53 protein-coding genes (2 of these 53 only partly in view) are annotated in these 57,671 nt (G+C 41.3%); 27 read left to right on the top strand and 26 right to left on the bottom strand.

What is annotated here, in order from left to right:
- On the bottom strand, window positions 1-305 hold the 5' portion of the coding sequence (locus VRK28_RS04625; protein WP_054553462.1) for a potassium channel family protein. It extends 355 nt beyond the left edge of the window; 305 of the gene's 660 nt are visible here — the first part of the coding sequence; it begins with the start codon at window positions 303-305; the stop codon falls past the left edge of the window.
- Window positions 306-482: 177 nt separating this feature from the next.
- On the opposite strand from VRK28_RS04625, the gene VRK28_RS04620 reads away from it, so the two are divergent.
- From VRK28_RS04620 to VRK28_RS04610, 3 genes are all read left to right on the top strand, one after another.
- A complete protein-coding gene (locus tag VRK28_RS04620; protein WP_332393589.1) occupies window positions 483-1,787 on the top strand; it encodes a DUF4118 domain-containing protein in 1,305 nt (434 codons plus the stop codon).
- Window positions 1,780-2,448, top strand: coding sequence for a response regulator (locus tag VRK28_RS04615; protein WP_062564727.1), 669 nt, complete (start codon window positions 1,780-1,782; stop codon window positions 2,446-2,448). The genes VRK28_RS04620 and VRK28_RS04615 overlap by 8 nt, the downstream gene beginning before the upstream one ends.
- Before the next feature lie 94 nt (window positions 2,449-2,542).
- Window positions 2,543-3,445, top strand: a complete 903-nt coding sequence (locus VRK28_RS04610) for a diguanylate cyclase (RefSeq protein WP_062564726.1) — start codon at window positions 2,543-2,545, stop codon at window positions 3,443-3,445.
- A gap of 113 nt (window positions 3,446-3,558) precedes the next feature.
- On the opposite strand, the gene VRK28_RS04605 is transcribed toward VRK28_RS04610, so the two are convergent.
- Both VRK28_RS04605 and VRK28_RS04600 read right to left on the bottom strand, forming a co-directional pair.
- Window positions 3,559-4,176 (bottom strand): glutathione S-transferase family protein, encoded by a 618-nt coding sequence (locus VRK28_RS04605; protein WP_062564725.1) that lies wholly within the window; start codon window positions 4,174-4,176, stop codon window positions 3,559-3,561.
- A 47-nt stretch (window positions 4,177-4,223) separates the two neighbouring features.
- Window positions 4,224-5,255, bottom strand: a complete 1,032-nt coding sequence (locus VRK28_RS04600; RefSeq protein ID WP_062564724.1) for an NADP-dependent oxidoreductase — start codon at window positions 5,253-5,255, stop codon at window positions 4,224-4,226.
- 187 nt (window positions 5,256-5,442) lie between these two features.
- On the opposite strand from VRK28_RS04600, the gene VRK28_RS04595 reads away from it, so the two are divergent.
- Both VRK28_RS04595 and VRK28_RS04590 read left to right on the top strand, forming a co-directional pair.
- A complete protein-coding gene (locus tag VRK28_RS04595) occupies window positions 5,443-5,850 on the top strand; it encodes a hypothetical protein (protein ID WP_062564723.1) in 408 nt (135 codons plus the stop codon).
- Between the two features lie 11 nt (window positions 5,851-5,861).
- Complete coding sequence (locus VRK28_RS04590) at window positions 5,862-6,704, top strand: SMP-30/gluconolactonase/LRE family protein (protein ID WP_062564722.1); 843 nt, start codon at window positions 5,862-5,864, stop codon at window positions 6,702-6,704.
- On the opposite strand, the gene VRK28_RS04585 is transcribed toward VRK28_RS04590, so the two are convergent.
- The 3 genes from VRK28_RS04585 to VRK28_RS04575 form a co-directional block, all read right to left on the bottom strand.
- The gene (locus tag VRK28_RS04585) at window positions 6,701-6,934 is read right to left on the bottom strand and encodes a helix-hairpin-helix domain-containing protein (RefSeq protein ID WP_062564721.1); all 234 of its coding nucleotides are present in this window, start codon (window positions 6,932-6,934) and stop codon (window positions 6,701-6,703) included. The two genes, VRK28_RS04590 and VRK28_RS04585, sit on opposite strands and share 4 nt — an antisense overlap.
- Window positions 6,924-7,919 carry a hypothetical protein gene (locus VRK28_RS04580; protein WP_332393588.1) on the bottom strand — a complete coding sequence of 332 codons (996 nt, stop codon included), beginning with the start codon at window positions 7,917-7,919 and terminating at the stop codon, window positions 6,924-6,926. The genes VRK28_RS04585 and VRK28_RS04580 overlap by 11 nt, the downstream gene beginning before the upstream one ends.
- A gap of 164 nt (window positions 7,920-8,083) precedes the next feature.
- Complete coding sequence (locus VRK28_RS04575) at window positions 8,084-10,819, bottom strand: TonB-dependent receptor domain-containing protein (RefSeq protein WP_332393587.1); 2,736 nt, start codon at window positions 10,817-10,819, stop codon at window positions 8,084-8,086.
- A 259-nt stretch (window positions 10,820-11,078) separates the two neighbouring features.
- On the opposite strand from VRK28_RS04575, the gene VRK28_RS04570 reads away from it, so the two are divergent.
- A complete protein-coding gene (locus tag VRK28_RS04570) occupies window positions 11,079-12,284 on the top strand; it encodes an anhydro-N-acetylmuramic acid kinase (RefSeq protein ID WP_062564718.1) in 1,206 nt (401 codons plus the stop codon).
- Between the two features lie 3 nt (window positions 12,285-12,287).
- Here the strand turns inward: VRK28_RS04570 and VRK28_RS04565 are convergent, their stop codons facing one another.
- Both VRK28_RS04565 and VRK28_RS04560 read right to left on the bottom strand, forming a co-directional pair.
- Entirely contained in the window at window positions 12,288-12,764 is a 477-nt protein-coding gene (locus VRK28_RS04565; RefSeq protein ID WP_062564717.1) for a hypothetical protein, read from the bottom strand.
- Window positions 12,765-12,947: 183 nt separating this feature from the next.
- Window positions 12,948-14,768 carry a GGDEF domain-containing protein gene (locus VRK28_RS04560; protein ID WP_062565893.1) on the bottom strand — a complete coding sequence of 607 codons (1,821 nt, stop codon included), beginning with the start codon at window positions 14,766-14,768 and terminating at the stop codon, window positions 12,948-12,950.
- Window positions 14,769-15,032: 264 nt separating this feature from the next.
- Between VRK28_RS04560 and VRK28_RS04555 the strand changes: the two genes are divergently transcribed.
- Together VRK28_RS04555 and VRK28_RS04550 are read left to right on the top strand one after the other, a co-directional pair.
- Window positions 15,033-15,854 carry a hypothetical protein gene (locus VRK28_RS04555; RefSeq protein WP_240701544.1) on the top strand — a complete coding sequence of 274 codons (822 nt, stop codon included), beginning with the start codon at window positions 15,033-15,035 and terminating at the stop codon, window positions 15,852-15,854.
- Between the two features lie 40 nt (window positions 15,855-15,894).
- The gene (locus tag VRK28_RS04550; RefSeq protein WP_062565892.1) at window positions 15,895-16,371 is read left to right on the top strand and encodes a hypothetical protein; all 477 of its coding nucleotides are present in this window, start codon (window positions 15,895-15,897) and stop codon (window positions 16,369-16,371) included.
- Between the two features lie 34 nt (window positions 16,372-16,405).
- Here VRK28_RS04550 and VRK28_RS04545 read toward each other — a convergent pair whose 3' ends face one another.
- The 3 genes from VRK28_RS04545 to VRK28_RS04535 all read right to left on the bottom strand — a co-directional run bounded on the left by VRK28_RS04545 (window position 16,406) and on the right by VRK28_RS04535 (window position 19,467).
- Entirely contained in the window at window positions 16,406-16,741 is a 336-nt protein-coding gene (locus VRK28_RS04545) for a hypothetical protein (RefSeq protein ID WP_062565891.1), read from the bottom strand.
- Window positions 16,742-17,440: 699 nt separating this feature from the next.
- Entirely contained in the window at window positions 17,441-18,478 is a 1,038-nt protein-coding gene (locus VRK28_RS04540; RefSeq protein ID WP_062565890.1) for a methionine synthase, read from the bottom strand.
- 11 nt (window positions 18,479-18,489) lie between these two features.
- Window positions 18,490-19,467, bottom strand: a complete 978-nt coding sequence (locus tag VRK28_RS04535) for a DUF1852 domain-containing protein (protein ID WP_062565889.1) — start codon at window positions 19,465-19,467, stop codon at window positions 18,490-18,492.
- A 374-nt stretch (window positions 19,468-19,841) separates the two neighbouring features.
- Between VRK28_RS04535 and VRK28_RS04530 the strand changes: the two genes are divergently transcribed.
- Entirely contained in the window at window positions 19,842-20,651 is an 810-nt protein-coding gene (locus VRK28_RS04530) for a sulfite exporter TauE/SafE family protein (RefSeq protein ID WP_062565888.1), read from the top strand.
- 37 nt (window positions 20,652-20,688) lie between these two features.
- Here the strand turns inward: VRK28_RS04530 and VRK28_RS04525 are convergent, their stop codons facing one another.
- Complete coding sequence (locus VRK28_RS04525) at window positions 20,689-21,603, bottom strand: LysR family transcriptional regulator (RefSeq protein ID WP_332393586.1); 915 nt, start codon at window positions 21,601-21,603, stop codon at window positions 20,689-20,691.
- 97 nt (window positions 21,604-21,700) lie between these two features.
- Here VRK28_RS04525 and VRK28_RS04520 point away from each other — a divergent pair, with 97 nt between their 5' ends.
- The 10 genes from VRK28_RS04520 (at window position 21,701) to arsJ (ending at window position 30,421) form a co-directional block, all read left to right on the top strand.
- Window positions 21,701-22,114, top strand: coding sequence for a hypothetical protein (locus tag VRK28_RS04520; RefSeq protein ID WP_062565886.1), 414 nt, complete (start codon window positions 21,701-21,703; stop codon window positions 22,112-22,114).
- 11 nt (window positions 22,115-22,125) lie between these two features.
- On the top strand, window positions 22,126-23,229 hold the full coding sequence (locus tag VRK28_RS04515; protein ID WP_062565885.1) for an alkene reductase: 1,104 nt from the start codon (window positions 22,126-22,128) through the stop codon (window positions 23,227-23,229).
- Window positions 23,226-24,173, top strand: coding sequence for a polysaccharide deacetylase family protein (locus tag VRK28_RS04510; protein ID WP_240701543.1), 948 nt, complete (start codon window positions 23,226-23,228; stop codon window positions 24,171-24,173). Before VRK28_RS04515 ends, VRK28_RS04510 begins: the two co-directional genes overlap by 4 nt.
- Window positions 24,170-24,415, top strand: coding sequence for a hypothetical protein (locus tag VRK28_RS04505; protein WP_058584498.1), 246 nt, complete (start codon window positions 24,170-24,172; stop codon window positions 24,413-24,415). The genes VRK28_RS04510 and VRK28_RS04505 overlap by 4 nt, the downstream gene beginning before the upstream one ends.
- Before the next feature lie 185 nt (window positions 24,416-24,600).
- Window positions 24,601-25,737, top strand: a complete 1,137-nt coding sequence (locus VRK28_RS04500) for a serine hydrolase domain-containing protein (protein ID WP_062565884.1) — start codon at window positions 24,601-24,603, stop codon at window positions 25,735-25,737.
- 146 nt (window positions 25,738-25,883) lie between these two features.
- Window positions 25,884-26,648 (top strand): metalloregulator ArsR/SmtB family transcription factor, encoded by a 765-nt coding sequence (locus VRK28_RS04495; RefSeq protein WP_062565883.1) that lies wholly within the window; start codon window positions 25,884-25,886, stop codon window positions 26,646-26,648.
- A gap of 9 nt (window positions 26,649-26,657) precedes the next feature.
- The gene (gene arsB / locus VRK28_RS04490; protein ID WP_062565882.1) at window positions 26,658-27,680 is read left to right on the top strand and encodes an ACR3 family arsenite efflux transporter; all 1,023 of its coding nucleotides are present in this window, start codon (window positions 26,658-26,660) and stop codon (window positions 27,678-27,680) included.
- A 13-nt stretch (window positions 27,681-27,693) separates the two neighbouring features.
- Window positions 27,694-28,194: a phosphatase domain-containing putative toxin gene (locus VRK28_RS04485; protein ID WP_062565881.1), complete on the top strand. Its 501-nt coding sequence runs from the start codon at window positions 27,694-27,696 to the stop codon at window positions 28,192-28,194.
- 2 nt (window positions 28,195-28,196) lie between these two features.
- Window positions 28,197-29,207, top strand: a complete 1,011-nt coding sequence (locus tag VRK28_RS04480) for an ArsJ-associated glyceraldehyde-3-phosphate dehydrogenase (protein ID WP_062565880.1) — start codon at window positions 28,197-28,199, stop codon at window positions 29,205-29,207.
- 5 nt (window positions 29,208-29,212) lie between these two features.
- A complete protein-coding gene (gene arsJ / locus VRK28_RS04475; RefSeq protein WP_062565879.1) occupies window positions 29,213-30,421 on the top strand; it encodes an organoarsenical effux MFS transporter ArsJ in 1,209 nt (402 codons plus the stop codon).
- Window positions 30,422-30,664: 243 nt separating this feature from the next.
- Here arsJ and VRK28_RS04470 read toward each other — a convergent pair whose 3' ends face one another.
- Both VRK28_RS04470 and VRK28_RS04465 read right to left on the bottom strand, forming a co-directional pair.
- On the bottom strand, window positions 30,665-31,423 hold the full coding sequence (locus VRK28_RS04470; RefSeq protein WP_062565878.1) for an AAA family ATPase: 759 nt from the start codon (window positions 31,421-31,423) through the stop codon (window positions 30,665-30,667).
- 164 nt (window positions 31,424-31,587) lie between these two features.
- Window positions 31,588-32,658 (bottom strand): DUF1214 domain-containing protein, encoded by a 1,071-nt coding sequence (locus tag VRK28_RS04465; protein ID WP_205990977.1) that lies wholly within the window; start codon window positions 32,656-32,658, stop codon window positions 31,588-31,590.
- A gap of 399 nt (window positions 32,659-33,057) precedes the next feature.
- On the opposite strand from VRK28_RS04465, the gene VRK28_RS04460 reads away from it, so the two are divergent.
- Both VRK28_RS04460 and VRK28_RS04455 read left to right on the top strand, forming a co-directional pair.
- A complete protein-coding gene (locus VRK28_RS04460; protein ID WP_332393585.1) occupies window positions 33,058-33,861 on the top strand; it encodes a hypothetical protein in 804 nt (267 codons plus the stop codon).
- 37 nt (window positions 33,862-33,898) lie between these two features.
- Window positions 33,899-34,306: a hypothetical protein gene (locus tag VRK28_RS04455; protein WP_130167753.1), complete on the top strand. Its 408-nt coding sequence runs from the start codon at window positions 33,899-33,901 to the stop codon at window positions 34,304-34,306.
- Here the strand turns inward: VRK28_RS04455 and VRK28_RS04450 are convergent.
- Window positions 34,303-36,315: a winged helix-turn-helix domain-containing protein gene (locus VRK28_RS04450; protein ID WP_062565875.1), complete on the bottom strand. Its 2,013-nt coding sequence runs from the start codon at window positions 36,313-36,315 to the stop codon at window positions 34,303-34,305. The genes VRK28_RS04455 and VRK28_RS04450 overlap by 4 nt on opposite strands.
- Window positions 36,316-36,655: 340 nt before the next feature.
- On the opposite strand from VRK28_RS04450, the gene VRK28_RS04445 reads away from it, so the two are divergent.
- Together VRK28_RS04445 and VRK28_RS04440 are read left to right on the top strand one after the other, a co-directional pair.
- Window positions 36,656-40,303: a S8 family serine peptidase gene (locus VRK28_RS04445; protein ID WP_082710924.1), complete on the top strand. Its 3,648-nt coding sequence runs from the start codon at window positions 36,656-36,658 to the stop codon at window positions 40,301-40,303.
- Window positions 40,304-40,308: 5 nt separating this feature from the next.
- On the top strand, window positions 40,309-44,061 hold the full coding sequence (locus VRK28_RS04440) for a S8 family serine peptidase (protein ID WP_062565873.1): 3,753 nt from the start codon (window positions 40,309-40,311) through the stop codon (window positions 44,059-44,061).
- A 62-nt stretch (window positions 44,062-44,123) separates the two neighbouring features.
- Here VRK28_RS04440 and VRK28_RS04435 read toward each other — a convergent pair whose 3' ends face one another.
- On the bottom strand, window positions 44,124-44,459 hold the full coding sequence (locus VRK28_RS04435; protein WP_055199035.1) for a zinc ribbon domain-containing protein YjdM: 336 nt from the start codon (window positions 44,457-44,459) through the stop codon (window positions 44,124-44,126).
- A gap of 75 nt (window positions 44,460-44,534) precedes the next feature.
- The gene (locus VRK28_RS04430; RefSeq protein WP_062565872.1) at window positions 44,535-45,101 is read right to left on the bottom strand and encodes a Tll0287-like domain-containing protein; all 567 of its coding nucleotides are present in this window, start codon (window positions 45,099-45,101) and stop codon (window positions 44,535-44,537) included.
- 156 nt (window positions 45,102-45,257) lie between these two features.
- Here VRK28_RS04430 and VRK28_RS04425 point away from each other — a divergent pair, with 156 nt between their 5' ends.
- Window positions 45,258-45,722, top strand: a complete 465-nt coding sequence (locus VRK28_RS04425) for a TlpA family protein disulfide reductase (RefSeq protein WP_130167752.1) — start codon at window positions 45,258-45,260, stop codon at window positions 45,720-45,722.
- On the opposite strand, the gene VRK28_RS04420 is transcribed toward VRK28_RS04425, so the two are convergent.
- The gene (locus VRK28_RS04420; protein ID WP_156426484.1) at window positions 45,697-48,126 is read right to left on the bottom strand and encodes a bifunctional diguanylate cyclase/phosphodiesterase; all 2,430 of its coding nucleotides are present in this window, start codon (window positions 48,124-48,126) and stop codon (window positions 45,697-45,699) included. The genes VRK28_RS04425 and VRK28_RS04420 overlap by 26 nt on opposite strands.
- A gap of 255 nt (window positions 48,127-48,381) precedes the next feature.
- On the opposite strand from VRK28_RS04420, the gene VRK28_RS04415 reads away from it, so the two are divergent.
- Together VRK28_RS04415 and VRK28_RS04410 are read left to right on the top strand one after the other, a co-directional pair.
- Entirely contained in the window at window positions 48,382-48,969 is a 588-nt protein-coding gene (locus tag VRK28_RS04415; RefSeq protein WP_055021842.1) for a DUF4202 domain-containing protein, read from the top strand.
- 20 nt (window positions 48,970-48,989) lie between these two features.
- A complete protein-coding gene (locus VRK28_RS04410) occupies window positions 48,990-49,505 on the top strand; it encodes a TFIIB-type zinc ribbon-containing protein (RefSeq protein WP_062565869.1) in 516 nt (171 codons plus the stop codon).
- A gap of 52 nt (window positions 49,506-49,557) precedes the next feature.
- Here VRK28_RS04410 and VRK28_RS04405 read toward each other — a convergent pair whose 3' ends face one another.
- Window positions 49,558-50,556, bottom strand: a complete 999-nt coding sequence (locus VRK28_RS04405) for an NADP-dependent oxidoreductase (RefSeq protein WP_062565868.1) — start codon at window positions 50,554-50,556, stop codon at window positions 49,558-49,560.
- Between the two features lie 181 nt (window positions 50,557-50,737).
- Between VRK28_RS04405 and VRK28_RS04400 the strand changes: the two genes are divergently transcribed.
- Window positions 50,738-51,178, top strand: a complete 441-nt coding sequence (locus VRK28_RS04400; protein ID WP_062565867.1) for a MarR family winged helix-turn-helix transcriptional regulator — start codon at window positions 50,738-50,740, stop codon at window positions 51,176-51,178.
- On the opposite strand, the gene VRK28_RS04395 is transcribed toward VRK28_RS04400, so the two are convergent.
- The 7 genes from VRK28_RS04395 to VRK28_RS04365 all read right to left on the bottom strand — a co-directional run.
- On the bottom strand, window positions 51,175-51,555 hold the full coding sequence (locus VRK28_RS04395) for a VOC family protein (RefSeq protein WP_062565866.1): 381 nt from the start codon (window positions 51,553-51,555) through the stop codon (window positions 51,175-51,177). The genes VRK28_RS04400 and VRK28_RS04395 overlap by 4 nt on opposite strands.
- A 115-nt stretch (window positions 51,556-51,670) precedes the next feature.
- On the bottom strand, window positions 51,671-53,140 hold the full coding sequence (gene der / locus VRK28_RS04390; protein WP_054553521.1) for a ribosome biogenesis GTPase Der: 1,470 nt from the start codon (window positions 53,138-53,140) through the stop codon (window positions 51,671-51,673).
- A gap of 75 nt (window positions 53,141-53,215) precedes the next feature.
- Window positions 53,216-54,394 carry an outer membrane protein assembly factor BamB gene (gene bamB / locus VRK28_RS04385; RefSeq protein ID WP_062565865.1) on the bottom strand — a complete coding sequence of 393 codons (1,179 nt, stop codon included), beginning with the start codon at window positions 54,392-54,394 and terminating at the stop codon, window positions 53,216-53,218.
- 9 nt (window positions 54,395-54,403) lie between these two features.
- Entirely contained in the window at window positions 54,404-55,024 is a 621-nt protein-coding gene (locus tag VRK28_RS04380) for a YfgM family protein (RefSeq protein WP_055022059.1), read from the bottom strand.
- Between the two features lie 24 nt (window positions 55,025-55,048).
- Window positions 55,049-56,323 (bottom strand): histidine--tRNA ligase, encoded by a 1,275-nt coding sequence (gene hisS, locus VRK28_RS04375; protein ID WP_058584526.1) that lies wholly within the window; start codon window positions 56,321-56,323, stop codon window positions 55,049-55,051.
- 133 nt (window positions 56,324-56,456) lie between these two features.
- Window positions 56,457-57,575 (bottom strand): flavodoxin-dependent (E)-4-hydroxy-3-methylbut-2-enyl-diphosphate synthase, encoded by a 1,119-nt coding sequence (ispG, locus tag VRK28_RS04370; protein WP_054553525.1) that lies wholly within the window; start codon window positions 57,573-57,575, stop codon window positions 56,457-56,459.
- Window positions 57,576-57,580: 5 nt separating this feature from the next.
- Window positions 57,581-57,671: the 3' portion of a RodZ domain-containing protein gene (locus VRK28_RS04365; protein WP_062565864.1), read on the bottom strand. The gene runs 797 nt beyond the window's last position; 91 of the gene's 888 nt are visible here — the last part of the coding sequence; its start codon lies beyond the right edge, outside the window; it ends in the stop codon at window positions 57,581-57,583.

Below are 57,671 nucleotides of genomic sequence, written 5' to 3'. Positions count from 1 at the left end.
TTGGTACAGGCTTTTACCCAAATTTGCTTTACGCCTAAGTTTTTTAAATGCAATACACATAAAATACTGGCTTCAATATTCTCGCCAATGGCCACCAATACGGCTTGGCAACTGGGTAAATCGAGCCGTGCTAATTGTGTTTCATCACTGGCATCAACCACCACGGTAAAACTGAGTTGGTCGGCATAGTGATTAACGGTGCTTTCGCTAATATCGGCGGCACACACTGTATGACCTTGTTTTGAAAGTTCTAAACAGGCGGTTACGCCAAAACGTCCTAATCCGATTACTGCAAACTGAGCCATTGTCTTTCTCGCTATTGTGGGTACGCGCTAAATGCTAATAGCAAAAAAACAGAAGTCTTTAGAGAGGTTGAAAGCTTTATAAAGATTTTATGCTGAGATAAAAAAACTTTATAAAAACTTTATAGTGACAAAACTGAAAACCCTTTAATCTAATAGGGACAAACAATAAGTGAAAAGATGATGCAGTCAGTATTCAAAATACAGTATTTAAAAGCCGCATTTTTAAGTGTGTTGATGCCACTTGTGGTGGTGCTCGCGATATTTCCGTTTCGAGAACTGTTTACAACCACCGATATTGTGATGCTACAGCTGCTGTGGGTGACCTGGGTTGCGGTGCGCAGTAATCGTCGTGTTGCTGCGCTTACCACCTTAGTAAGTGTCGCCTGTACTGACTGGTTTTATGTGGTGCCGTATTTTACTTTTCATATCGAAAATATTGAATATGTGGTCACTTTTTTGGTGATGTTGATTGTGGGTTTAGTGATAAGCCACTTAGCCGGGGAGCTCAATACCAAGGTTCGCGATGTGCAAGCCCATGCAAGTAATAGTCGCTTATTGTATGAATTAGCTAAAAAGCTTAATGATCTCGATAGCCTTGAGGAGCAAAAGCAGCTGTTTTTAACAACCATGGCCGCACATTTAAAGGTTGCGTGTGATTGGCAGTTAACAGCGTCTAAGCAGTTTATTTATTTAAACGAACAGCAAGCGGAATTTGGTGGTATTGCGTTTGCCAAAGCACTTAATACAGAGCAACAGGCTTTGGCGAATACAGCGTGCTCTTTACTGTATCAGGTTCAAGAAAAAACCTTACTACGCGAGCAATCAGCGGCGATTAAAGTACAGGCCGAGTTAGAAAGGTCAAAAAACACCTTGTTGCGCAGTTTATCCCATGACTTACGAACACCATTAGCGACCATTATGGGCGCATCAAGCATGTTGGCTGATGATGATATTCAACTAAGCTCTGAGGTTATCAAAGAGCAAGCTGCTAATATTTATGAGCAAAGTAAAATTCTTAACCAGCACTTTGATAAAGTCATGGAGCTCAGTAAAGTGAATAAGTTAGCTGAGAATATTAAATGGCAAAAACTACCCATTTTGACCTTAATCAGCGAAGCTAAATCACGCCGTCAGCAACAACTACAAAACTTTAAACTGCACATCGAAGCTCAGCAACAAAGCATATGTTTTGGCGATGAAACCTTACTTGAAATTGCCTTTGCCAATATGCTCGAAAACGCAGCTCGTTACGGAGATGGTTCGGCGAGCATGCAATTTATTGAAACACAAGACGAATACCAAATTGTGTTAACTAACCCTTTTGCTAATAAGCACGAGACGAGTCAAGATGAAGGCGTTGGCCTAGGGAGTGTTATTTGCGATGTGGTTGCTAAATGTCATCAGGGGCGCTTTGAATTAACCCTCAATGAGCAGACAAAGCAGGCAACAGCTATATTAATTTGGAGTAACAGCCGTGGCTAATATTTTGGTTTTAGAGGACTCACCGCCTCTGCAAAGTTTTTTAAAAACACTGCTCAAAGCAAGTAACCATGAAGTCAGTGTGTGCGCGAAAGGGCTTGATGCGTTTGCACTTTTAAGCCAGCAGCAGTTTGATTTAGTGCTGCTTGATTTAGGTTTGCTCGATATGGATGGGCAAGATTGGCTGGTGGAGTTTAGGCAGTGGAGCCTGCTCCCTGTTTTGGTACTTTCTGCACGTGACGGCGAAACAGAAAAAGTCACCGCCCTTGATAACGGCGCTAACGATTACCTGACCAAACCATTCAGCGCAAACGAATTACTAGCACGTATTCGGGTGCTACTGCGTATGCAAACAACACCAAGCCTGACCCTGCAATGTGGCGATATTCACATCGACCCACATAAACATGTGGTGCGTAAAGGTGCTGAAGAAGTCAAACTAACTAAAAAAGAGTACGCTATTTTGCTGTTGTTATTTCAGCAAAAAGACAAGGTATTAACGCATAACGCTATTTTATCTGAGGTGTGGGGAGAGCAGTATATTAATCGCCCTGAATATGTGCGTGTACATATTGGTCAGTTAAGACAAAAGCTTGAGCAAAATGCGGCAAGCCCTAAACATATCTTAACTGAGCCCGCTGTTGGTTATCGATTAGTTGATTAAGCCATCTATTTCTAGCGCTTTAGGTTGAGTTTGTAACTTACCTTAGGTACTGTTTTAGGAAATAAAATAATAAGCGGAAGTCTTTTCATTGGCTATGCATCAAAATACCGAGCAGGGCATTAATTCTCTGTCGAATACACAGCTTGAAGACGTGATTGCAGAAATCGAGCAGGCCATTGAGTGGCACCAGTCATGGTATAGAAATTTATTAAGGTGCTTAATTGCAGACATACCTGCAGATGAACAAGACTTAGCAGATAATGCTCATAACCTTTGTCGTTTTGGGCAATGGTTTAATAAGCTACCCGAACAGACCATAAGTCTTCACCCTTACTTTTCTGAAATCGCTTGTGCGCATCAAAAGATGCATCAAGGTGCCAAAGTCCTGTTATCGTTAAAAGAGTCTAAGTCCGTTATTCCGGCTAATTTATTGGACCAGTTTCATGCCGATTTAGATAGCTTGCATGAATTATTTGAAACCCTTATCGATGAATTCTCTGAATTGCTGCACACAAGAGACCCTTTAACGGGTGCATCAAACCGAACAAATTTAGTTGAAAACCTACAAAAAGAGCATGAGCTTTGCAAACGTAAATCGCTGAGCTGCGCACTGATAATGATCGACCTTGATCACTTTAAGCAAGTGAACGATGAGTTTGGCCATGCTGCGGGCGATAAGGTATTAATAGCCCTTGTTAAATGTATTAAATCTCACTTAAGGAAGTACGACCAACTATATCGCTATGGCGGTGAAGAGTTTTTAGTCTGCTTACCCCAAACAGAGCTAGAAGGTGCCAAATCACTTTCTGAGCGATTAAGAGCTGGCGTTGAAGTTTTAAAAATTGAAATTGGCAAAGGTAAACACATCAATGTGACAGGCTCATTTGGTGTTTCGTTAATAAATGCCGATGACGATATCGAGGCGGCAATCGAAAGGGCTGACGAAGCCATGTATCAGGCTAAAAAGTCAGGCCGCAATCGAGTGTGTGCGGCTTAAATGGTAGCTGCGCTGACTTATTTGATAATATTGGTGAAGTAAAAGTATGGCTGTAGTCCACCTTCAACGCTTTGCGGCAAACAAAGGTACAGGAAGTACCTTTGTTTATTGAGTTAACCGTATTTTGCTTCTAGCTCATTGGCTGTGTGATAACTTTCGTGAGTTTTCAGTTGCTCTAAATAACGTTTAATTTCAGGGAAATGTGCTAGCAGGCCTGCCTCATCAGCTTTCTCTACAACAAAAGACATCATAAAATCAGCGCCGGTCAAAGTTTCATCCACTAAGTACTGCTTACCTTTTAATTGCTGATTAACATAACTCAGTATCTTGCCAATTTCATGATCAGCATAATCACCAATAAAGTTGGTTTTACAGCCATCTTTTGTAATAAATAATTTTAATAAAAAAGGGACCATTGCTGAGCTTTCGGCAAAATGAAGCCATTGCTGATAATCAACATAGTTGTCGTTTTGCAGGCTTGGCATAAACTTGCCTTTACCGTACTTACTAATTAAGTAGTCGGTAATTGCGCCAGATTCTGTAATTACTTTACCGTTATCTTCAATAACGGGCGATTTACCCAGCGGATGAATTTGTTTTAGTTCATCAGGTGCTAAGAAGGTTTCTTTATTGCGTTGATAAGCAACAATGTCGTAATCGACACCAAGCTCTTCCAGTAACCAAATAATACGTTTAGAGCGTGATTTATTTAAATGGTGTAATTTAATCATTCGTTATCCTTAAAAATGGCGTAGCCAAGCTGACTACGCCTTGAAATTTAAATTGGCTGCTGAACTTGCACGACAGTTTTACCGAAGTTCTCACCATTTAACATCGCATTAAAGGCGTTCAGCGTATTTTCGAAATTAGCTTCAAGATGCTCTTTATATTTGATTTTTCCTTCGCTTAACCATGTTTGCATATCTTTTGCGAATTCCTCATAACGATGGGCGTAGTCATCAAAAATAATAAACCCTTGTACTTTAATGCGTTTCTTTAAAATGTGACTCATAAGCATAGATAAGCGATCTGGACCTGGCGGCAGCTCGGTAGCGTTGTACTGTGATACTAAACCACATAACGGAATACGTGCTTTTGTATTCAACAGGGGTAACACAGCATCAAATACATGGCCACCGACATTTTCGTAATAAACATCAATACCATTATTACACGCTGCGCTTAACTGCTCTGCAAAATCATTTTCTTTGTGATCAATACAGGCATCGAAGCCTAGGTTTTCAACGGCATGTTGACATTTTTCTTTACCGCCAGCTACGCCAACGACCTTACAGCCTTTTAATTTAGCTATTTGCCCTACAGTTGCACCGACAGGCCCTGTAGCTGCAGCAACCACGACTGTTTCGCCCGGCTTTGGCTCACCAATATCTAAAAGCCCCATGTAGGCGGTAAAACCAGGCATACCCATAATTCCAAGTGCATACGAAGGATTTTCAGGGTTTTTCCCCAGTTTCATTAAGCCTTCAGTGTCGCTTATTGCGTATTCTTGCCAGCCTGTGTATGCCAACACCCATTCACCTTCTTGGTAGTCAGGGTGGTTTGATTGCTCAACTTGGCATACGGTTGCGCCTACCATCACATCACCAATCTTTACAGGATCAGCGTATGATTCAGCATCACTCATTCGTCCTCGCATGTAGGGATCAAGTGATAGATAAATGGTCCTGAGTAATACCTCGCCATCTTTTGGCGCTGATACTGAGTTAGTTTTTAAAACAACATTTTTATCATTCGCTACGCCTTTTGGACGTGTCTCAAGAATATATTGACGATTTTGAATATCAGACATACTAGGCTCCTTTTGCCAGCAGTAAATTAAGATACGCCTTTAACGTTTTGCGGGCATAACATTAAAAATCAACACTAAAATTGTAATTGCTGAGTAACACGCTCATTATAGGGTTATTCACGGTTTTGCACTGGTTATAGGAACGGTGTATGCTGTTTTTAGGCTGAGTTAATTGAAAAGGATTGATATGAAGCGCATTTTACTATTATGTGCAGCGGTTTTTGCAACCTCTGGTCAAGCCAATACCGATGTACTATCAGTGGATCCGGTCATGCTCTCTGGCAGTGCTTTTTCATTTGAGAATGATGCCAAGCGTTACCCTAAGCAAAGCCAATTTAGCATTGTCCATAGTGTATTAATGAGCAGTGAAAGTGGTCGCCGTTTAGCGGTTGTGACGATTGAAAATAAAGCATCGGGGTCGCGAATTCTTCAGGCTGACCATATTATGGCGCTGTTTGCCGATGGGCGTCGTGTTCATCCTCAGAGCTTTGACGAAGGTATTAAGTTAGATGATGGCGAAAAGCGTTCTTTGACATTATCTTTTGGTGAAAACGAATACCCAATTTTAGCGGTATACACGAGTTTAGATGAGTAAAAGGAAGACCTATGAAACTACTTAAGCCACTGGCAATTACATTACTTTTAAACTCACCGTTAACCTTTGCAGTTGATAGCCAAGACTTTGTTAAAGATAACGTTTTTACGCAAGGCGTTGAAGGGCCAACCATGTATAACGGTGCCTTGTACGCGGTGAACTATGCCCAGCAAGGAACCATTGGCCGCGTTGATAACATGGGCAAAACATCGTTATTTGTAAGGCTACCAAATGACAGCGTTGGTAATGGCTTACAGTTTGACTCACAAGGCAATTTGTTTATTGCTGATTATGTTAACCACAATATTTTAAAAGTACCTGCTGGCAGCAATAAAGCAGAAGTGTTCGCCCATAATAGTAAAATGAATCAACCCAATGACATTGCTATCACCAAAAGCGGGGCGCTGTTTGCAAGTGACCCTAACTGGGCGAACGAAACGGGCCAGCTGTGGCGTATTAATGCAGATGGCAGCACTCATTTACTCGAAAAAAACATGGGTACCACCAATGGGGTAGCGGTTAATCACGACAACACGAAGCTTTATGTGAACGAGAGTGTGCAGCGAGTTGTTTGGCAATATGACTTAGATGAGAACTTAAACATTAGTAACCAAAAAGCTTTGATTAAGTTTGCTGATCATGGCTTAGATGGCATGCGCGTTAATAATCAAGGGCACGTCTTTATTACTCGTTACGGCGAAGGGAAAGTGCTTGAAGTATCGCCTACCGGCAAACTCTTAAATAGCTATCAATTAAAAGGCCAGCATCCGACGAATTTGGCTTTCAATGAGACGCAAAACAAAGTGTATGTCACCATGCAAAAGCGCGGTGCAATAGAAGTGATTGAGCTTTAGCCTTGTTTTGCTCGTGCAATCGCGGCGGTGATTGCCGCTTTTGCTTGCGGACTATTTTGCCAACAACTTGAATGCAGCATTGATGCTACACGTTCAGCAATTGTGTTGGCATCAAACCCGGCTAACTCCTCAAACGATTCAATACCGATTTCTTCAAACCGTTTTATCACAGTTGGCCCAACACCTTTGAGTGCTAAAAGCGCGTTGCGCTCTTGCTCGTTAAATGGCATTTGTTCGTTCCTTGTTCATTGCGTTTATAAAATGATGAGGGTCATCTAGTCCCAGGAAAACAGTGTTGATATCACCCATAGGTTCAATGAGCTTAATTTTAATATTCGGGTAGCCAGAATAGTTGTAACGTTTGATTGAACGAGCGCGTGCAATAAAGTCGGTATTTAAATCAATGGATTTGATATTTTCTAAAGCAATATTGTAAGCAGGATAGAGCCCACAGCGAATAATGAGTTGTGATTTACTAATAGAAACAGGACGCTTTGCAACTGCTCGGTATTCTGCAATGAAGAATAAAAGACTAAATATAGTTAAACCAGTGATTATGTTTGCTGCTGTTGATGACCACACAAAGTGTATGAAGAAGTGCATCATGGGCAGTTCTAATAAGATAATAAAAATAAAGCCAAGTAAGTTAGCTTGTGCGCCGTCTTTATTATGATAACTAAAATGTTGTTCACCAGTGAAATAACTAGGTTTAATGTGTTTAGCGTAAAATAAGAAAGCCCACATCCGTGTTTCGAAACATAAAAAGTTTGCAATAGCACTTTGTTTGAAAAGCTTTTTAATTGGCCTTTCTATAGCTGTGTCTGGGTCGGTCTGCTGGCTTAAAGCGGATTTTATTGCCAGGTACACAGTAATAAGAGCGCTTAGCTCTAAAATTACAATCAAAGCTAAAATCCCGTAACGACCTTGCTCTAAGAAATGCATTAAAAACTTGTTTTGTTCGGGAACAATGTAACTCCCCACTAAAATAGCTAGTGAGCACAACATCAAGGCTTTTAAAGCTGCTTCTTTCTTATTTTTAATTAATATTAAGCAAAGTACAGGTAATACTATCAGTGCATCAAGCAGGTATAACCATTCAAAGTTTGCTTTACCAAAGTCATTTAACGGGTGGCTACCTTGGTAATACATACCCCAAAAAAGACTAATACTAATTAGGAAAATAAATGGGATTTTGGACTTTATTGATTTGAGCATTACATCTTCCTTGCTGCTTTTTGTTGCTCATATCATAACCAACAATCTAAACACTGTCCCTTTTTTATTGTTGACATAATTACAGCCTGTTTAAAATAAAAAAGCGCACCGGGCAGGGTGCGCTTGAGGGGATCAATCCTGTGTAGCTAAAACAGTAGGATTAATTAGAAGCTTGGAGCATATCTCAGTGAAACACCGACTGAGCGGCCAATCACACTATAATCACTCACGGTGTTAAAGTGGTTTGCGCCTACTTCAGGTGTTGGTGGTTCACGGTCTAATAAGTTATCGACACCAAAGTTAACAGCAAGTTCCTCATTAACTTGCCATGCCGCGGCAAAGTCTAAGTAATTTTGTGCTGAAATTGTTTCTGAACGGTCAACAGCATACTCTACTTCACCGATTCTGCGCCAGCCAAGTTGGAAGTTCATGTTATGTAACTGCCAATCAATGCTTGCGCGGTGTTTGTAATCAGCTTGCAGGATACTCGCAAAGTCGCCCGAGCAGGCGCTGCCGTACGTTCCTTTACAGTCAATTTCAGCCACCGTACTGTTGTTTTGGCGCGTTTGCTTAGTAACAAAGTTACCTTGGTACGAGAATCTAAAACGACCACCCATTTGCTCAGGTGCATCAATCACATAATTTGCTGCAACGTCGATACCTTCTTGCTCAATTGCGGCTAAGTTAAAGTCATTGACGATAGCTGTGCTAATAAAACCAGTGTTTGGATCGCGAAGTACCGCACCACACAATGGGTTGTTTGGATTCGGGTCATCAACATAACAGCTTTGCAGTGCAGCACCTGGTTGAATTTGGCTTACCGCATCTGTTACACGAATACTGTAGTAATCGAGTGATAAATCAAAGCCTTCTAAATAGCCAGGTGTATAAACAATGCCTAATGTATCAGATTCAGCTTGTTCAGGTTTAATATTCGGGTTACCACCGTAGGTGTACTCTGCCGTGCTTGAATCAAACTCGGTGCCAACAGGCGGCGCACCAAACGCAGCACATTGAGTCGCATCACCGGTGCCCAGTAAACAAGGATCGCCGTTATAACGCCCTGCTAGGCGTGGTACAAACTGATCGCTGTTTTGGTCAAATAACGATAACGATAGCGCTGTGATTGGGCTGGCAAACTCACCTAAGTTAGGTGCTCTAAACGCGGTTAAGCGGTTGGCGCGAATACGAATGTCACTGTTTATTGCCCAGTTGATACCTAGTTTGTAAGTGTCTTCTGCTTCGGTATTTGAGTAATCAGAAATACGGTAGGCACCTTCAAAGCTAAGCTCTTCAGCAAAAGGTTTATCAACTAAGATAGGCACTAAAATTTCAGCGTAGAACTCTTCAGAGCTAAAGCTTGCATCCATATCAAATGCGCTGATAGACGCAAAGCTGGTACCGTTTCTAAATGCATCACCTGGGGTTTGTTTACCGGTTTCTTTACGGTATTCATAACCAATTGCAAAATCGATAGCGCCGGCTGGTAATTCAAATAAGAATCCAGAGTCACCTGACAGTGTTGCTGAGATCACACTTTGTGTACGGTCGCGAGTGGTATATAGCAATGGGTCGCTAAAGTCGCTAAAATCATGGTTTGGATCAAAAATATCCACTGAATTTGCAAGGGCAGCAAAGCGACTATTACCGCTGTTATCATTACGGTATGCGTTGTTGTATATGGTGGCTACTTCGTCAGTTTTGCCATACTGGCCATATACGTCATAACGTAAGTAGTCAGTTAAATCACCTTTTAAACCCAATTGAAATTGCATTGAATCACGCACCGCTTCGGTGTGTTGCACGCCTAAACCTAGGTTACGTTCAACATTAACAAGGGCATTGCCTTCGCTATCAAACGTGAGTTGGTCGCGTAGTTCATCTGGAATATACGCATTGTCTTGCGTTAGGGTTACTTGCTCGTTAACAAAAATCGGTGTTTGGCCACTGGCACCAGCACCATTTACGGTCACTTTAGAATACATTGCGCGACCATAGGCAATGGCACTGTCGCTTACATCAACGTCAAATAATAAGCCCGCAGAAAAACGGTCCATCGGTTGAGTTAAATAACGGTCAGCTGTGAAATCAGATGTTTGACGATCACTTGTTACAGCTCCTGAGTCAGCAATACCTATGCTGTTGCCAGATACAACGTCAGTATAATAACCACCGCTGTTGATCATTGCCGTAGAGTTTTCAAGTGCGTAGTCACGCTCGCCGGCTAATAACTCTTTTCGCTCTGTATAACCAATATAGCCTGTTACATGGCCGCGACCATCTGCGATGTCGCCACCAAAAATAGCCTCAAAGTTAAGCTTTTCGTTACCGCCGTCGGCACTTTCGTAACTGGTTGAGAACTCAGCGCCAGTAAAATCATCGTCTAAAACAAAGTTTACAACGCCTGCTACTGCATCGGCACCATAAACCGCTGCTGCACCACCAGTTAATACATCAACGCGTTTAATTAACCCGGCTGGAATGGTATTTACGTCAACCGAGTTACGAAAACTAAATGGTACTGCGCGAGTACCGTCAATAAGTACTAATGTACGGTTTTGGCCAAGGCCGCGTAAATCTATGGTTGATGAGCCAAATGAGTCACCGACTGTGGCACCGGTGCTGTTTGCACCCGCCGCAGCTTGTGGCAGTTTTGCTGTAATATCTTCAACGTTCACTGCACGGTCTAGGTGAATTTGTGCTTCATCAACGCTCACCACTGGGCTACTTGAAACCAGCTCGGTACGTTGAATACGTGAACCCGTTACGGTGATCACTTCAGGTTTTTTTACTTCAGTAGTTTCTTCTGCGTGGGCATAACTAATTACTGAACTTACAGCGAGAGCTAAAGGTGATAGCAGCAATAGCGAGCGATGCCCTGTTGATGTATTTGCTTTCATGATGATTCCCTTGCGTTTTATCATTTAAATCAACGCAGGTTGGTGAGTGACCTAGACCATTTAGTTAATTTAATGAGTCATACTTTTTGTTATGATGCTTGTGTGTTCTCCTTTTGGGGAGCTCACCGGTACAGTTTTAAAGCAATTTAAAAGTCTTTGCAATAATTATTCTTTAAATCTATTATTTTAAAATATAAACTATTCCAACTCATCAACCCGCTTATTTACATCTAATAAGCTGATTTTAAGTGATTTATTTATGCATCAACATATTGAAAAACTGTATTTAAGCGCAAAAAAAGAAAGAAAATTAATAATTGGTCTAATGAGTGGTACCTCGTTAGATGGCCTTGATATCGCGCTATGCGAAGTATCAGGGCAGGGCATGAACACTCATGTAGAAGTATTAAAGTTTACGACGGTCGACTACGACGATGATTATAAAACGCGTGTAAAGCGAGTGTTCGCCAAACGCGAATGTGATCTTGAAGAAGTCACTTTACTCAACCCTTGGATTGGCCAATTACATGGTGAAATGGTTGCCAAAACGTTAGCCAGCTGGGGAGTAGCAAAAGAACTTGTTGATGTGATTGCCAGCCACGGACAAACTATTTATCACTGCCCTAAAAACCAACACAAGCGTGCAGAATATGGCAATGCAACACTACAAATTGGTGACAGCGATCATTTAGCGGTGACTGCAGGTATTACGACCATAGCTGATTTTAGACAAAAGCACATTGCTGCGGGTGGCGAAGGCGCACCGCTTGCGGTATATGGTGACTACTTGTATTTCACAAGTACCAGCGAAAACCGTATTTTGCTAAATATGGGCGGTATTGCAAACTTAACCTACTTACCTAAATCTGCAGATGCACGAGCGGTTTTTAGCTCTGACATTGGCCCTGGCAATACCATTATGGATGCCTATGTGCAGCGTTATTTTGCACCACTTCATTATGATAAAGATGCCGCTATTGCAGCAAAAGGCACGGTAAGTGAAGATTTACTCGCAGCGCTGTGTGATGATGCGTTTTTTGCTTTAGGGTTTCCAAAAACAACCGGGCCAGAAGTGTTTAATCTAGAGTATTTATTTGCAGCACAAGCACGCTCGAATACGCAGAGCTTATCGCACTTTGATGTGATGGCAACTTTGGTGCAGTTTTCAGGGGTAATGATTGCTAAAGCAATTAACCAATGCAGCGAAGGCTTGACCGATGTGGCTGTTTACGCCAGTGGTGGTGGAGTTCATAACCCATTATTAATGGACATTATTTTGGCTAATTGCCCAGAACTTTCTGTTATAAAAAACACCGATTCGTTGGGGATAAACCCAGATGCAAAAGAAGCCGTGTTATTTGCTATTTTAGCGAACGAATGTTTGTCGGGCGGACAACAACGCTTTGGTAATACCGAGCAAGGGATCCCCGATATTACCATGGGTAAAATTAGCTTTGCTGACTAGGCCCTAGAAAAAGGCTAAAAAGCTTGCGCCAATATTACTGATGTAATGGCGTAAGCCATTGTTTTTAGATTGATCGCCAGTTAGCAGCTCTGGTGATGTGCTTGCTGCAATGCTGACATCAAACTGGGCGCTGTCTTTAAGTGTTGCATGCATGCCGTGTAGCATTAATTGCAATACAAATTCACCACTGTGAGTAACATCCTCTAACGTAAGCATAATAACGTGCTGATCTAGATCGTGTTGCGTTAAAGTATGCGCAGTAAAGTACGCAGACTCACGTGCATCAGGGCGCGTTGCACTGATAGAGATCACATCACCTTCATGGGCATCATCTGGCAGCACACAACAAAATACAACACGCTTTTGCTCATTAGCCGCAAAATGCAATTGTTCATATTCCATAGTATGCGCAAGCGCAGCACATAAAGGATCTTCACTAGAGGGGAGTGCAAACGAAAGTTGCACCAAGGCACTGTCCATTACTTCTTCATTACGTTAGGTGATTAAATTAGCGTCAATTATTGATCAGTTAGATGACAGAATTATGACTATTGTCATATTGCGGATTATTTATATCAAAAACAGAGGAAAGTTGAGTGTTTCATTCGTTTGGTCGGATTTTAGTCTGTGTCTTTTTTGATTGCTGTTGAACTCTTCTTAAAGCTAAGAATAAACAGTATTTCTGCCGCCTCTTTTTGCTTCATAAAGGTGTAAATCTACCCTTTTGGCTGCCTGTTCAGACGTTTCATTTGGTGCAATTTCTATAACACCTAAGCTTATCGTTGCGCTTATAGACAATGATGTATGTTCCTTTTCGGCAACAGAAAGTCTGATGCGCTCGGCAATATCTTTTGCATGCTCTAAAGATTGATTCTCAAGCACAATTAAAAACTCTTCGCCGCCGACACGACCTACCCGATCAGAACAACGGACGGTTTGCACAATCGTATTGGTTATGGAAATGATTAATTCATCACCAATATCGTGACCGTATTGATCATTGACCGCTTTAAAATGATCGATATCGATAGAAATTAATGAGCTGACTTGCTGATTGAGTTTGTTTTGCAGCATGACGCTTCGTTTTAAATTTAATATAGCTCTGCGATTCGCTATGCCTGTTAGTTCATCTTTTAAAGCGAGTATTTCAAAGTACTTTTTCTGGCGAACTTGTTTGAATGTATAAACGGCGAATAAGAGTAAACACAAGCAAGTTATCATCATAGTTAAGCCTTGCCAAAAAGACTTATCTTCGGCTACTGATAATAGCTTTTGTTGTAGCTTTGACTCATGTTCTAAACGAGAAATCTCAAGGATCTGCTGTTCATAATTAAAGTTTAATCTGGCAGAAATAAGCGTATTATTTGCGATAGCTTGTTGTTTATCTTTAATTAAAGAGATTAATTGTTGTTGAGATGCTATTTGTAAGGAAGTATCTCCTGTTGCAGCTGCAAGCTGCGAGGTTAAATTTAAATAACGCTCCTTTAAGCTCTTGGGCCAAGATTGTTGTTGCGCGGCGGCTATCTTCTCATGAAATGAAAGGGCGGCTTGCAACTGAGCTGTAGCCAAGTACCATTCTGATTTAGTGAAGTTGTAAAGAGTCAAAATCCAGCTGTCAGTAACAGAGAGCGTGTTCGACTCAGTTAGGTATGACTCAGCCTGAGATAGACTGTTAAGTTTTATATTGAGTTCTGTAAGTTTAATTAATATGTAAGCATATCCGTTGTCGCTTTCGAAACGGCGAACATCTTTTTTAATCGACTCGTATAGCTCAATAGCCTTTATTAAGTCGCCTTTTTCTTCATAGGCATACGCGAGTTGATCCGCTACTTTGTACTGCTCTTGCTCATTGAATTTCGTTAACGCTAATTTGGCTCGCTGCAGTTGTTCAATTGCAAGTTCATAGTTGTACAACGCTATGTGAATATCGGCAATTTCTTTTAATGCGAGTGCTTTTTCGTAGTCATTACCTGCTTTTTCAAATAACTGATAAGCAGTTTTAGCAGAGTCGAATGCTTCTTGATAGTTGCCTTTAGCTAACTGAATACGGTTAAGTACTATGTGGGCAAGAGCAATGATTGACAATTTTTTTGAAGAGGTTATTTCGTCTAATGACGACGTGTTAATTATTGGTTTTAAGTGTTCTAGAGCTGTTTGATAATTACCTTGTGTATACTCTTGGTTTGCTTCACAGACAGCAAGTTCCTGTATTAAGTTTAAATTGTTTGCTTGATGAATGACTGGTTTGGCTGTTTCTAGAAAATGTTTATATTCGCTAACCCTGTTTGGGGTTGATACATTAGAAAACCAACATTTAAACGCCATCACTTGCGCATCATCTAGCGCATTTTCATAAGGCATTTGCTTTTCTAATCTAGCTAAAATTTCGACAGATTCAGAATATGTTGTATAACCGTGAAGAACACGGCTGATTTCACTCTGAACATCCTTTGCAGCCACATTGGTTGCAAAAAATAGCAACAAGCACAATATCCTTATCATTTGAGCATTACTCCATAAAGCTACTCTGATACCAATCAATGATATTTTCTTATAATTGAAGTTAGCTTAGCATAATGAAATTTTTGCTTATAAGATTTTGCGTTGAAAAATATAAATAATTTAATGCTTTAAGCTATGATTGGTTACTTTTGGGATTTGAAAGCAGCTCAACACAAAGTAATGGAATTGTGTACCTAAAATGGTATGGTTATTTTAAATAGTTTTAATTAAAAGGATGTTTTTTTCATGTTAAACAAAATATTACTGTGTAGTGCTTTGTTATTTTCTGTTACAGCACTGGCTGAAAGACCAGACTATTTTAATGATGAGATAGAGCAAGAGTATCTCGCGGTTTTAAAGCATATGGACGAAATGATGCCGCAAACCGATGTAGAGCTTGCCTATTTACCCTCTTTTTACCCGTTTAGCATCTTTGATATACATGCCACAAAATTTAAAAATGACAAAGATAAGCAAGCGTTCACTAACTTTAATTTAGGAGTGCTTGGTAGTCAGTATTTAAATGTTGAACAGCAGTTCGGAACAAAACTCCCTAATTTATTTATTTGCAAAAAAGATCAGTGTACTGAACAAAGGCTTAAGTTAATTAGGTCTTTTTTAGATGTATCAGAGGCACAAATTTTAGCATTTAAAAATAGCCAAAATTTGAAACTCATACAGCAATCTGCGCCGCACGTTTACCGTGTTAACAATACTTTTTACTCTCCCACCCAATTAATAAGCTATACACCATCAAGATATGCTGGGTTTGTACCCTCTGCCGATTATAAAATTCTAAGCCCTGATGCAGAGCCAAACTTGATGGAGCTATCAGCTGATACACAAGAACTCAGAGATTTAATGGTTGAGTATAAGGTTGCAGCTATTACAAAAGATGAGTATGACAACATTAATGTGATTTTCGGTGGTCTTAGTGATAATCATTGGGGGGTGGTCCTTTTAGACAATTATAGTATACCTAGGGAGGGGGATAGGAATGCTTTTGGCCTTGAGTATGAAATAATCAAACCACTCTCCAAGACAAGTTTTTATTATCAAACTAATTAAACCAAGTTTTATCAACAAACAGTTATCAATGGAGTAAACAATGGGGTTGTCTGAAAATAACAAACTAAAGCCCCATAGTTTTGTGTTGAAAAGCTTTGGATTAATAGCACTTTTTGTATCCTTAACAGGATATGCCACCGAGCAGCAAGTTCAGCAGCACGTAGATGCGTTTATTCAGAGTCAATATAAAGATCATTTTCCAGAATTAGTCTCTGATGATGAAATTGGCCGATTAAAGCGTTTTTATGAGCATAGTGATGGAAGAGTCTCTATATTTTGGACTTATCAATCAGGCAATGTTTGGTTAGAGAAGCTGACTCTCATTAAGGTGCAAGATGATGGTTATAGCGAATTGTCGTCTATTTCTATTAACGGCGTAGTAGATAGTACGAAAAAGATTGGCGAACAGCTTGTTATACAATTACGTACATATGATGAAAGTGATCCTCGTTGCTGCCCCAGCAAGAAAACCACTTTACGCTACCGTATTTATAATAGTGATTTAGTTAAATTATAGCCTGGTTGTTTTGCTTCAGGCTATAAATCAAGAATCAGCAAATATGATATTCGCCATGTGGTTTGTTGCTGAACATAAAGGCTTGTAACTCAGATTTAAGTACTTCGACAATGTCGTTTGTAAATGGCGTTCTGATTTCACCAGAGTCTAAATACCTAAGTAAATCAGTTTCATGCTTGAGAGCTGACTGAATAGAGTAGTTAATTGGGTAAGTAACTTTAAATTGTTTGCGTGATATCACGTTGTCGTGGTTTTCAATCTCAACATAAAAAGTTAATTGCTCGTCTTCTTCGTAAATGTCACTACAGGTGCCTTGCTCACGAATACAATCTAAAACAATATTTTTAATGAAAATATCAAATTCGTTCATATTAATCCCTCAATTTTTGCCCATCCATTGGGTACAACTGAAATCTAGCAAAAAATAATTAATCTAGCCAATTCAATTTTGCATCTTTTGGATTAACACTTTCTGAACGGGGTGGTTTAAAAGCATTAGGGGGGACGTAGGAGTTAGTTGATAGAGAATAGTCGTTAGAGGATAGGATGCGCGAAACAGGTTTCACGCCTACGTTGTAGCAGCGGCTTTATGCCGCGTCATTGATAAATTTTACGAGAAACGAGAAACGAGAAACGAGAAACGAGAAACGAGAGGCGAGATAAAACGCGATGTAAATTGGCCGCTACACAATCAGGTCCATTCCAAATTTAAAATCTGACGGGCTAAAGCCCGACCTACAATACAGGTCGTCATTTATGGCGACTAGAGGTGAGGTAGACGCGCACCTCGCAACTTTCTCTTAAAAATTCGCTAACTTACCCTCGCAATTAAACAACCATAAACGCGATGTAAAATGGCTGCTACACAATCAGGTCCATAGCAAATATAAAATCTGACGGACTAAAGCCCGACCTACAAGGTCGTCATTTATGGCGACAAGGACTCGACCCTCGCGTCTCGCACTTCGATCCTCTCACCTCGCATCTCGATCCTCGAACCTCGCACCTTTCCCCTAGTAACTCGCTAACTACTCCTAAAGCCTAGAGCCTAGAGCCTAGAGCCCAGAGCCTAAATCCTAGCCCCTAAAACCTCCCCCCTCACAATCTCTGCGCCTTTACTTAGCGCACTGAGCTTGGCGCTTGCTATGTTGCGAGGAAGGGGAGCCATACCGCAGTTTGTGCATGGGTAAAGCTTGTCGGCATCAACATATTTCAAGGCTTCGCGTAATGTCTGTGCTACTTCATCAGGGGTTTCGATTTCATTGCTCGCTACATCAATGGCACCAACCATCACTTTTTTGCCGCGAATGAGTGCTAATAGCTCAATGGGCACGCGAGAGTTGTGGCACTCAAGTGAAATAATATCGATATTCGATTTTTGAAGTTTTGGGAATACTTCTTCGTATTGACGCCATTCATTGCCTAGTGTTTGTTTCCAATCAGTGTTGGCTTTAATGCCATAGCCGTAGCAAATGTGCACGGCGGTTTCGCACTTTAAGCCTTCGATTGCTCTTTCTAGGCACTTAATGCCCCAGTCATTAACATCATCGAAGAACACATTAAACGCAGGCTCATCAAATTGAATAATATCAACACCAGCAGCTTCGAGCTCTTTCGCTTCTTGATTGAGGATTTTGGCAAATTCCCACGCTAGTTTTTCACGGCTTTGATAGTGGGCGTCATACAAGGTATCGATCATGGTCATTGGCCCTGGCAATGCCCATTTTATAGGTTGCTTGGTCTGCGAACGTAAAAACTTGGCGTCTTCAACAAACACTGGTTTGCTGCGTGATACCGGGCCAATTACACTTGGTACACTGGCTTCGTAGCGATTACGAATGGTCACTGTTTTACGGTTTTCAAAATCAACGCCATTTAAGTGTTCGATAAAGGTCGTTACAAAGTGTTGGCGAGTTTGCTCGCCGTCGCTCACGATATCAACGCCAGCTTGTTGTTGCTCTTGTAAGGCAACACGCAGCGCATCTTGTTTGCCGTCGATAAGCTCTGCGCCTTGCAATTTCCAAGGCGACCATAAGGTTTCAGGCTCAGCAAGCCAAGCAGGTTTTGGTAAGCTGCCAGCTGTCGATGTGGGTAATAACTTTCTCATTTTTACTCTCTTTAAATCGCGTAGTTAGCAGACCATTTCTCAAGCATTGATTGATAAGGCTTAATAAAGTGCTGCTCTGTAAATTTACCTTGTGCAATCGCAAGTTGGCTGCGCTCTTCACGGTCGTAGACAATCTGCGTGATCGAGTGATCGGCGTTTCTTAAATTTGGTTGATAGCAACTACCCGCCACGGCATTGGCATTATAAATTTCTGGACGGTAGATTTTTTGGAATGTTTCCATGGTGCTAATCGTGCTGATCAACTCTAAGTTGGTGTAATCGTTCAGCAGGTCACCAAAGAAATAAAACGCCAGCGGAGCAACTGTGTTTGGTGGCATAAAATAGCGCACCTGCAAGCCCATTTTTTTAAAGTATTGCTCGGTTAATGACGACTCATTTGGTTGGTACTCAGCACCTAAAATTGGGTGTTGGTTTTCTGTACGATGGTACGTTTTGTTATCAGACACGCTTAAACAAATAACAGGAGGTTTTTTAAAGTGTTGTTTATAGGTTTCTGAATTTATGAAGCTTTTAAAAAGTTTGCCATGAAGATCACCAAAGTTTTCGGGAATGCTAAATTCGTTTTTCGCTTTGTTATGATCAAGCAGCAGTACGCTAAAGTCGTAATCACGTACATACGATGAAAAGTTATTACCAACAATTCCTTCGATACGTTCATTAGTTTGGTGATCAATGATATTGGTTTTTAATACCTCAATAGATGGGAAAGCTTCAGCGCTCCCCGCAATTTCTAAATCAACCGAAATGATTTCAAGTTCTACTGAATAGCGGTTGCCTTGCGGGTTATCCCAATTTGCTAGTGCATTAAAGCGGCTATCAATCATTTTTAATGCATTACGCAAATTTTGTTGACGGCTTGCGCCTCGTGCCAAGTTAGCAAAGTTAGTTGTAATACGCGTGCTGTTAGATGGGTGATAGTTTTCGTCTAGCTTTAAACTTTTAACTGTATATTTAAAATCGTTGTTCATAGCAATGTGTCCATATTTCCTGAGATAAATGATTGCTGCTCACCTTCCTTAAATCGCTAGGTCATTAACCTTGAGGTGGCTTGGTATCAATTTATACGTGCTCAGTATCATGAAGAAAAACGTTTTTATTTCAGGTAAAACATGAGGCAGATTCATAAATATTTACTGTTTTAGTAAAACATTTAGGAAGGGATAGTGAAAAAATGCTTTAAAGTCATTTTGGACGTCTGGATTTCTAAATGGGTTTGTTAGAGTTGCAGTAATTTCATATAAAACGTGAGTAATATTCACTACTTAACAGGACTTTTGAGAGCAACCCCGTACTTTATTGTTGTTATACTCGGTTCCCTAAACCAACAACATAGACAAATACAATGAATGAATTAATCGTGCTTATTATCGCTTGCGCCGTACTTGGCAGTGGGGTTGGCTTTTTAGCGGGGCTATTAGGAATTGGTGGCGGTTTGGTGATTGTGCCCATATTAAGCATGATCTTGCTGCACTTTCAGGTGTTACCTGCTGAGCAAGTTGTGCTGGTGGCGATTGCTACATCGCTTGCCTCAATTCTGTTTACATCTACGTCATCAGCTATCGCTCACCATAAAAATGGTAATGTGCCTTGGCAATTGGCTCCGTGGGTGATGACTGGGGTTGCACTAGGTGCACTTATCAGTGGCTTTTTGGCTTCACTATTACCAGAACATGTAGTGCGAATTGTATTTGCTGTGAGTGTATTGCTTATTGCACTAAAAATGATTTTAGGCAGTAAAAATGACAGCCAAACATTACGCTCGCTACCTAATAAAGGCCTGTTAACATTTTATACAAGCATCACGGGGGGGCTCTCTGCCATGATAGGTATTGGCGGTGGTGCGGTACTTGTGCCGTTACTAACGTTTTTCTCGGTGGATATGAAAAAAGCTATTGGCTGTGCCTCGGCCTGCGGTATTGTCATTGCGCTATTTGGTTCAGTGGGTTACATCAGCTCGGGCAGTCAGTACCTTACATTAAAAGAGGGCTTTGCCGGTTTTGTTTATTTACCAGCCTTGTTTGGTATTGTTTGTACTTCGTGGTTTACCGCACCATTAGGTGCAAAAGCAACGCATCATTTGCCTGTGTCTACCATCAAGAAAATCTTTGCAGGGCTTTTGGTAATTATGGCTGTGAATATGCTTATAAAGTAGTGTTAACTATTAAATCTACTTTGCGATTTATTTAAAGTTAGCAGTGCTTTTTGAACCAACACTCAAAAAACTCTATAAACGCTTTCACTTGCCGAGGTTGGAATTGCCTGCTTGGATATATCACCTGTAGGCCGACACTTTTTTTATCGCTGTGGCTAAAGCCTCGAACATACTCATCTAGTATCAAAATAAGGTCGCCTGTTTTGAGGTCATTTTTGATATCAATGTATGATTTTAAGGCTATGCCATGGCCTTGATTTGCCCAGCGTCTTACCACCTCACCGTCTGAGCATGAAAGGTGGGGAGCTACTTTAATAGAAAAGTGCGTGTTATCTACCTCAAAATGCCAGTCATTTAGCGGTTGCCCAAGTCGCTCAAGTACAAGGCAACGATGATTTTTTAAATCTTCGGGATGCCTTGGCAAGCCAAACGATTCTATATAGCTAGGTGAGGTGCAAAGCACACGGCGGTTATTACATAGCGGGCGGCTAATCAAGTTACTATCAGGCAAATTGCCGAATCTAAATGCCAGATCAATACCTTCCTCAACAATATTGGTAACCCCATCTGTCAGTACTAAGTGCGGTTTAACATCTGGGTGGCTATTGATGAATTCTGCTAATGCGGGTGCAACAAACTGGCGACCAAAGTCAGATGTTGCAGAGAGTTTCAGCTGGCCTCTTAGGCTTTGTTGCGACTCTTGAAGTATGTTTTCTGTGTTTTCGACTTCTGCTAATACTCTTAAACAGCCACTATAAAAACGTTCACCTGCATCTGTTAAGGCAATACTGCGCGTATTACGCGTTAACAATCGCGTATCGTAATTTTGCTCAATTTTATTAATTCGTGCTGTCATACTTGCAGGCGAAAGCCCCAATTTTCTTCCCGCAGCGGCTAAACCTCCCGCTTTTACAACGTGAACAAAAAGCGCCATATCATCAATTTTTGACATTATTCTTCAGTTTTAATGAATACTTATTTAACTCTAAGGCTAATTATCAATTTAGTCAAAATAGTTAAACTCATTTCATCACTTGAAGGAGATAGAAATGCAGCTTAATCATGCTCTGTTATTAGCAACGAATATCCAGCACATGGCTCAGTTTTTAGAGTCGTTAGGCCTTAAAAAGGGGCCAAGGCCAGCATTTGGTTTTGATGGTGTTTGGTTATATGACGACTTGGATACACCATGCATTCATATAGCAGCTAAGTTTGGCATAAATGAATCGCAATCTGATTACTTAACCCAAGCTTCGGTATCAACAGAAGCAGTTGGCTTATCAACGGTTGACCACCTTGCTTTCTTTGCAACTGATTATCAAGAAGTTAAAGCACGGCTAGAAGCAACTTCAATACCATTCGTTGAGCGGGAAGTGCCGGCAGCGAATGAGCATCAAGTGTTTATTCAAGGGCCTGATGGCTTAAAAATAGAAATTTTATTTACACGCAGCGAGCTTATTTAAAAGGTACACACATGAAAAATAGAGTATTTAATACAGACCAAATTGGTCATCATAAAACCGCAAATAAAATAGTGATGGCTCCAATGACCCGTTCACGTACGGCTCAACCAGGCGATATTCCGACAAGTTTAATGGCAGAATATTATGCGCAACGAGCCAGTGCAGGTTTTATAGTATCAGAGGCGACGCAAATTTCTGCACAAGGAAAGGGCTACTCATTTACCCCCGGGATTTATACTGAAGAGCAAATCAATGGATGGCGCAAAGTAACGCAGGCTGTTCATCAGCAAAATGGTCTCATTTTTTCTCAGTTATGGCATGTTGGCAGAATGTCGCATAGTGTCTTTCATCCAGGCGGCTTGCCAGTTGCGCCAAGTGCTATTGCTCCAAATGCGCAAGTGTGGGTGGTTGATGAAAATGGCGAAGGCCAAATGCTTGATTGTCCTACACCACGTGAATTATCGACCAATGAAATTAAGGGCATTGTTGAAGACTATAAACAAGCTGCTTTAAATGCGATTGCAGCAGGGTTTGATGGCGTTGAGGTACATGCAGGCAATGGCTATTTAATTGATCAATTTCTAAGGCAAACATCAAACAAACGTACCGATGAATACGGCGGTAATATTGAAAATAGAGCAAAGTTCGCGCTGCAAATCATTACCGCAATTAGCCAAGCTATCGGCCCAGAAAAAACGGCTATTCGATTAGCTCCTTTTATTACACAAAGAGGCATGGATGATCCGCAAGCAATCGATGCCATTTTATATCTAGCTAAAAAGTTTGATGAACTTGGAATTGCTTATGTGCATTTAGCGGAAGCTGATTGGGATGATGCTCCCCTCGTAACAGATGAGTTTAGAGTTAAATTACGTGAAAGCTTTGGTGGCAAAATAGTGGTTGCAGGAAATTACACATTAGCAAAGGCCGATAAACTAATTGGTGAAGGCTTAGTTGACTATGTTGCATTTGGCAGAAAGTTTATTGCAAACCCTGATTTACCTTATCGTTTAGAGCACAATTTACCTTTGAATGAAATATCAGATCCTACTACTTTATTTGGTGGTGATGAGCGAGGTTACACAGACTACCCAGTATATCAGGGAAATAAATGATGAAATTTTTAAAGCCAATTTTAATTGCGTCGGTGTTTGTTCTAAGCTCCTTAGGTGTAGCTCAAGCTAAGGAGGCAACATCTGTATTTTGGCCTGATGATGCTCAACTTGTGATCTCAATTTCGATGCAGTTTGAGGCAACAGCGCAAGACCAATCAGATCCAGGCCCGTTTCCACCGCAAGAGCTGGGTTATCCAGACACTATTTCACCCTCTTGGTACCAGTACGGCATGAATGAAGGCATACCCAGGCTGCTAGATTTATGGGATAAGCATCAAATTAAAGTAACTTCTCATATGGTTGGCCGAGCTGTTGAATTAAATCCTGAATTAGCAAAAGAAGTCGTTCGGCGCGGGCATGAAGCATCAGGGCACGGACAAACATGGACCCCTCAATACTCTATGAGTGAAGAGCAAGAGCGACAGTCATACATAAAAAGTGCAAATATCATTGAAAAAGTCACAGGGCAACGGCCTGTGGGGTTTAACGCTTTTTGGATGAGGCACTCAAAAAACACACTCAAAATCCTTAAAGAATTAGGTTTTATTTATCATATAGACGATTTATCTCGTGATGAGCCATCGCTAACACCTGTCGGAAGTGACGACATTGTTGTTGTTCCATACACTTATAGAAACAACGATATAGTTCGGTACACTGGCAGCACAGCCATGACTGGTAAAGCGTATTTACAAGAGCTTAAGGACGAGTTTGATGTGCTCTACAAGGAAGGCAAACAACGCAGAAGAATGATGTCTATCAGTGCTCACGATAGATTAGCGGGCACTCCCGCTAGAGTGAAAGCGTTGGATGACTTTATAACCTATGCAAAGCAGCACAAGGGGGTTAAGTTTATGCGTAAAGATGACATAGCAAAATGGATTTTACGCCAAGACAATGTGCCAAAAAACTCACCTCGAACTTTTGAAGAGAATTTGTTATGAAATACACACTAACCTTTATTGCATTACTTTTATCTGGCTGTGCCTCACAGCAGCAAATGGGTGAATTTGAGGATGTAGTAATCGCAGATCATCACTGCCCAGGGGAAATAGATCGAAGCTATAACACCACGATTTATAGCTCAGACGAACCAGAAAAAATTGGCAAAACTGAAGTCACTACACATTGCACTCCAGTTAAAACAGAAACTGAATTTGAAAGAGACTTAAGGGAGCATCAGTAACTTCTTAAAACGCCTCAAAATACGTTTGCTAAGGCTGCAATTATGCTTACTAAATAGCATTAACGTATTAATTCGACAAGAGGAAAGTCGTTTGTTAATGTCAGTTAAGCAGTATTTAGGCTGCTTAACTGCTTTTTTCGAAAGCTGTAGGCGCTAATTAAGGACTATTTTTTAAGGAAAATGTTATGGAACGCTGGTGCTTTCAAGCGAGTAAAAAAACACTAAGCTCTTTATTTGTTGCTCTATCGTTAATGGCTTTGCCAGTGGCTGCTGAGCCTACAAAGCCACTCGAAACTCACCATGCTTTAATGAGCCAAGTTCTCAATGCAAACCAACAAGCTCCCCTTACAGGTTTTGCACTTCATGTGATTGTTGATGATGGACATGCTTTTTCAACGGCAAAGCAAAGTAAAGAAAATGCGCCGCAAGTTATTAACCCAAATAGTTTATTTAGAATTGCCAGTGTGACCAAAACTTTCACTGCGGCAACGGTGCTACGTTTGCACGAGGAAGGAAAACTAAGCCTTGATACAACGCTTGATAAGTTAATTTCTGACGACTTTTTTGCGCTTCTTGAAAGCGATGGTTATGCCCTTGATAAAATGACGCTTAAGCAAGTGCTGAGTCACACGGCAGGGTTATACGATCACGCCCAAAGCGATCAGTATTTAGCTGGCATAATGGCAAATCCGCAGCAAGATATTACGATGCGCGAGCAAATTAAAGGGTGTGTAGAGTGGGGCGACCCAGTTGGTAAACCTGGTGAGCGTTTTTCATATTCAGATACCGGTTATGTGTTACTCGGCCATATTATTGAAAGAGTGACAGATTTACCGCTACCTGAAGCGGTTCGCCAATACTTAAGTTTCGACAAAAATCATATTGAAAATGTGATCTGGGAACGGGGTGATTCGGTTGCTGTGGATGAATCTCGTCGCGTACATCAATACTTGCATGGCACCGATACTTTTAATTGGAGCCCAACTGTCGATTTATATGGTGGCGGTGGGCTTGTTGCCAGCCCAATCGGTATGGCTAAATTTTATCAGGCTTTATTTTCAGGTAAGGTCTTCAAACATCCAGAAACGCTCAAACTCATGCTCTCGGATAAAGGCTTACCAGCAGATAGCCCTTACCGTTTAGGTGTATTTGCAAAAGAATATAACGGCACCTTGGTTTATCAACATGGTGGCTTTTGGGGCACTTTGGTGATGTATGAGCCAACAACGCAGGTGGTGGTCGCAGGGGCTGTTACTCAGCAAAAAGATTACGATCATCTTGAAAAAGTCATGAGTGACTATTTAACCTTACAAGCAAAATAACCCTCTAAAAACGGCAAGATCTAAGCTGGCGCAAAGATGCGCCAGATTCTTTCTTTAGTTCAATTTAAACTAAGTCATCAAGAAAAATAACTTGCGCACTTTATATAACAAAAATATTATATAACCAAATTGTTATGGAGTGAGTCGTGAAAGTTCTCTTTTTATGTACAGAAAATTCAGCCCGATCAATTATGGCTGAAGCGTTGCTTAAACATCATGGTAAAGGTGAGTTTGAGGTGTTTAGTGCGGGCACAGAACCTTATGCGGTAGACCCTCGTACGCTTGCGGCGATTGAGCATTTTGGTCTAAAAACTGATGACTTACACTCAAAGCACTTAAACGATGTAACTAACCTACATTTTGATTACGTCATTACCTTATGTGATGACGCTGCAAAAGAATGCGCTAATCGCGTTGATGGTACACATTGTTTAGGCTGGGACTTTATTGATCCAAAAACGCGTCCTGAACCTCACGCCTTTGAAAAAACCTTGCAAGAGCTCAATGAGCGAATTAAACAGTTTGTGCAATCCCATAACAAAGAAAAACCAGCATCGATTTCGCCAACCACATTTTATAAAGCCCTTGCAGATGATATTCGTTTAAAAAGCTTATTGCTTATCGCCGTTGAGCAAGAGGTTTGCGTATGCGAGCTAATGACGGCACTTAACGAGCAGAGTCAGCCAAAGGTTTCAAGGCATTTAGCGCAGCTTAAAAAACAGGGCATTTTGTCGGATAGAAAACACCAGCAGTGGGTATTTTACTCTTTAAACCCGACTCTACCTATGTGGATGAAACAAACAATTACCTCGACCGTGGTAAACGAACCAAATTTCATAGAAAACGAGTTAGCAAGGCTAAATGCGATGGGTGATGATCGCCCAACTCGTGTTGCTCGTTGCTGCAATTAAGGACTGAAAATGGGTGTTTTTGAACGATATTTATCTGTATGGGTTGCTGCTGCTATCGCCATCGGTGTGACGCTTGGGGTGATGTTTCCGCCTTTATTTGAGCTAATAGCGAAAGCCGAAGTGGCCCATGTAAACATTGTTGTTGCACTGTTTATTTGGGTAATGATCTATCCAATGATGGTGCAAGTTGATTTTTCAACGATTAAAGAAGTCGGTAATAACCCTAAAGGGCTGATACTCACTTTAATCATTAACTGGCTAATCAAACCGTTTTCAATGGCCGCGTTAGGTTGGTTATTTTTTGAAGGGTTATTTGCTGATTTGGTTAGCCCTGAAACGGCGCAAGAATATATTGCTGGGATGATTTTGCTTGGTGTTGCACCTTGTACGGCAATGGTGTTTGTGTGGTCACAACTGACCAAAGGCGATGCAAATTACACCTTAGTGCAAGTGTCTGTGAACGACATCATTATGATTTTTGCCTTTGCACCTATTGCGGGGGTGTTGCTGGGTGTATCTGATATTCATGTGCCATGGCTTACATTGATGATTTCGGTTGTGTTGTATGTATTGCTGCCACTTATCGCCGGGGTATTAACACGAAAAGCGCTTAATAATTCAGCACAAAATGAAGCTGCAGTGCAGTCATTTTTAGAGAAAATTAAACCGTATTCAGTTGTTGGCTTATTGGCCACTGTGGTCTTACTGTTTGGGTTTCAGGCGAACACGATTTTAGCCCAACCGCTAAACATTGTACTGATTGCTATTCCGCTTGTTTTGCAAACCTACGGTATTTTTGCAATCACCTATTTCATTGCGTTAAAACTTAAGCTTAAGCATAACATTGCCGGGCCAGCATGTTTAATTGGTACCTCTAACTTTTTTGAGTTAGCGGTCGCAGTGGCTATTTCATTATTTGGTTTGCACTCGGGTGCAGCATTAGCAACGGTTGTTGGGGTGTTGGTCGAAGTACCTGTGATGCTGTCGTTGGTTGCAATCGTCAATAAAACAACACATTGGTTTAAAGAATAATTGGGGAATCATAATGCAATCACATCCATTTGATATTTTACAACTAGAAACTGGGGCATTTATTTTTACCCCTTGCCCTGGCACAAAAGACGTTGGTTTATCACAGTCTGTTGCTGATTTAAAAGCGGCAGATGCAAAAGCAATTATTACTCTGATGTACGATGAAGAGCTTGTTAAAAATGGCGCGCAGCAGCTTGCAATCGAATGTGAGCGAGCAGATCTCAGCTGGTTTCAATTACCTATTATCGATGATGACGCGCCAAGCGAAGCGTTTAGTTTAGCTTTCAACAAACACCTTAACGAGATTCTTGCCATCATAAAAAGCGGTGGTAGCGTGGCTGTGCACTGTAAAGGCGGCTCAGGCCGTACAGGCTTAGTTATTGGTTTATTAATGCATGAGCTTGGCTATGCTAAAAATGACATAGTTAATCAAGTGCAGGCTATTCGCCCTAAATCGTTGCATAACCCAGTACAACGTTCATTTTTCGACAATTTTCAAAAAGTAGGAGCTTAACAATGGCAATTAAAGTAGGCATTAATGGTTTTGGCCGTATGGGTCGTTTATCACTAAGAGCAGCGTTTGCATGGGACGACGTTGAGTTTGTGCAAATTAATGATCCTGCGGGTGATGCAGCTACATTGGCTCACTTACTAAAGTATGATTCGGTGCACGGTATTTGGCCTCATGAGGTTGAAAGTAAAGACAACAGTGTGATCATCGATGGCCACGAAATTAACGTTACGCAAAATAAAACGATTGCAGACACTGATTGGTCTGGTTGCGATATCGTTATTGAAGCCTCTGGTGTGATGAAAAAAACCGAGTTACTGCAAGCCTATCTTGATCAAGGTGTGAAGAAAGTTGTTGTCACCGCCCCTGTAAAAGAAGACGGTGTGCTGAATATTGTAATGGGTGTAAACGATGATTTATACGATGTAAATCAGCATGATATTGTTACAGCAGCATCGTGCACTACCAACTGTTTAGCGCCTGTGGTTAAAGTATTGCAAGAAAAAATTGGTATCAAACATGGTTCAATGACCACTATTCACGATATCACTAACACGCAAACTATCTTAGATGCGCCCCATAAAGACTTACGCCGTGCTCGCGCATGTGGCATGAGCTTAATTCCAACTACAACCGGCTCTGCAACAGCGATTACACATATTTTCCCTGAACTTAAAGGTAAATTAAACGGCCACGCGGTTCGTGTGCCGTTAGCCAATGCATCAATCACTGACTGTGTGTTTGAAGTGACAAAGCCAACCACTGCTGAGCAAATTAACCAATGGATGCAAGAAGCCGCAGAGGGCGAGCTAAAAGGCATTTTGGGCTATGAAGAAAAGCCACTTGTTTCTATCGATTATAAAACTGATCCACGCTCAAGCATTGTTGATGCGCTATCAACCATGGTTGTCAACGAGACACAAGTTAAGCTGTATGTTTGGTACGATAACGAATGGGGTTATGCAAACCGTACCGCCGAACTTGCCCGAAAAGTTGCGCGATCACTTCAAGGTTAAAAGCAATGACGCGTTTGGCTAATCTTCCCGCTGATATAAAGCAGTACTTAATTGTCACTGGGAATTACTGGGCATTTACGCTTACAGATGGCGCATTGAGAATGTTGGTGGTACTGCATTTTCATGCGCTTGGCTACTCGCCTTTGAGTATTGCCATGCTGTTTTTGTTTTATGAGATTTTTGGTGTTGTCACTAACTTAGTGGGCGGCTATTTAGGCGCAAGGCTTGGTTTAAACAAAACCATGAATATTGGCCTTGCCATACAGGTTGCAGCCTTGTTCATGTTGGCAGTCCCCCCTGAATGGCTAAGTGTTGCCTATGTGATGCTGGCGCAGGCTCTGTCTGGGATTGCAAAAGATCTCAATAAAATGAGTGCTAAAAGCTCAATTAAAATGCTGGTTGCCAGTGGCCAAGAAGGCACCTTGTTTAAATGGGTAGCGATACTAACAGGCTCTAAAAACGCATTAAAAGGTGTGGGCTTCTTTTTAGGTGGTTTACTTCTCACATTAATGTCGTTTAAAGGCGCAATGCTAACCATGGCTGCCACTTTGCTGGTGGTGTGGTGTTTTAGTATTTATGCACTTAAAAATGATTTAGGCAAAGCTAAAAACAAACCTAAGTTTAACGAGATATTTTCAAAAAGTAGTTCAATCAATATCTTGTCAGCCGCGAGGTTGTTTTTGTTTGGTGCGCGTGATGTTTGGTTTGTAGTTGCACTTCCGGTGTTTTTATCGCAAGCCTTTGATTGGGACCACTGGACCGTGGGGGCCTTCTTAGCTAGTTGGGTCATTGGCTATGGGGCTGTGCAATCTTTTGCTCCTAAAATCATTAAGCTTAATAAGCAAACATCACCAAGTGCAGAGACAGTTAAGTGGGCATCATTGCTTGCTTTAGTCACCTTAGCCATTGCTCTTGCCATTGGTTTTGACTGGGCAGTAAAACCAATGTTGATAGGCGGACTGATGTTGTTCGGCGTAGTCTTCGCGATTAACTCATCATTGCACAGCTACTTAATTGTTAGCATGGCTGATGCCGATGGCGTATCACTTGATGTCGGGTTTTACTATATGGCCAATGCCATGGGACGCTTAATTGGTACTATGTTGTCGGGCTTAGTGTTTCAGCTTTATGGCTTAGCAGCCTGTTTGGCTATATCGCTGTTATTTATTGTTATTACCGCCGTTATTTCGACTAAATTACCAAAACAAATTTAGTTAAATCTAAACACGCCCTACAAAGGTAAGCATGCTTTATTGCTTACCTTTGTTCATGCATAGCATCAGAAATAATAAAATCATACCAATTCGCTTAATTTAGTAGTCTATTTTGAGGCAAAGAAACCTCGTTGATAGCAAGGCAAAAATTTCGTTATTTAGTTGTTCTAACTCAGAAATTTTTAACGCAGGTAGCGACAGGTTTAATCCCTCAAAATGATTAAGTCTTATTGCGGATTGGTATCAGTCACCTTCAGGCTTGAAAAGCTCTTCGAGCATTGGCTGTGGGTTGTTTAAAAATGCCTTTGTAATTTGGTAATGCTCAGTATCCTCATAATTTATTTGTTCAATACCTTGTGCTCCCACTTGGTAGATCCTCGCACCCGGGTATGCCATTAAAATCGGTGAGTGTGTGGCAATAATGAACTGAGAGTTCTGTTCAATTAGTTGAAACATGCGACTTAAAACAGCCAACTGCCTAGCAGGAGAAAGTGCAGCCTCAGGCTCATCTAAAATATAAAGCCCATTGCCGATGAAGCGGTTTACCATAAGCGCTAAAAACGATTCGCCATGTGATTGATGATGAAGGGATGTACCACCATAGGCATCTATCAGCTTAGATCCTCCAGAAAATCCCGAATCCAAGTCATCAATATTTGATGCAACGTTATAGAAGCTTTCAGCTCGCAAGAAAAAACCATCTTTGTATCTCTTAAACGATTTTGAGAGTAGCAAGTACTTATGAAGCTCTGAATGCGATTGCTGAGTTTGAAAGTTAAAGTTTTTAGAACCACCTTCGGCGTTAAAACCTAAGGCGATAGCAATTGCTTCTAAAAGAGTCGATTTCCCAGAACCATTTTCACCTACAAATATTGTGACATGTTTTGAAAAGTCTATTTCAAAGAGCTGATTAACCGCAGGAATAGAGAATGGATATGTATCAAAAGAGAAAACGTGCTCTCGTTTGAATGTCATCTTTTGAAGATACGGTAATGCGTCCATACACAATATTCCTAATAAAGACGAACTAGACCCTTAGTAGGCTCTGGTAACTTTCTAACTTTAAGTTTTTCACCTGTTCAAAGCAAGCGAAGCGAAACCGCAGTTAAGCAGTGAAAATGGCTGTAATGAGCCTAAAGTTCATAATTCAGGCTCAAGATAGTAATTTAAATTTCTGTGACTTCAGGTAGCTTATATGTTCTGTCTAAAATACTTTCGCCAGGCCTGTAAACTCGCATGAGAAAGTTCCAGCCTTGAGTAATATCAGCTCTATTAGCTTGATCGCCACAAGCTTGTTCTGAGCCGAAAAATGCGGTGAATGTTCCATTTTCGTTTAGGGTAACATTACGATCATTAATTATGTTGTTCGTTGATTTCATGAAGCCATCATCACCATAAACAGTAATAGACCAAAACGCATCATTATCAGGTACTTCGTATGTTGCAGAATAGCACTTACTTGGATCGGCAGGGCCTGTATAGTTTATATAAACAGCGTCTTTTTCAGGAAATAGACCCCAAGCACCAGCCACTGCTAAGTGGCGGCTTTGTTCGTTAACTTCTCCTTTTTTGCCCATCCAATCAGCTTCGTATTGTGCGAATTTTTGAAACTCTTTTTCATAATCGGCGCGAAGTTTAAGCATTGATGGCTTATCCCAGTCAGGCTTTGGAAAAGTGTCATTACTATTTGTAGAAATGATAATTTTCTTTTGTAATTCATTTACAAGAGCAACATCAGCAGAGTCATCTGGAGCAAGAAGCTGGATCCTTTGAATAACTGCCTGATACTTTGTTGTGTTAGGTAAAGCATGAGTTCCTGATTCATAAAATACCGCTGTTGCGTAGTGATCATTATCAACAACATAGACCGAGAAATATCGATCATCAGGAAACTCAGGAATTGTTACAGTAGCACCTCCTTCAGTATCTACTACAGCGCCTGCATACAGAGTATCTTTATTCATTCTCACTACACTTTGCTGATCCAGTGGCGTTGGTTCAGTGATGTAAAAGAACTCATTGATTTTACCGCCTGCTCTTAGTTGAAAGTCGAAAAATGAAAAGTCATCTTCAGCTCTTATGTAGTTTTCTGGAGTGACTAATTTTTGCGTGCTTTTAATAGTAGAACTCGCAGTTTTTATATCTTCAGAATTTGTTGTTTCTGTTTTATTATCGCCACAGCCAGCAAGGGTAAGACCGGCAATTATAAAAATCGATGTATTGAGCATGAGGCGCATTCGATGATCTCCATATTTTGCATAAACTTAAGTAAAGGGATTATTTTTCGAACAAAAAATAATCTAGCAAGTTAATAACTTTAACTCAATGTTTGGGTACAAAGTTGTTAGTTTGTTTGATCGCCATCATGATTTTAGGCTGTCATATTTAGAAGTTTAGCTTCGCTTTTATTATTGTTTTCTTGTAACTTACTTAGCAACAAGAGTGATAAGTAGGTTGTTATGTCTGGGTATGCTTTTATTAAACAACGGAAAAAGCCACTTTTAACTGTGGCTATGGTATTAGTATGCGTAATATTTATTAACAGTTACGTCTCTCAAAAAACTGCTCCATTAGCTACCAGTTCAGAACTATCGAATAATAAAAGAGCTACGCAGCAAGTTGACGCACAAGTGAGCATGCCCGCTACCAAGCTTGAAACGAGTTTGTTAGCAGATAAATTAGTTGAGCAAGGGAATGAGGTAAATAATAGTCGCGAGCTTATTATCAAAAACCCACCAAACTGGCGTTTTGATGGCGTGTTTCTAGACCATTTTACAGAGCTAAAGCAACGTGCTCAGCAAGGTGATGTGGAGGCTAACTACCTCATCGCGCAAAACCTTAAGTATTGTTTTAATGCGCCTTTAGATGAACAGGTCCTGGAAGTAAAGTTGGCTGAAATCTATGAGTTTAGTGATGCTGGCGAGATACAAAGCCGTGTTTTAGATAAATATGAGCATTGCCAAGGATTAGATTTAGCAACGCGGCGTTCTTTTTACAGTTATTTGGCAGAGGCTGCAGAAAATGGCTCCGCTTATGCGCAGCAAACGTTTGCTGGGCTAACGCCCGAATTTTACATGAAGTCGCAATTTCCTGAGAAGTTGTCACGTGCAGAGTTCATCAAAAATCGTGATAGTTTTAAAGAGCGTAAAACCGTATTTTTAGAGCAAGCAGCGAAGCAGGGTAGTGAACAAGCGCTGATGAGTTTAGCGAGCATGTATTACAGCGAACAAGTTGGTGAGCATAGTGCAGCAAAAGCCTACGCTATAAATCGACTCATTATGGAAATCACGCAAAATAACGATGTGTATAATCGTTATGCGTGGTTTGAGCAAAGGCAATACCCGACACTTTCAGATGAAGAGCTGAGTATTGCGAACAATTTATTTGAACAATGGCTTTTGCAAATAAATAAAAATGGTACGTTATATCTAAAGCACTGAGTACCCAAAGAATTAATAACCCAAAGCAAGGATGGCAATGATGTTTGAACCAAACTATACAAGTTACACTCTTGAAGAGTTGTTAGATTGCAAAGCGAATATAGACGCACAAGCATGGCCCGAACGTCTAAAAAAAATCGAAAATGCGTTGAGTGTTTATGCTAGTCAATCTACTGAGCACGAAAAACAGTACAAACAAGCGGTGTTTGATGCTTATTGCGAGACGTTACGCCACGATCTAACCATCAGTATCGACGATAATATTCTATGGTTTTTAAGACCGTTTTCTAAGCAAGCTAAAGATATTACTCCCAGTACCTTTGCTGGCGAAGTTTGCCCGCTTTGCAAAGCAAAGCTTAACGCAACCTCATGGGCCGCAGGTTGGCAGTTGAGCTGCGAACATTGTGAAGTAACAGGGATTATTGTTGAAAAGTTTGGCTATTAATCGTCTTTTAAATCAACGGCCACAATATCCGCTTCTTTGCCCAGATACATAGAAGCGATAATACTGCCATCGGGCATCATCGCAATTGAGCGGTCATCTTTGACTGAGCGTGGTGGCAAACTATGTAAAATGCGGTCTTCACCTTGCCAGCTAAATTGGCGAATTTCATCTGCACTGTCTGTCCGCGATAAATATATCACCCCTTGCTCAGTTAGCTGCCAATTGCCCCAGTCTTTGGGTTGTAAATCTGCGATAAGCGGTTGTTTAGCTGTGTCATCAAGCAACCAAATTCCATTACTGTCGGCTTTAACATAAAAAATACGACCATCTTTATATTGCTGAGCAAAAATACCGCCATCTAAGGTTAATTGCTCGGTGATCCCTGACTGAAGATTTTGCTGCCATATTTGCCAGTTACCATTTAAATTTGCACTGTAAAGAAGTGATTGATCGTCTTGGCTCCAACTAAAGTTTTTGGTGGCGTAATCTAGAAATTTTAATTGGGTAAGTTTGCCATCGGCAACATTACCTAAATAAAGTTGGTATGGATTATCTTTCTTATCCTGCATGGGGATCACAAATCTATCGCCTTTATGAGAAATAGCATGAATATAAGGACTGCCATCTAGGCGGGTAAATTTATGAGCGAATTTCTCATTCAGTGTTGCAGACCAAAGTTGGAAGAATCCACCTTTGTTGCTAAAGAATATGATTTTTTCTTGGCTTTTCGAATAAGCCGGATAAAGATCACGGCCATATGAAAATGGCATAGCAGCGATATTTCCGCTTGGCATTATTTGATAGAGCTGTTCCATTGAAGTATAGCGGGGGTAGACTAATTGCGGTTGCTCACCTAAACGTACTGCGATCCGGCCTGGAATATTTTCATATGAAACAGGCGTAACAGTGCCATCACTTAATGTGATACGTAATATGGCAAGTTCTGATTGCCAAATCGTCACAAAATAAAGGTAGGTATCATTAGGGCTCCATGCCAGTGAAAATATCTCTCGCTCTTCTTTCAATAACGGCCGAGTTTTACCATTTTTATCGCGCAGATAAATGTTGCCAAGAGGGTCTTGTCGGCTGGCGTATGCAATCGCGCTACTCGTATTTGCCCAAGCAAAAGGGAAATCATGAAATTTCCCTTGAGCAATTGATATTTCACTATCAAGACCCGTGTCCATATCGACACTATGAAGGTTTACGCCACCTTTATCATTTTGTCTTGCATAGGCTAATTGATTACCAATCCGAGACCAACTTAACGTTGTGGTCAGGTTACCCGCATAGCATGGACTCAGTTGCTGCCGCGTTTCAGTATTTAAATGTTTGATGATGATTTTACAGTGCTCATCATTACTAACCATATAAGCGACGGCTTCACCATCGGGCGACCAAGTGGGTGACACAGCATGCTCATCTAGCTCAGAAACTGCAATGGGAACAGAGCTTTTCTTTGTTAAATCAATATAGTAAATACCTGGGACATTGACGCCATTATCCCATTGGAAGGCCATTTTTTTTCCATCAGTCGTAAATGCAGGGTTCTCTTCGGCACCTTTAAAATATGACAGATTAGTGGGGCGTTGAGTCACTGAACTTGAGCCCTCTTCAGCCATTAAGTGTGCTAATTGAAAATATAAAATGGGCAAAATGAATATTGCCAACATGATAAAAATGGTGTGTTTAAGTGACCAATGAGCGGTTTTTACATTTTTTACTGGCTCAGAGAATAAATCTTCATCAAGACGGTAGCCTGTTTTTGCTACTGTAAGAATGACATCTTGTTCAGCCCCTGTTTGTGAAAATGCTTTCCTTAGCTGCCATATCGCTTGATTGAGTGCTTTTTCGCCGACTTCTGGTTGGCTATGCCAAATACTCTCTATGAATTCTTCTCGTGCGACGGTTTTTGTTTTAGCAGAGATAAGGAGTAAAAGTACATTCATGACTTTAGCAGGTACTTTTGCTTCACCCTTTTTACCTCTAATTAAAAGCTGATCTGGCACGACAGTCCATTCATTCAAAGAGACGTTTTTTAATTTTGATTTATTAATCAATGACAAAGTGAACTCGACTACTTATTTAACATTCGAAGGCAAAATAAAGTTAAAAAAATGCGCCTTCAGTTTCAGCAATGTGAACAAATATAACATTTAAAAAATATTATAGTAATAAAGTTGAGATAAACGGCGGTCATCTAATTTGTTGAAAAATAATAATAAATAAAAAAAAGATAAAAATTTGAGGTTCTTAAGATGGTGTTTGCGTGTTTCGGCTTTTATAACAAGCCGGTGTTAATGGAGTACTGGGCTCCTAACCATAAAAATAACCAAAAAGAGAATAACTATGCGATTTTTATCTCATTCCATAAGACGGGGTTGTTCCTTGTTATGTGGTGTAAGTTTACTCAGCTCTGCTGCGTTTGCCTTACCACAAACAGGTGAGCAAATTAAAACATCGAACAAAAAAGAGCAGTACCTAATTGTGTTGAGTGATGTGGCAAGCTCAGCCATTCAAAACAAAAATCAAACTCAAGCAATAGCCGAGCAACAAGCTGATTTTATTAAATCATTAAAAAAAGAGTTTGCAGATATTAGCTTAGCCTCTCAAAGGCGAGTTCTGGGGAATACCTTAACGGTCAATTTAACTGCTGAACAAGCCGAGTTAGTTTCGTCTATGCCGGGTGTACAACATGTTCATGCAACAACGGGACTAGTGCCTTTACCAAAACCAATGACGATTAAGCAAACGCTTACAGCAGTTGAACAGTCGCAGGTTGTCGATAGTGACTTAGGCCGCGGTGTAAGTGTTGCGATTATTTCTACCGGTATCGATTACACTCATCAACTTCTTGGTGGAGAGGGGACTGTCGAAGCATATGAAAAAGCATGGAAATATGCGGATGTGCCATTTGATGGTTTCCCTACCTCGGTGGTAACCAAAGGATTGGACTTTTTTGGTGAGCGTGTGTCATATGCGGCTTATCATGACTTTAATCCAATTGATTCTGCATACGACCCGAATGGCGAAAGTGGCAGTCGAGGTACGGCATTAGCCTCAATCATCCATCAATTAGCACCATCAGCTGAGTTATGGGCTGCGAAGGTATACCGTGCCTCTAAAGTTGGGGCTAATGTGGTTCCATATCAGCCTACTGTTGATATTGTCGCACAAGCACTTGAATGGGCATTGGACCCAGACGGTGATGGAGATACGAGTGATAAAGCAGATATTATTTTATTAGATATCTCAGGTTTTGGGCCTGGTTATTACAGTAACCAAGATGTTTGGATTGGCGACTACGCACGTTTGGGTGTCAACATTCAAAAAGCGGCAACCTTAGGCAGTGTGGTGATTGTACCACAAGGCAGTGGTGAACAATTGAGTCACTATGCAACCCCTATTCAAGCTGTAGCCCCAGCTGCAATATCTGTAGGCACAACACAATCAATTGAAGATGACAGTGCTATTTATATGTCTAGCACTTCATTACATGGTCCTGTTCGTGGTGACATTGATGCTATTAAACCTGATTTAGTCGACTCGACTGACGCAGTGCAGGTGGCATTAGTGGGCACAGGGAGTGAACAGGTTTCGGCAAGCGATGCTGTTTTTGCCGCTGCTAAAGTTGCAGCCGCTGCAGCGGTTGTTAAAAGTGAAAATAGCGCCTTAACAGGGCAAGAAGTAAAAGCTATTTTGATGAATAGCGCAAATAGCAATGTGTTAAATCGTGATGGTTCAGAACAAGCTGAAGTAACACATAGCGGCGCAGGAAAATTACAGCAAGCCGAGGCTTTAAAAAATACAGCTGTGGCATTTTCATTGCCAGATGGTCAGCCGTCTTTGCATTTAGGAAATCTTGATATTGCTGACAATGAAACGCGAACAGTAACCGAGCAAGTGTATGTTAAAAATCTAACAGACAAAGCAATTACCTATGATTTATCGATAACACAAAAAACAGGCGGCCCTTCGCACGCTGCATTGACATGGCAATTACCAAGTTCAGTGACGGTTGAAGCTCATCGTGCCATGACCTTCCCTGTGTCAGTGACTATTGATGGCGCTTTACTTGAAAAATGGCCTCTGGTTGATGCTAAAGACTACACCCTAAAGAACTGGCGTGCCACTGAACTCGATGGTGATTTGCATCTAACTGCGTCTAATGATGAGTCTCTGTCAGCTATGCATCTGCCTTGGTTGCTACGTGCAAGACCGGCAACGAGTATTCAAGCTCATTACGATACTTATCAAGAGTATTACGGTTCTGTTTTCTTGAATGAACCGGGCGATAATCCACTGGGTGAGAGTTTATTTGAAGACTTTTTTGCTCGCGAACAAGCGTTTGAAAATACCTCTGCTACCGATGCAACATTCACTGTATTGCCGACCGTTGGTCGCAAAACCGAAATATCAGAAGCTGCAAATGGTGCTAAAAGTAGCATGATTATTGAAAACCTAGCCAGTGCAGTTGTGCCAGAGGAGCAATGTGAGAGCAAGCAAAAATTAAGCTTAGGCTTAACGTTTCATAGTAAACAAGACTTAGCATTTAGAACGTATTTCGACCGTAGTGATATGAACGGTACGATTGAGTTTTTTATTTTTAGAGAATCATTCTTAGAAATGTACCCAGACACTGCAGCGGGAACATTACTGAACTATGCCTCTAATGCGGATCTGCTTTTATATGGTTTCATAGATATTGATGAGCAAAATGTACCTACCGCTTATTATGTCGATGCGTCTATTGCAGCTGATCCATCGAATCCAAGTGCAAACTTAAAACAGTCAAGCTTGCCGATTCGATTTGTAACTGACTCGCGAGGTTTACTCGTTGATTATTGTACCGATGAACTTATCCGCGAAGATTTACCTGCAGAAGAGTTTGATCGCAATCTAGGGTATTTTGTGCGAACTGTTCGTGATCAAATTCCATCGACAGGCGATGCGCCTTTATTATTTAACCCAGTCAACATGGGGCCTAAAGTGGTGACTATAAGCTATGACTGGTTTGGTAATCAGATTGAATCAATCTCTAACGAAGCAAATTACGTAAAATTAAGTAAGGCACCTGGCGCGCAAGCGGTTGAAAATTACCATAGCGAAATGACTCTTGCACCCGGTGAGCAAGCTTACTTAACAGCTATGCATGATGGCTATTGTGACTATCGCGCTGTATGCGGTAAAGGATTTGTGCTGTTCAGCAACAACGCTGATTATCATATGTGGTCAAGAACCAAGCTATCAGATCAGTCAGGTGCAATTGCTAAACCATCTGCGGGTCAGCAGTTTGATGTATTTGAGAGCGCGCAAGCGGGTGATCTTGTAGGCCAAATCCAACTAGAGTCTATCAACTTCTTCAATATTGGGCCTGGTGAAGCGGGTGATATTTTTGGCACTTATCAATTCTATCTAGCAAACCCTCTTATTGATGATTCACTAGCCTTAATGCCTGATGGTCGCATTTTAGTAAATAACCCCGCTTCTTTAAATGCAGAGACTAATTCAGAATATGTGTTGAGCGTATTCGGGCAAATGCGCGATAACAACGTGATCATGAGCTCAACGACAGATATTACGGTCAATGTGAGCAGCTTGAACATTAACGCGCCGGTGCTAGTGGACAGCGCAAATACACAACTTCAATCTAGTGCTGGTGAAGCGCTAAATATCGCTATAAATGCGTTATTTACCGATGCTGATAGTGACACATTATTATTTTCAAGTAACAACTTACCTGCTGGTTTGACACTAAGCGACGACGGTGTGTTAGCGGGTAGCGTGAGCAGTGCGGCAAGCTATGATTTCACCATTAGTGTTTCAGACTCTCGTCACCAAACATCTCAAGACTTTACCTTGGTGGTTACCCAAGAAGCTGAACAAAGCACACATAAATCAAGTGGTAGCACGGGTCTATTTATTTTGCTGATGATGGCGTTATGGGTGTACTTCAAGCGAGCTCAACGCACCGCAGTATTTGGAATTAAGGAATAAAAATAATGAAAAAACTTTCCATTTTAGCCAGTATGGTCGGCCTATTAAGTGTTAGTCATGTTTCAGCTGTTGAAGGTGATGATAATGCACGCTTGAATTATCAACCGCTTGCAGCGCTAAAAGGTCGCGCTGTAATTAGTGATGATGTGTATCTAGTTGAATTTTCAGACCCATCGGTTGCTAAATCATCCCAATTCTCGGGCTTGTCGCGACTGAACGCCAGCATGCCAGCGGTAAAACATTATGCCGCTGATTTAAAAGCAGGGCAGACAAGCATCTTACAACAAGCCAGCCTGCATGCTGGTGAGAAAATTAATACCCTCTTTCAGTATCAGTACAGTATGAATGGTGCTGCCGTTCGTATGTCAGAAAATGCGGCGAATGTGTTACGTAAACAAACTGGCATAAAGCGCGTTGAAAAACGTCAAATTCATTATCTTCACACAGATTCAGGACCTCGCTATGTTGGTGCTCCTGCTATTTGGGATGGTGAGACAGGTGTTGCGACAAAAGGTGAAGGCGTCATTGTCGGCATTATGGATACAGGAATTAATGCTGATCACCCAAGCTTTGCAGCAAGGGGTGATGACGGTTATACCCATGTAAATCCACTGGGCGATGGGCAATACCTTGGTGACTGCCAAACCCATAGTGAATTTTGTAATAGCAAACTGATTGGTATTGTGAGTTATGCCGATATCTTAAATGGCTATCCTTTAGTGCCAATCGATGAAGAGCGCTATGATGAATTAGGAAGCCGTTTGGAAATCGGGTTTGATTTTAATGGTCACGGTAGCCATGTTGCGGGTACTGTTGCAGGTAATATCTTAAAAAATGTACCTGCTTATAATGCAGAAGGAAAAGAGTCTAATTTCGCTTTCGAGCAAATAAGTGGCATGGCACCACACGCTAATATTGTGTCTTATCAGGTTTGTTATCCGGGTAATAGCGATGATTATTTAGTAGGTTGTTTACCAGAGCTGACTTTACAAGCTGTAGAGCATGCGATTGCAAATGGTGTAAGCGTACTGAATTATTCAGTTGGTGGTTCTGCAACAGATCCTTGGTATGGATTTGAAAGCCAAGCCTTTTTAAATGCACGTACCTTTGGTGTCCATGTGGCGACATCGGCGGGCAACTCAGGGCCAGATAGTGGCACCATAGGTACCCCTGCAAACTTACCTTGGGTGACAACGGTTGCTGCGTTCACACATGACCGTACCTTTGCAGAAAAACAGATCAGCTTCACTGGTGGTAATTTTAGTTTGTCACCTTTAGTTGGCCGCAGTGCCAGTGGTGGTTTAACAGCTGAAATAGTGGATGCTGCTGACTTTGGTGATGGTGACTGTTTAACGGAGTTTGCCGCTGGTACTTTTAATGGTGAAATCGTTGTGTGTCGACGCGGTGAAATTGCGCGTGTGGCAAAAGGCTCAAATGTTAAAGCTGGCGGCGCTGGTGGTTTAGTACTTATCAATGTCGATGGTGGCAGTGAAACGGTAGATAATGATTTTCATGTGCTGCCATCAATTCATTTAGATGCAACTAAAGGTCAGAGTTTAGTTAATTGGCTAGCAGAAGGTAGCAACCATATTGCCGTAATCGAAGAAGGTGAAATGGTGAGCGATCCTGATGCTGGCTCTATTGCTGGGTATTTCTCATCACGTGGTCCAGGACTTCCTTACGATAGCTATTTTTCGTTAGATATTGCCGCTCCAGGGGTAAGTATTTATGCACCTTTCACTGAAAACCAGCCATTTAGTAACACTAAATCTGAAGCTAAATTTGCATTTTTAGATGGAACGTCAATGGCAAGCCCACACGTTGCGGGAGCATATGCGCTAATTGAAGCGTTGCACCCAGAGTGGACACCAGCCGAAGCACAATCTGCGATTGTTATGACTGCCGATAGTAATGCTTTTGTTGATGATGACAATACAGGACAACCAACCCCAGCTAATTTTTATGAAATGGGTAACGGTATGCTGCAGGTGCAATATGCTGCACAAGCAGGACTTGTACTGAACGAAACAGAAGCAAATTATTTAGCGGCTGATCCACAATCTGGCGGAAACCCTGCAACACTCAATCTTGCACAACTTGTAGATCAAGCTTGTGTTATTAGTTGTCAGTGGAGTCGAACGTTTAAGGCAACCCGTAAAGGGACCTGGCAAGTAACATCGGCTGCGAGAGTAGGCGATATTACATTAACAGCGGAACCTGCCTCATTCACATTAAATGAAGGGGAAACGCAAACGCTGACCATCACCGCAAGCAGTAGTTATAGTTCGGATACCGATGTGCAAATGGGGCATCTAATTTTGAAAGATGGCGAGCCAAGCCATACATTAACACTGCCAGCAGTGGTTAATTTTATTGCGGGTGTTGGTCCTGAAGCACAACAAGTGCAAACTCATAGTGCAGCAGGTAGCCTTCAAGTATCAGGTTTTAAAAGCGGTGCTAAGTTAGATGATTTAACTTTGCTTGCGCGTGGTCTGAAACGTGTAGAAGAGTATCAAATTCAAATAAAAGCGCCTGAAACTCAGCCTTACAATATGGATTGGAGCTATGTAAAAGACAATCGCTATGTTCTGCCATTAGTTGTAAACAACAGTACGCAACGTGTTTGGGTAAATATCGAAAGTACGACAAGTAAAGACTTAGATGTTTACATTGGTCTAGATGAAGATTTAGACGGTGATGTCAGCGCGTATGAAGGTTCAAATCAGATGATTTGTATCAGTGCAGGAGTTGACTCCAATGAACAATGCGACCTATTACAACCTGAGCCAGGTGTGTATTACATCGTGATCCACAACTTTGAAGGTTCTGCAGCAAATGCGGTGGATGATGTTCGTTTTACAGTCGCTACGTTACAGGATGAATCAATGGACAATTTAACTGCAGAGTTAATTGCTGGTGAAGAAGGCGCATTTTCTATCAAAGCGAATTGGCAGCTAGAAGATGCAAAACCAGGTGACCGTTATTTAGGTGTACTTGCCGCAAAAACAAAATCAGGACAACGTTTTGCAGATACCCCAATTGATTTTGTTATTACAAACCCTTTATTAAGTATTCAAGCAGATTCAGACGTTGTATTACGTAGTGAACAGGTGAGTTATGAAATAACGATTAATAGCTCATCAATTCCGAGTGAGGCTGTTCTATCGTTTCTATTAACTGAAGGGGCCGAAGTACTCTCTGTAGACGGTGCAGAACTCGTTACTACAGAGGGAAAAACTCAGCTGATCTTAAACGGACAAACTGACATTAGCATGCAGGTAGATGTTACTGATATGGTCGGATCTCAACTTGACTTTGGTGTGTCTTTTGAAGTGTCAGAACAGCAAACTGATAGCTATACCGCTGAATCTATTAAGGTGATAGACCCTATAACATTGACAGTTAATGGTGAACAAAACCTAATAGTTAGTGCAATAGAAGAAGCTACACTGGTATTGACTGCGTCAGCAAATGAAGGCACTTCGTTAGTGTGGAGCCAAGTTTCTGGCGTGAATGTTACATTAAATGACGACAATGCAGGCGTATTAACTCTTAATTTGCCTGAGCTTGATGAAGCAACAACACTTATTTTCAGTGTTACAGCAACAGACGAATACGGCCAAAGTGTGTCGCAACAGGTGACAATTAATGTTGCGCCAGAGTCTAAAAAATCAAGTAGCGGTTCGCTATCGTTCCTTACATGTCTGGCAATAGGCTTGTTGGTGGTAACTCGACGCAAATTTGTTACCGCTAAATAATAACCCCCTAGGTTATGTATACCAAAGCCACACTTAAACCAGTGTGGCTTTTTATTTGCTTATTAAGCTTTTTTAACAAACTTAGCGGTTACCATCATTTCACCAACGCCATCAACTTTACAGTCTAATTCGTGGTCTTTTTTGTCTAACACGCGGCGAATCACGGCTTTGGTGCCTATTTTAATCACTTGTGAGCTGCCTTTGATTTTTAAATCTTTCGCAACAGTCACTTTATCGCCATCGACCAATAAGGTGCCGTTAGCATCTTTCACATTGATCACATCATCGGTATCAACCGCATTAGGATCCCACTCATGAGCGCATTCTGGGCATACTAAATTGTTTTGATCTTCATACACGTATTCAGAGTTACATTGTGGGCAAGGAGGAAAAGACATAAATGGCACCATGGTTGATTTTAAAAGGGTATTTTAATGGCTAAGAGCAAACTATGCGAGTACAAGGCTTTTATTTTATGGCTCAGGCGTTTCGAGCGTTTTGGTAATAGAGAATATTCCTCTTAGATCACCAAGCCGATAGCCTGTGGCTAAATCATTTGGGTAATGTTCGTTGAGTGCTTGTTTTACTTCTGGCGCAATTGTTTGGCCATGACAATTGAGGCAAACTGGCGCGACTTTTATCGCTTTAGCAAAGCGAAATTGACCATCTTTATTGGTTGAAAAAGTCACATTGTCGATGCTCTCAGTGTTTCTGATCATATCGAGCAGCTGGGCGATTTTTTCAGCTTCCCATTCATCGGGTTGATTATTTGGATTACGGTTTTTAGTGCTTTTACGTGCTACCGTCCAACCATCAGTTGATAAGCTATCGCTAATGGCCGGGGCTTGCATTTTGCACACGTTAATTCCTTCGACTAAACCACCTTGCTTGATTGCGGCTCCTAAAGCTGATTTAAGCGTAGTGGCAAATTCAGTTGCTCGCTGCGCTGCTTGAGTTTCTAGAGTCGCTGATTTTGTTTCGGCATAAAGACTAGGTGAAAGTAACACAGTACAAATCACAATTGTTCTGAAGGAAAACATAGTAAAACCTTACATTAGATATATCTAATATAGTAGTTTGTTTTTACTTTACATGCCAATTTAACCTGCAAAAAATAACGATTCTTTGCACAAAGCCTGCTGGAGTGTTGTTGCTAAATTGGTTAAGGTGAGGAAAATATCTTGAGAACAAAAAAAATGAAAAAACTAATTTATATCGCCGCTTTGTTATTCTCTGCCCTGACATTTGCAGGTACCGCTCCATACAGTGGAGAGATAAGTCGTGATGACTTACTTAAAGACTACTCTGCATTTAGTGAAGAGTACGATGAATACACACCGAGTGAAGAAGAGTTAACCACGATAAAAGCACTGCAAGGTAAGCAAGTTTTGGTGTTTTTAGGCACTTGGTGTCATGACTCAAAACGTGAAGTGCCTCGATTTTTGAAGCTTCTCGATACTGCAAAGGTGCAGTTAGGCTCACTTAAACTAGTGGCCGTTGGCTACGACAAGCTAGACCCTGCAGGGTTAGCAAAACAGTATGACTTAATGTATACGCCAACCATTATTGTCCTTGATGGCGAAAAAGAGCTTTCCCGTATGATCGAAAAGCCAAAACAAAGCTTGGCTTTGGATCTTACGCAACCGGGTCAAACGCTATAAAATCATCAATAGATAAGGGCATTGAAATTAAGTAACCTTGAATATAATCAATGCCTTTATCACTCACCAATTGCCACTGCTCTGAGCTTTCGACTCCTTCTGCGGTAATCGTTAAGTCTAGTTGATGGGCTAAATCGCTCATCGTTTGTAAAAATAAACCATCACGTGGGTTATCCACGCAATTACAAATAAAGGCACGGTCAATCTTAACGTTATCTAGCGGAAACTGCTGAATCGACGACAGTGATGAATAACCCGTTCCAAAGTCATCAAGTGATAAATTAAAACCTGCTAATTTAAGTTCATGCATTAGGTTTATGGCGTACTGGGTATTTTGAAATAGGGCGGATTCGGTGATCTCAAGATTAATTTTTTGATTAGCCGGAAATAGCTTAGCTTTTTCTTTACTGAGTCGTTTAACTAAATGCACATCAGAGAACTGCTTACGCGACAGGTTGATCGATACTTTAATACGAATATTGTTATCAACCATGCGGTGGCAATCTTCAGCAACCTTAGCAACAATCCAACGTGATAATAAATTAATGAGCTCTGATTGCTCAGCGATTGCAATAAACTCCACTGGTGACACAAACCCTCTAACAGGGTGCTGCCAACGTACAAGCGCTTCACAGCCAATCAGTGTGCCATCTATAGTGTTTACAATTGGCTGATACACCATACTTAGCTGTTCGTTGGCCGCAAGCGCATGACGTAGATCACTTTCGAGGTTACTTTGTGCAATAAGCTTATCTTTCAGAGATTGGCTATAAACAGTAAATGTTTTTTGTGTACGGGGGCATTCATTCATCGCAATGAGGGCTGTATTGATTTGCTCAGCCGCATCGATGTTTTGTAAGTGTGGATAACCCACGCCAATGTATAAGTGGTAAAAATGAGCGCTACCAGCGGTTTCAATAATACCGCCGACCTGATGCTGTAATTTATCTAATAGAGCGGCAAGCTTTTCATCAAAAATGGCTTCTTTTAGTAATATTAAAAAACAGCCAGGTTTTATATGAGCGCAAAACGCTTGATGTAAGTCAGAAAATTCAATTAGCCGGTTAGCTATCGCTGTCTGTAGTTCATTTAAGTAATCTTGACCGTAAATATCTTCTAATTGACGATAGCCTTTGATCTCGGCACACAATAAAGTAAGACCGCTACTGTATTGGTCTTCAGGGCATAAACTAGCGATATATTTTTCGCTGTAATGGCGATTGGCAAGGCCAGTGACCGAGTCAAAATGTGCTTGTTGGTAAAGCTCATGTTGGCGTTGTTTTTCAGCACTTATGTCTTTAATCGTACCAACCAAGGTGTTAGTTTTAGGGTTCCATTCAGCGTGTTCATGAAACCAGCGTTTTTCTCCATTGAGTTTAATCGTGTACTCAATTTCAGTTGGGCTACTAGGCTTAGTATGAATAAAATTTAAAAACGAATTTTTATAAAAGCTATCGATTTTTTCACAGACATCAGTAATTGATTGCGCTTTGCTTTGTTCTTTGAATAGCGATTTAGCTTGTGATGATAATTGCCTAATGCTTTTATCAGGCGACAGATGCCAACTGCCTACGCCACTGAGTGACTGAGCTTGTTTTAATTCAAGTGCCTGTTCAGACAGCTCTAAGGTTTGCTTTTGCACAAGTTTTTCGAGGTTTTGCTCATGCTCACGTAACCGACAAGTAATCGTAATCAAATAGCAGCTAACCGATGAAAGTAACAGAGCTATGAGTAGTAATACTAAAAATTCAACATGCGCTCGATAAGCAAACTCGTCTTTAATACCCACAACCCAATGTTGATTTTCAACATCGAGGTTGTAAGTTGACCAGTGGCTTTGCTCAAAACTGTGGTTATTTAAAAGCGGCGCGTAGCTATTCGCTGTTTTTTGCCAAACCTCATAGAGGTGAGGGTGTGAAGTAGTCTCAGGGCTCAAATTTGCTATAAATTCTGGAAAACGCAGCACCGCGATTGCAAACCCCCAAAACTCATTTTGATCAAAAATTGGTAATCGAGCGACTAAGCCTTGACCACCTTGAGCCAACTCTTTAGGTCCATCGATTTGCATTTTTTGAGTATCAATGGCTGTTTGTAATGACTTTTCAATACTTTGCATCTTGAATAAGTCGACACCAATCACACTCTCGTGACTGGTTAGCGGGTAGCTGTATTGAATAACCCCTTTTGGTGCAAGTTGAATAGTTTGGCTACCATCACTATGAGTTAATATCTCAGTGGCAAGGGTTTCGAATTCAGTTTGTGTGTATGTAAAGTCACGCATCGCGGCGCGAACAAGGTAAGGACCAAGGAGTGCGCTATCAAGTGCTTTTTCAAGGTTACTGCTGTAACTGTTAAGTGCTGCATTTTGCTCAATTTCATGCATTTCTTGTCTATCGTAAAACACTTTTAGTGCGATCGCCGAAAATAAACAGAAACTGAGAAAAAAAGAAGTAAATAACAACGAAAAATATGTAATATTACGCAATGGCGTCTCTGAATTAAGTAGGTATTTAAGTGCTAATCTTGCTTTTAAAAATACTAGTTTAGGGTTAGCTGGTTGTCTAGCGAAGATCTAGAATTTTAGTTGAATTTTTAGCAAGTTAAAAAAATAATTGTACCTAAATACAATGAATTGCAAGCACAAGTAAGATTAAACACTATGTACCAAGCCGTTATAAAAGCGATAGATGCAGCGAATGCTGTCGACCCAAATCGTGTAAAACAAGATGATCAAGAGCTAGCAAAAGAGTCTTTATATGCAATGCGTATGACCGATATGCTAAACCGCTTTAATCCACAAGCCGATGAGTTGATGCATATTGCTGCGCGAGGCCAACATATTGAGCGTTGGCGCTCTCCTCGCAGTGATTTTCCTATGGGTAAGCAAGGTTATTATCAATGGCGTACTGCTTTATATGACTTTCATGCCGAGCGTGTAACAGCCCTTATGAAAACGGCGGGTTACGCGCCGGAAGAATGTGAGCGCGTATACGCAGCCGTTGCTAAAAAGAACATAAAACGAAACCCTGATAGCCAATTGATTGAAGACATTGCAAGCCTTGTGTTTATTGAGCATTACATGCTTGATTTTGCAAGTAGTAAGCCTGATTACGATGAGCAAAAATGGTTGGGTATTATTCGTAAAACATGGCAAAAAATGTCAAATGAAGCACATGACTTTGTATTAGCTGGTAACATCAGCTTACCTGAGCCGCTTAAACCGTTAATTACAAAAGCGCTAAATTAATTATAAAACAAGGATGTACTATGTTTTGCCCGCGTACTAAAACAGCCCTTGAAGCAGTGAGCATTGGCGACGTTAACGTGTATTTATCAAAAAGCGGTGGGGTATTTTTTGATAACCGACAAATATTTCACTTTAGCGATCCGAATTTAAAACCCGCGCAAGTGCTGGTGGCTCATTTACAAACCCTGCCAACAGAATGTGTTGATTTAGCAAAGCGAATTAATTGTCCGAATTGCCCTGACGTGGTGATGATGCGACGCTTTTTCACCCCACTAAAAGTGGTTGAAATAGACGAATGTCCAAATTGTGCTGCTATTTGGCTTGATCATGGTGAGCTTGAAAAGATCCATGAAAATCATTTAACGCCAAAAGAACGTGAAATGCTGCGTATTGATATGGCCAATAATCATGGTTTTATTCAAGTTAAAATCCCAAAAAGGCGCTACTCAGTTCATGCTGAAAAGCCTGAGTCTAATGCAACGTCATCATTAGAGAAACTAGCAGAACTTGCGTATTTATCGATTTTGAATGACTGATAATAAGAAGCCTGTACCAACTAAGATACAGGCTTTATTTGCATGCTAAGCGTTAAAGCTTAACTAGCATTTTTCCTTTATTTTTACCTTCGAACAGGCCAAGAAATGCATCAACGGCATTTTCGATGCCATGGTATACCGTTTCTTCAGATTTAATTTTACCTTCGCTGATCCACGCGCCCATTTGTTCAATAAACTCAGGGAACTGATCAAAGTAATCAATCACGATAAAGCCTTGCATGGTGAGCTTTTTCGAGTTGATATAAAACAGGTTGCTTGGCCCAGGTTGTGCAGTGTCGTTATTGTAACCTGAGATCATGCCACATACAGGAATACGGCCGTAATCGTTCATTACATTGAGTGCGGCTTCAAGGTGATCGCCACCTACGTTTTCAAAGTACACATCAATGCCTTGTGGTGCCGCTTGTTCAAGGGCTTCTGTTAGGTTTGCTACCGTTTTGTAATTAATTACTGCATCAACACCCAACGCTTTAACCATTTGTGCTTTTTCGTCAGAGCCAACCGAAGCAATCACTTTACAGCCTTTTAGCTTAGCAATTTGGCAAACAACGCTACCTACAGCGCCTGATGCAGCTGAAACAAACACGGTATCGGTTTCTTTTAGGCTAATTACCTTTGTTAAACCTGCCCATGCAGTTAACCCAGTCATGCCCATAGTACTTAAAAACAGTTGGTCTGGTAATGGTACGTTTGGCAGTAACGTTAAGTCGCTGCCATCGCTAATGTGCATGGTACGCCAGCCGCTAATATGACTTACTTTGCTACCAACAGGAAAGTCATCATTGCGTGATTCAACTACTTCGCCGATAGCACCGGCTTCCATCACTTCGTTTAAGTTAAATGGCGCGATATATGATTTACGATCAATCATGCGCGGGCGCATATAGGGGTCAACTGACATCCAGGTATTTTTAATTAACACTTCGCCGTCGTTCAAATCAGGAAGTGTTACGTCTACCTGCGCAAAATTAGCCTGTGTTGGTACACCCGTTGGGCGTGAAACTAAATGAATTTGTTGACTTGTCGCCATATAAACCTCGAATCTGCTAGATTAGAATCAATTAATGAGTTGCACAAAACATTTGTGCGCAAACTATTTGCGATCAATTTAATGATCTTTACTATAAAAGGCAATAGATCGTCGGAAAATAATTTGCGCGCAAACTAAATTAAGGCAATAATACGGCTGTATTTCAGTTTAGGGTAGCAGCATGAGCAACAACTTATCAGACAATGTATGTTTCACTTTATACAGTGCAACAAATGCGTTGATCAGAGCGTTTCGACCAATCCTCGAAGCTTATGACTTAACCTATCCGCAATATATTGTGATGCACTCACTTTGGTATAATAACCAAGTGAGCTTAAAAGCACTTTCTCATGACACGCACCTCGATTCTGGCACCTTAACACCAATAGTTAAGCGCCTAGAAAGCAAAGGTTTATTGACTCGTCAGGTATCAAGTGAAGATGAGCGTAAAAAAGTAATTTCGTTAACAGAGCAGGGCATGCAACTTAAAGTTGATGCTGAAGAATTAACGGCTAAGTTAATGGCACGCTCAAATATGAGTTTGGAGCGAATCGAGTTATTACGCGAGTTAACCCTTGAGCTGCATACTGACCTAACAAAAACGGACCTTACAAAAAGCTAATCTTCTACTAAACACACTAAAGTGCCTTCAATAGCGCGAACATACGCATAATGCTGGGCGTCTTTTTTAGTTGGCGGGCACAATGGCTCAGCACCAGCAAGCACAGCTTTATCGTAACTTTCGACTAAATTATGGCAGCTGAATCTTAGCTCAAAACCAAGAGCTGGTTGCTTAGGATGGGCGCGAATATAGCCTTGCTTGAAGTATGATTGCGCATGCGGGTGGGTCGCAAAAGCAAGTTTTACAGATCCTGTCACAAGTTCACCGTATTCGGCATCGTCACTGATATGGTTGGTATTTAAACCAAATGCTTGATAGTAAAAGTCGAGTACTTCTTCTACGTTATCGACGTAAATAACCTGACTTAAAAAGTCCATTTATGCTGCTCTATTTATTGTTCGTTTATTAAATAAAGCATAGTTTTAGTAATAAAAAAACCTTGTAAGTCATACTCACAAGGTTTTTTTAATACTTAAAGCTTAGCTGTAGAAATTACGACTTGTTGCGGTTTTCTTTCGCAAATGCACGAATTTTACGTTTTTGCGATAAAGTCACTTTATTAGTGCGACCCGCGTATGGATTATCGCCTTCTCTAAATTCAATTTTAATCGGCGTACCCATAATACCTAATGCTTTACGGTAGTAGTTCATTAAGTAGCGTTTGTAGCTATCAGGTAAGTCATGAACTTGGTTACCGTGGATCACGATACGTGGTGGGTTATAGCCACCTGCGTGAGCATATTTAAGTTTTACACGACGACCGCGAACAAGTGGCGGTTGGTGATCAGCTTGAGCCATATCCATGATACGACGCAGCATCGCTGTGCTGATACGCTTAGTTGCTGACTCGTATGCTTCGTCTACCGATTCAAATAAGTGACCTACACCTGTGCCATGTAAAGCAGAGATAAAGTGTAAACGTGCGAAATCGATGAAACCTAAACGACGGTCAAGCTCTGACTTAATACGTTCTTTAACGTAATCATCAAGGCCGTCCCATTTGTTAACAGCAACAACCAATGAACGACCTGCGTTTAAGGCAAAACCAAGTAAGCTTAAATCTTGATCAGAAATACCTTCGCGCGCATCAACCACAAGCAATACCACGTTAGCGTCTTCAATCGCTTTAAGGGTTTTGATCACAGAGAATTTTTCTACAACATCGCTTACTTTCTTACGCTTACGAACACCCGCAGTATCAATAAGAATGTACTCTTTGTCGTTACGTGTCATCGGAATATAGATAGAGTCACGGGTTGTACCCGGCATATCGTAAACGATTACACGTTCTTCACCTAAGATACGGTTTGTAAGTGTTGACTTACCAACGTTAGGGCGACCGATAATAGCAAGCTTTACTGGTTTGTCAGCAAAGGCTTGCTGGTTGTCTTCGCCTTCTTCATCTTCGCTGTAAAGATCAACTAATTCGTCATCACTTTCTTCAAGCTCTTCAGCTTCGCCTGCAAGTTCTGCAATAACAGGCTGTAGAGTTGTTTCAAGTAATTGCGTGATACCACGGCCGTGAGCCGCTGCAATGTGATGTACGTCGCCTAAGCTTAGCTGGTAGAACTCTGCACAGTATGAATCTGCATCAATGCCATCAACTTTGTTTGCCACAACAAAACATTTCTTTTGTTGTTTACGAAGGTGGTTAGCAATCGCTTGGTCTGCGGCAGTCATACCTGCGCGGGCATCAACTAAAAATAGCACGATATCGGCTTCTTCAATCGCTAGTAGCGATTGCTCAGCCATTTCAGTTTCGATACCTTGCTCAGAACCGTCAATACCACCCGTGTCTACCACGATAAATTCATAGCCATCGTAATCAGCTTGGCCATATTTTCTATCTCGTGTTAAGCCTGGAAAGTCTGCTACGAGGGCGTCACGAGTACGTGTTAAACGGTTAAATAATGTGGATTTGCCCACATTGGGTCGCCCAACAAGAGCGATCACGGGAAGCATAAACTACCTCTTAAAAAAACAACAAAAGGCTTCGCCAAGCGAAGCCTTAGAAAAATAACGTTTACTATTAGTAAGTTAGTTTGGAATTTTAACCGCGCTAACTTCACCATCTCGGGTGTATAAAATTAACTTGTCACCGGCAACAACTGGCTCAATAAAGAAACCTGAGCTGTCAAAGTCTTCGCGCGATACAAGCTCACCCGTTTCTTTGTCTAACCAGTGTAGGTTACCTTCTTGGTCACCTAGTGCTAAATATTTACCAGCCACGGTAGGGCCTGTTAAGTACCAGCCGCGCAGTGCCGGTTGGCTCCAACGCTCAATACCTGATGTTTTATCTAGACCGTAAACAACACCATCGCTATCAACAACATAGATAGACTGGCTATCCATTGATAAATCACGGTAGCTGCTGTACTCACGTTTCCAAACAACATTACCAGAACGAATATCAACGGCTGCTAAGTTACCATTATAGGCGATTGCATAAGCATATGGACCGCTAATTAATGCTTGTGTATCTACATCAACCAAACGTTCAAACTCAGACGCACCTTTTGGAGAAGCAATTTCAGCACTCCACGCAGAGTAACCATTTTCAGAAATTAATACGCTTAATTTACCTGTTTCAAGGCCTAGCAATACACCACCGTTGGCTACAGTTGGTGAACTTTGACCACGTAACGTCAGAGGTGGCACTTCTTGTTCAAAGCTCCAACGCTCTTCACCTGTATCTGGGTGTACAGCTAATAATTTACCTGAACCTAGGTTTACAAAAATTAGGCCGTCGCCTGCAGCTGGTTTAGCAAGTACTTCGCCTGGCATCGTTTTACGCCAAACAATTTCACCTGTTTCACGGTCAAGAGCAGTTAAGTAACCATGCTCAGAACCAACGAAGATTTTGCCGTAAGCTTGTAAAATACCGCCCGATAACTTGGCACTTTCTGTGGTTTCCCAAGGCCAGAAAGCTGGGTTTTCACGCACATCTGTTTGCCATAGCGTATCGCCATTTTCAAGCGATAGGGCTTCAACTTCACCTTCGCGGTTTGCTACATACACAACATCGTTATGAATAGCCGGTGTTAAGCGCGAGAAATAGTGCTGAACACCATCACCGATTGATTCTTGCCAAACTACTTCTGTCTCAAATTGATTAACAATTTCAGGCAGTACTAGTTCTTCCTCGTCATCACTTGACGAACACCCAGTCAGGGTTGCGATACACAGAGCAAGTGTTGCCGCTGTTAACTTCTTCATCTTAACCCCTTACGCCGCTGGGCTAGTTTGTGCTAAGTCATCAAGTTTAATTTGTAATAACGGATTGTTTTCAAGGCCGCCATTATCAGCAGCAGCTTGGTATTGGCTGCGAGCTTGATCTTTGTCGCCTTGTGCAGCATAAACATCGCCTTTTAATTCAGCGACTGCAGCAGCAAATGATGCTGGAAGCTGGGCGTTTAGCGTTGTTAGCGCTTGCTCATATTGCTTTTGTGCAAGGTGAACACGAGCAAGGCGCGTTGTTGCCGTTGCTTTAAGCTCAGGGTTTTGCTCGTTGGTGATGATCCAGTTCAGCTTTTCGCTTGCTGCATCAAGGTCATTCTTTTCAACGGCTTCTTTTGCCGCAACAAATGCTGTAAGCGTGCTGTAGCTTGACTCGCCATTGTCTTTAATAAACGTATCCGCTTTTTCTAGCACGGCACCGCTTTCAACAAGTTGTGTGAAAGAGTCAGATGCTTTCTCAGCTGTGGTGATTTGGTTTTGGTTATAAGCTTTCCAACCATATAAACCACCTAAACCTGCAACAATACCAATTGCAAGTGCTAAACCATTTTCACGGAAAAAGCGTTTGATCGCTTCTTCTTGTTGTTCTTCTGTTGAATAAATTTCCATGCTTACCTCTGTTGCTAGCTGGGCTTAAATAAGTTCAGCTAGTAGCGTTTTCGCTTCTTCTAGTTTTAAGGTGACTTGTTCTTTACGCTCACGTAAGTACTTAATAGTCACAACGCCTTGTTCTAATTCATCTTCGCCGATAATAACCGCGACTAGCGCATCGCTTTTATCTGCGCGTTTTAATTGCTTTTTAAAGTTGCCACCGCCTGCGTGCACCATAACACGTAGACCTGCAACATCTTTACGTAATTGAGCGGCAATGATTGGCGCTTGAATGCTGGCTTTATCGCCCATGGCTGCCAAATATACATCAGCACTACGGCGGATGTCACCTACACTTTCTAGTGCTTGAAGTAATAACACTAAACGCTCAAGACCCATTGCAAAACCTACCGCTGGTGTTGCTTTACCGCCTAGTTGTTCAACTAGACCATCGTAACGACCACCGGCACAAACGGTTCCTTGTGCGCCTAGGCTATCAGTTACCCACTCAAAAACGGTGCGGTTATAATAGTCAAGGCCACGTACAAGCTTTTCATTTACCGTGTATTCGACGCCTGCAGCGTCTAAACGTTCACATAAATTTTCAAAATGTTCTTTTGATTCAGCGTCTAAGTGCTCAGATAGTTTAGGCGCATCAGTTAAAATAGCTTGTACATCAGGGTTTTTGCTATCTAACACACGTAAAGGGTTGGTGTGCATACGACGCTTAGAGTCTTCATCAAGTACATCGACGTGTTGCTCTAAGTAAGCAACAAGTGCATCGCGGTAGTCTGCACGCGCTTCATTTGAACCTAATGAGTTAAGCTCCAGACGAACGTGCTCACTGATACCAAATTCTTTCCATAATTGGGCTGTCAGCAAAATAACTTCTGCATCAATATCAGCAGTGGCAATGCCGAATGTTTCTAAACCAAATTGGTGGAATTGACGGTAACGGCCTTTTTGTGGACGCTCGTGACGGAACATAGGGCCCATGTACCATAAACGTTGTTCTTGGTTATACAGTAAACCGTTTTGATTACCTGCACGCACACATACTGCCGTACCTTCAGGGCGAAGTGTTAAGTTATCGCCATTACGGTCTGCAAAGGTGTACATTTCTTTTTCGACGATATCGGTTACTTCACCGATAGAGCGCTTGAATAGGTCGGTTGATTCAACAATTGGAAAACGAATTTCTTGATAACCAAACGATGAAACTGTTTCACGTAAAATGTCTTCTACTTTCTGCCAAATTTGCGTATCGCCTGGCAGACAATCGTTCATACCACGAACTGCCTGAATTTGTTTTGCCACTGATAAATCCTAAATACTGTACTTGCGCTGAAAAAATCGCGCCTCAAGAAAAACTAAAAAATTGACCCGTCATTATACCGTCTAAGCGGTAAAGGTAAACGGCAAACCCAAGGGTTTGCCGAGTATATGCGAATTATTCAACGATTTTGATGTCGATTGGCGTTTCTTTCTCTTTTTTAGCGATAAAGTCGCGCACATAGCCTTCAAGTTGGTCGACAATGTTATCGTTATCGATACGTGCTTTTTGGCGCTCACCATTGATGTATAAGCCAGAGCGACGGTTCGCACCAGCAAGGCCAATATCACTTACAAGTGCTTCGCCAGGACCATTTACTACACAACCAATTACCGACACAGACATAGGCTCAACCACGTCTTCAAGGCGCTCTTCAAGTTGGTTCATGGTGCTTACCACATCAAACTCTTGGCGTGAGCAGCTCGGGCAAGCAATAAAGTTAATGCCGCGAGAGCGAATGCGTAATGATTTTAAAATATCAAAACCAACTTTGATCTCTTGTACCGGATCGGCAGCAAGGGATACGCGCAGTGTGTCACCAATGCCTTCGGCTAGTAGCATACCTAAGCCAACAGCTGATTTAACAGAACCTGAGCGCATACCACCGGCTTCGGTAATACCTAAATGCAGAGGCTGGTCAATTTCTTTGGCAAGTAATCGATACGCACCAACCGCTAAAAATACATCTGACGCTTTAACGGATACTTTGAATTGATCAAAGTCTAAACGTTGTAAGATCTCAACATGGCGCATAGCTGATTCAAGTAAAGCTTCTGGCGTTGGTTCACCGTATTTTTCTTGTAAGTCGCGCTCTAATGAACCGCCATTAACACCAATACGAATCGGAATGTTATGCTCACGTGCAGAGTCTACAACGGCACGAATACGCTCTTCGCTTCCGATGTTACCCGGGTTAATACGTAAACAATCCGCACCATACTGAGCCACTTTTAATGCAATACGGTAATCAAAGTGAATATCTGTTACCAGCGGGATAGTGACTTGTTCTTTAATGCTTTTAAATGCTTCAGCTGCTTCCATGGTTGGTACAGACACACGCACAATATCGGCGCCGGCATCTTGAATAGCTTGAATTTGTGCAACCGTTGCATCGATATCTAGGGTGTTGGTGTTAGTCATCGACTGAACGGCAATTGGCGCACCATCACCAATTGGCACGTTACCTACGTTAATACGGGTCGATTTTCTGCGTTTAATAGGAGATTCTGAAAACATTGCGGTTACTCTGATAACGGTAAAGTAAATTTAGCTAAGCGATTTTTGGCAAAATGTGAGGTATCGACGGCTTGACCTTGAAAAGTAATGTCGACT

The sequence above is a fragment of the Pseudoalteromonas sp. P80D2 genome (assembly GCF_036680945.1).
GTDB lineage: Bacteria > Pseudomonadota > Gammaproteobacteria > Enterobacterales > Alteromonadaceae > Pseudoalteromonas > Pseudoalteromonas shioyasakiensis.
The sequence above is the reverse complement of the archived record's forward strand: the minus strand, read 5'-3'. Positions and strand labels throughout refer to the sequence as shown.

Bases quoted from the DNA above. Each gene is read 5' to 3' on its own strand.
- ispG (WP_054553525.1), bottom strand. From the start codon at position 57,575: ATGTTTTCAGAATCTCCTATTAAACGCAGAAAATCGACCCGTATTAAC.
- VRK28_RS04500 (WP_062565884.1), top strand. From the start codon at position 24,601: ATGGAACGCTGGTGCTTTCAAGCGAGTAAAAAAACACTAAGCTCTTTA.
- VRK28_RS04395 (WP_062565866.1), bottom strand. From the start codon at position 51,555: ATGGACTTTTTAAGTCAGGTTATTTACGTCGATAACGTAGAAGAAGTA.
- VRK28_RS04555 (WP_240701544.1), top strand. From the start codon at position 15,033: ATGTTAAACAAAATATTACTGTGTAGTGCTTTGTTATTTTCTGTTACA.
- VRK28_RS04410 (WP_062565869.1), top strand. From the start codon at position 48,990: ATGTTTTGCCCGCGTACTAAAACAGCCCTTGAAGCAGTGAGCATTGGC.
- arsJ (WP_062565879.1), top strand. From the start codon at position 29,213: ATGACGCGTTTGGCTAATCTTCCCGCTGATATAAAGCAGTACTTAATT.
- VRK28_RS04510 (WP_240701543.1), top strand. From the start codon at position 23,226: ATGATGAAATTTTTAAAGCCAATTTTAATTGCGTCGGTGTTTGTTCTA.
- VRK28_RS04550 (WP_062565892.1), top strand. From the start codon at position 15,895: ATGGGGTTGTCTGAAAATAACAAACTAAAGCCCCATAGTTTTGTGTTG.
- VRK28_RS04525 (WP_332393586.1), bottom strand. From the start codon at position 21,603: ATGTCAAAAATTGATGATATGGCGCTTTTTGTTCACGTTGTAAAAGCG.
- VRK28_RS04435 (WP_055199035.1), bottom strand. From the start codon at position 44,459: ATGTCTTTTCCTCCTTGCCCACAATGTAACTCTGAATACGTGTATGAA.
- VRK28_RS04570 (WP_062564718.1), top strand. From the start codon at position 11,079: ATGCATCAACATATTGAAAAACTGTATTTAAGCGCAAAAAAAGAAAGA.
- VRK28_RS04540 (WP_062565890.1), bottom strand. From the start codon at position 18,478: ATGAGAAAGTTATTACCCACATCGACAGCTGGCAGCTTACCAAAACCT.
- VRK28_RS04600 (WP_062564724.1), bottom strand. From the start codon at position 5,255: ATGTCTGATATTCAAAATCGTCAATATATTCTTGAGACACGTCCAAAA.
- VRK28_RS04565 (WP_062564717.1), bottom strand. From the start codon at position 12,764: ATGGACAGTGCCTTGGTGCAACTTTCGTTTGCACTCCCCTCTAGTGAA.
- VRK28_RS04430 (WP_062565872.1), bottom strand. From the start codon at position 45,101: ATGTTTTCCTTCAGAACAATTGTGATTTGTACTGTGTTACTTTCACCT.
- VRK28_RS04485 (WP_062565881.1), top strand. From the start codon at position 27,694: ATGCAATCACATCCATTTGATATTTTACAACTAGAAACTGGGGCATTT.
- VRK28_RS04590 (WP_062564722.1), top strand. From the start codon at position 5,862: ATGAAACTACTTAAGCCACTGGCAATTACATTACTTTTAAACTCACCG.
- VRK28_RS04515 (WP_062565885.1), top strand. From the start codon at position 22,126: ATGAAAAATAGAGTATTTAATACAGACCAAATTGGTCATCATAAAACC.
- VRK28_RS04575 (WP_332393587.1), bottom strand. From the start codon at position 10,819: ATGAAAGCAAATACATCAACAGGGCATCGCTCGCTATTGCTGCTATCA.
- VRK28_RS04595 (WP_062564723.1), top strand. From the start codon at position 5,443: ATGAAGCGCATTTTACTATTATGTGCAGCGGTTTTTGCAACCTCTGGT.
- VRK28_RS04400 (WP_062565867.1), top strand. From the start codon at position 50,738: ATGAGCAACAACTTATCAGACAATGTATGTTTCACTTTATACAGTGCA.
- arsB (WP_062565882.1), top strand. From the start codon at position 26,658: ATGGGTGTTTTTGAACGATATTTATCTGTATGGGTTGCTGCTGCTATC.
- VRK28_RS04380 (WP_055022059.1), bottom strand. From the start codon at position 55,024: ATGGAAATTTATTCAACAGAAGAACAACAAGAAGAAGCGATCAAACGC.
- VRK28_RS04480 (WP_062565880.1), top strand. From the start codon at position 28,197: ATGGCAATTAAAGTAGGCATTAATGGTTTTGGCCGTATGGGTCGTTTA.
- VRK28_RS04425 (WP_130167752.1), top strand. From the start codon at position 45,258: ATGAAAAAACTAATTTATATCGCCGCTTTGTTATTCTCTGCCCTGACA.
- VRK28_RS04415 (WP_055021842.1), top strand. From the start codon at position 48,382: ATGTACCAAGCCGTTATAAAAGCGATAGATGCAGCGAATGCTGTCGAC.
- VRK28_RS04445 (WP_082710924.1), top strand. From the start codon at position 36,656: ATGCGATTTTTATCTCATTCCATAAGACGGGGTTGTTCCTTGTTATGT.
- VRK28_RS04465 (WP_205990977.1), bottom strand. From the start codon at position 32,658: ATGCGCCTCATGCTCAATACATCGATTTTTATAATTGCCGGTCTTACC.
- VRK28_RS04505 (WP_058584498.1), top strand. From the start codon at position 24,170: ATGAAATACACACTAACCTTTATTGCATTACTTTTATCTGGCTGTGCC.
- VRK28_RS04545 (WP_062565891.1), bottom strand. From the start codon at position 16,741: ATGAACGAATTTGATATTTTCATTAAAAATATTGTTTTAGATTGTATT.
- der (WP_054553521.1), bottom strand. From the start codon at position 53,140: ATGCTTCCCGTGATCGCTCTTGTTGGGCGACCCAATGTGGGCAAATCC.
- VRK28_RS04440 (WP_062565873.1), top strand. From the start codon at position 40,309: ATGAAAAAACTTTCCATTTTAGCCAGTATGGTCGGCCTATTAAGTGTT.
- VRK28_RS04585 (WP_062564721.1), bottom strand. From the start codon at position 6,934: ATGCCATTTAACGAGCAAGAGCGCAACGCGCTTTTAGCACTCAAAGGT.
- VRK28_RS04455 (WP_130167753.1), top strand. From the start codon at position 33,899: ATGATGTTTGAACCAAACTATACAAGTTACACTCTTGAAGAGTTGTTA.
- VRK28_RS04535 (WP_062565889.1), bottom strand. From the start codon at position 19,467: ATGAACAACGATTTTAAATATACAGTTAAAAGTTTAAAGCTAGACGAA.
- VRK28_RS04520 (WP_062565886.1), top strand. From the start codon at position 21,701: ATGCAGCTTAATCATGCTCTGTTATTAGCAACGAATATCCAGCACATG.
- VRK28_RS04620 (WP_332393589.1), top strand. From the start codon at position 483: ATGATGCAGTCAGTATTCAAAATACAGTATTTAAAAGCCGCATTTTTA.
- VRK28_RS04460 (WP_332393585.1), top strand. From the start codon at position 33,058: ATGCCCGCTACCAAGCTTGAAACGAGTTTGTTAGCAGATAAATTAGTT.
- VRK28_RS04470 (WP_062565878.1), bottom strand. From the start codon at position 31,423: ATGGACGCATTACCGTATCTTCAAAAGATGACATTCAAACGAGAGCAC.
- bamB (WP_062565865.1), bottom strand. From the start codon at position 54,394: ATGAAGAAGTTAACAGCGGCAACACTTGCTCTGTGTATCGCAACCCTG.
- VRK28_RS04605 (WP_062564725.1), bottom strand. From the start codon at position 4,176: ATGATTAAATTACACCATTTAAATAAATCACGCTCTAAACGTATTATT.
- VRK28_RS04580 (WP_332393588.1), bottom strand. From the start codon at position 7,919: ATGCTCAAATCAATAAAGTCCAAAATCCCATTTATTTTCCTAATTAGT.
- VRK28_RS04405 (WP_062565868.1), bottom strand. From the start codon at position 50,556: ATGGCGACAAGTCAACAAATTCATTTAGTTTCACGCCCAACGGGTGTA.
- VRK28_RS04530 (WP_062565888.1), top strand. From the start codon at position 19,842: ATGAATGAATTAATCGTGCTTATTATCGCTTGCGCCGTACTTGGCAGT.
- VRK28_RS04610 (WP_062564726.1), top strand. From the start codon at position 2,543: ATGCATCAAAATACCGAGCAGGGCATTAATTCTCTGTCGAATACACAG.